Here is a 55,671-nt window from a genome sequence, read left to right on the forward strand (position 1 = left end):
GGGGCTACCGCTATTAACCAAATGGACGCAGCCGGCGGGTTACGTTAGCTTCGCCGCATCTCAGCAACAGCCCAGCCAGAACAGACCTGTCCTTGTCCCCCTTGCGTCGCCTTCCGCTCGTCCAGAGACTTTTCGTCGCCCTTGGCCTGTTGCTGATGGCTGCGGGCTGCTCGACCACGACACCGCCGGACTCTGTGCTCGCCGTGCCGGCGCCGCCGCAGAAATACGCCGCCATCGTCGTCGATATCAGGAGCGGCAAGCAGCTGTTCGAGGTCAATTCGAGGGCGCCGCGCTATCCGGCCTCGCTGACCAAGATGATGACGCTCTACCTCCTGTTCGAGGCGATGGAGAGCGGCCGCGTCTCCAAGGAAACGCAGATCCCGGTCTCCGACCACGCCGCCTCGCAGCCGCCGACCAAGATGCGCTTCCGGCGCGGGGAAACGATCGACGTCGATTCCGCCATCCGCGCCATCGTCGTCAAGTCGGCCAATGACGTGGCGGTGGCGGTGGGCGAATATCTCGGCGGCTCGGAGGACGAGTTCGCCGCCATGATGACGTCGAAGGCGCGCCAGCTTGGCATGACCAGCACCATTTTCCGCAACGCCTCGGGCCTGCCCGACGACGGCCAGGTCACCAGCGCGCGCGACATGGCGGTGCTCGGCATGGCGCTGCACCAGCGCTTCCCCCAGCATTTCCACTATTTTTCCGAGAGCGACTTCATGTTCCGCGGCCGGCTGGTGCGCGGCCACAACGACATGCTCGGCCGCGTGCGCGGCGTGAACGGCATCAAGACCGGCTATATCAGGGCCTCCGGCTTCAACATCGTCACCTCCTACGAAGCCGACGGCCGCCAACTGATCGTGGTGGTGATGGGCGCCGACAGCGCCCGCCAGCGCAACGACCATGTCGAGGCGCTGATCCAGCGCAACCTATCGCCGGCGGTTGCCGACGCCCCGACCAGGGTGATGTACGCCGAACAGCAGTGAGCGGGCGAGCTTCGGGCTGCCTCGCTTCGGACCAGCTTGCTCAACTATCGAAGTCAGTGCCGCCCCTCATCGCCCTGCCGGGCACTTCTCCCCGTATAGTGACGGGGAGAAGAGGCTGACCGCAACCTCGGCACCCTTTTGCAGCGTTGGTGATGGGCGAAACCGGCGATAACAGCCCCTCTCCCCGTTCTACGGGGAGAGATGTCCGGCAGGACAGTGAAGGGGCGGCGCAGTCGCTCGAAAGCGGGCGATGGCGTCGACTTGACCCGATAGGAATTTTTTCTTGACAGGGTGAAGGCAACTGTGCTACTATTCTCGCTATGGTGCTGATTTGCGCCAGCCACCCGCCGCAAGGCGGGTTTTTTGTGCCGTCGCCCAGGCGCCGGCCAATCACTTCGTCATCCACGGGCGGAGCAAGGAGCGTAGCGACGCGGCGCGAGGATCCATGCCGCGACTCGGCAAGCGCCGCAACGGTTCGCAATTCTGCTCCACTGAGGCCAATGTCATGGAATGGATCCAGGCTCCGCGACGGAGCTTCGCCCCCGTTATGGTTCCCCAGGGGGTTGATGACGATTTCATGGAGCCGCCGCCAACCTCGAATGTCTCTCGACCAGGCGAGCCCCGAAAGGCGGCCCGCTGCCCCTTCCTGTCACGCAATCGTCCGCAAGGCGTGGCATAGGCATGCCAAATCGCCGCGATGCTGGCTAAGCATCGCCGCATCGGTCTATCGTCTTCCACCACAGCAGGAGCCCGCATCATGAGCACCCTCCCCAAGGCGTCCGAGCAGCAGGCGGACAATGACAGCGGCGGCGAATATTTCGAGGCGCCGACCACGGGGGAGGACCTGCACGGGGCTTCGGACGAGCATTTCGACACGCCGGAGGTGCCGGACTCCGAGCCGGCCTTGCCCGGCGCTTCGCGGGCCAAGCCCAAGAAAAGACCGTCGGCGATCTCGGGCCGCAAATTCCGCAAGCGCGACCTGGTGCGCATCGACGATCTGCGCCCGAGCCTGGCCGACCGCATCCGCTCCGACCATCCCGACCTGCCGCATGGCGCCCGCATCAGCCGCGAGGAGCTCGGCCGCTACCGCATGCGCTACATGGAGGAGCTGCTCCAGCAGGAGCACGGCGAATTCTCCGAGCTCGACCGCCAGGTGGTGGAATCGATCGCCAGGCAGGACACGATTTCGGAAAACTCGGAAGAGGAGTTCGAGGAGCACCGCTCGTTCGCCGACCGCGTCTCCGACAACATGGCGGCCTTCGGCGGCAGCTGGTGGTTCCTGATCTCGTTCGCCGGCGTGCTCCTGGTGTGGATCGCCATCAACCTGTTCGAGGGCTTGAATCGCGCCTTCGATCCCTACCCCTTCATCCTGCTCAACCTGCTGCTCTCCTGCATCGCCGCCATCCAGGCGCCCATCATCATGATGAGCCAGAAGCGCCAGGAGGTGAAAGACCGCCTGCGCTCCTTCAACGACTACCGCGTCAACCTCAAGGCCGAGCTCGAAGTGCGCCACCTGCACGAAAAGCTCGACTACCTCATCTCGCGCCAATGGACGCGCCTGGCCGAAATGCAGCAGATGCAACTCGACGCCATGCACGAGCTGACCGGCGCGAAGAAGGCGAAGAGGGCGGTGCGGAGGAGGCGGGCGGTGAAGGGTGAGCCGGCGGGGTGAAGGAACGCACAGCAGGCATGATCGGAAGAAACGCGACCGCCATTGCAGACACACACAAAGCTCGCCTCTGGCAAGCTTGGGGTCCTCTCCGCCACAAAGTGGGTCCGAAGGACGGGCGAGACCCCGTGGCTCGCCCCGGCAAGGTGGCGCGGCGAAGCCGAGACGGAGAGGGAGCGCCGCACGCGACAGGCTCCCGCCTGCGAGGCTCTTTGGAAACCGCCAATCCCCAATTGCCCGTTGAAGCCCGCGCCCGCTTCCGCTAAGAAGCCGTGACTTGCCGGTTCACCCGGTTCGTTTTCCGGCCCGCCGGGAAGCACCCGTAGCTCAGCTGGATAGAGCGCTGCCCTCCGAAGGCAGAGGTCACAGGTTCGAATCCTGTCGGGTGCGCCAACTCACAAGGGGTCCGTTCCGGACACATAGGTTACGGTTTATACCGGAGACATGGGTGACACTTTTGGCCCGAAGGGCTTTGGAGTGGTTCGAGCCTACGCGCCCAACCCTCCGATATCCTAAACCCACCCAGCCGCCTCAAAGAACCCAGGCACATCATCCAGCCCCCGCGCCACCGCGTCCGGCTCATAATCCGCCGGCGGGCGTCGTCCCGTCCCGCGATCGACCCAGACCGCGCGGAAGTGGAGGTCGCGTGCGGCGGTCAGGTCGAGGTGCGGGCTGGCGCAGATGTGGACCAGCTCGTCCCTGGTCACGCCAAGGGTGCGCCAGGCGTGTTCGAAGATCTGCCGCGACGGCTTGTAGGCCTGCGCCTGTTGCGCCGTGATGACCCGGTCGATGGCGCCGCCAAGCTGCGCGACATTGCCGGCGATGATGGCGTCGTCGGTGTTGGAGATGATCGCCAGCTTGAAGCCGGCTTGCTTCAGCTTTTGCAGCGTCGCGACGACCTCCGGGAAGGGCGGCATGCGGCCGATCGAGGATGTCAGCAGTTCGGCGTCGCCGGCTTCCGCTTCCAGCGAAAAATCCCGCATCGCCAGATGCAGCGCCTTGGCCGTCACCTCGGCGAAGGAGAGGTGCGGCCTGGTATGCTCGAGCTGGTGTTCGTGCCGGTCGTAGACCGGGATGAATGTCTCGGCCTCGATCCTGCGGCCCTTGCGCGACAGGATCGTCTCCATCGCGGCCATCAGCCCTTCATCCCATTGGATCAGCGTGCCGTAGCAGTCGAAAGTAAGCCAGGTCGGGCGCGGTCCGCTCAGTGCCATTCGGGAATCCTTTGCGAAAGACGTCGGAAGCCCGAGGGACATTAGACCACTGCTCGCTTTTATCCAGATGCAGGGTTCCCCGCGTTGGAGGGCCACCTCTCGGCCGTGGAGATCATCTTTGCCGTGTCCAGGCATCGCTGGCATCGGAGGCCGCGATTGCGCCGGAAGCAGGCCAACGACGCCTATGCACTTGCCGTCAGGGTGGAAATCTGGTCGGTGTCGTAGCGGTTCCGCAGCGCGGCGAGCGCCTTCGGATCCGGGGAGCCTTTTGCGGCAAGCCTCGCAAGTTCCTCGAAATAGTGCTCGTGCCCGGGCGGCGAGACGGTCATCAGCACGCGGGCCGGTTTTTCGCCGACATTGGTGATGTTGTGCTGCACGCCGGGCGGAATGAACAGGAAGGTGCCGGGGGTCGCCCGGATTACCTGCGCGCCGACGTGCCAGACGCATTCGCCCTCAAGCACATAGAAGGTTTCTTCCTGCACGCGATGGACATGCAGGCCGGTGGCGAAGCCGGCCGGTATGGTCCAGTCGAACATGCTCGTGTGTCTGGTATCCGCGCCGGTGACGAGGAACACCATCGGCTGGCCACGCAGCATGACCCCCTTGGTCTCGTCGGGCATGCGGATGACAGGTGCGGCGCTCATTTGATCCTCCATCGGTTCGCTGCTTTTTCCCGCAGCCACCGGCACAGGATGCCTCTACCCGGCCGGCCAGTCGTGAAGCCGTTGCGAAATCATTGCGAAAAGATTGCAAACGGTATCTCCTTCGGGAATGGCAACAAGCCTCGCCTTTGGCCCCTTTCGCATCGACGGCGAAGCCGGGATCCTGTTCCACGGCGACCAGCCGACGCCGCTCGGCCAACGGGCCGTCGCGCTGCTGGCGCTGCTTGTCGAACGCACGGGCAAGCCGGTTCCCAAGCAGGCGCTGATCGACGCCGCATGGCCCGGGCAAGCGATCGAGGACAGCAATCTGACGGTGCAGATCGCGGCGGCCAGGCGCATGCTGGAGAGCGCGGCCGGCGGCGGAAGCTGGATCGAGACGCTGCCGCGGCACGGCTACCGCTATGTCGGGCCCGAGGTCGCGATCGGTGGTCTGGGCCCCGAGGCGGCAACGCTCACCTGGCCCGGCAAGCCTTCGATCGCGGTTCTGCCGTTCTCGAACCTCAGCGGTGATCCGGAGCAGGACTATTTCGCCGACGGCATCGTCGACGACATCGTCACCGGCCTGGCGCGCATCAACTGGCTGTTCGTCATCGCGCGCAACTCCTCCTTCACCTATAAGGGGCGCGCGGTGGACGTGAAGCAGGTCGGCCGCGAGCTCGGCGTCCACTATGTGCTGGAAGGCAGCGTGCGCAGGGCCGGCGGCAGCGTGCGCGTCACCGGCCAGATGATCGACACCTCGACTGGCGCCCACATATGGGCCGAGCGCTTCGACCGCGCCTCCGCCGATATTTTCGCGCTGCAGGATGAGATCGCGCTGGCGGCCGTCGGCGCGATCGCGCCCAGCCTGCGGCGCGTCGAGATCGAAAGGGTGAGGCGCAAGCGACCTGACAGTCTCGATGCCTACGATCTCGTGCTGCGCGCCCAGCCGGACGTGGATTCCGGCATGCCCGAACGGGTGACGCAGGCGCTTGTGCTGCTCGAACGCGCCATCGAACTCGAGCCGACCTATGCGCTTGCCCACGGCAATGCCGCCATGTGCCACCATTGCCTGTTCCTTCGCGCCGGCCTGCAGGAAGCCGATCGCGAGGCTTCGGTACGCCATGCCCGGCTGGCCATCCTGCACGGACAGGACGACGCGGCCGCGCTTACCCTTGCGGGGTTTTCGATCGGCATGGATGGACATGACCGCAAGGCCGCCTTCACCGCCCTGGAAGCCGCGCTTGCCGTCAGCCCGTCATCCGCCCTGACCTACATTCTGGGCAGCGTCATCCTCGGCTGGAGCGGCGAAGCGGAGCAGGCCATCGCGTGGAGCGAGCGCGGGATGCGGCTCAGCCCCTTCGACCCCTGGGCCTTCGCCGCCTTCGACGCGCAGGCGATGAGCCATCTGCTGCGCGGCCGCTATGACGAGGCCTGCCGTGCCGCATACAGGTCGGTGCAGGCCAATCCCGCCCACAGCATCACCTATGTGCAACTGGCCGCCGCCTTGGCCAAGCTCGGCCGGCTGGACGAGGCGATGGCGGCAGCGGCGCGGGTGCGTGAGCTGCATCCGACGTTTCGCTACGGTCGGCAGTTCGCGGCCGTGCACTGTGCCCCGGCGCTCGCGCAATGCCTCGGCGAGGCGCTGCAGGCCGCCGGTCTGCCGCAGTAGCGCCGGCGCGTCTTCATGGAGACCGGCCTGGGCGGCAGATGGCGGATGGGCGGTTCTTCGGCGCCCTTACCGCACCACGCCCCTGCAAGCCCAGGCAACATTCGCGAACGACCGCGCGCCATCCGGCCGGCCGGCCTCATAGGCATCGCGGACGGCGGCCTCGCTGCGCGTCCGCTCGGCTGGGTCGAGCGTCATCATGTATTTGCCGAGCGGGCCTTCGCCGGCCGCTATCGGCGCCCAATAGTCGTCGAAGTCGCGGTAGTCCATGCGGATCATCAGCTCGGTTTCGGTCACGTCGGCCAGGTCCTGCTCGACAAAAGTCCGCTTCATTTCGCCCGGCTGCATCATCGGCTGGAAGCAATAGCGGCTGCGCATCTGGCGTCCGCCTTCGCTGAGCGCGGCCACCGTGTCGATCATCATGCGCATGCCGGGCATGCCGCCGAGATGATCCCACACGACGGCCGCCACCACGCCGCCCGGCCGCACCACGCGGCGCATCTCGCCCACCGCCTTGCCGGCCTCCGGCACGAAGTGGAGCACGAGCAGCGCCAGCGCGCGGTCGAAACCATCGTCGGCGAACGGCAAGGCGGTGGCGTCGGCTTGCTGGATCTCGATGCGCGGGTCGGTGTTGCGCCGCTTCGCCGCCTCGACGAAGACGGGCGAAAAGTCGATTGCCGCGATCGCCGCGAGCTCGGCGGATTTGGCCAGCTCGAATGTCAGGCTGCCGGTGCCGCAGCCGACGTCGAGGATCTTTTCGCCGCGGGCAAGCCCGGCGAAGTCGATGAATTTGGGCGCGAGCTTGCGGCTCCAGCGGCCCATGAGCTGCTCATATCCGCTGGCGTCATGAACGGTGAAACTTGATGTCATCTCGCTCTCCCTGCGCTGAAGAGGCGAGGCTAGGGCAATTCCGGGAAAGGTGTGAGGCGGTTTTCCGTCCGCGGTCGCGCGACCTGCCTTCGACGAATGGCTAGTGCCTGGGCGTGGGCTCCGCGCGGTTTAGCCCTCACTGGCGGGTCAACATCGCCCAACTCCGCCTTTCGGTGGGTGCCTGAAGGTCACTTCAACCGTACGATTCCCGGCCCGCCGGATCCGCGCCTCGCCAGCCCGTTTGGCATCCTGGCGCAACGGGCTGGCCGAACGCCCGGCTTCAGGGCCGCACGGCGGTCACTTCGATTTCGACCAGGAAGCCGGGACCGGCGAGGCCCGCGACCTGCACCACCGAACGCGTCGGCAGGTTCGGCTGGTCCTTGGTGCCGAAAAACTTCGTGTATCCTTTCATGAAGCCAGCAAAATCCATCTTGCCGCCCTTGGCGGGATCGCCGACCAGGAAGACCTGCATCTTGACGACGTCGCCCATCTTCAGGCCGAGATCGGCCAGCGTCTTGTCGATCGACTTCAGCACCGAGCCGGTCTGGGCCTCGGTGTCGCCATAGGCGGCGACCGTCGCCTTGTCGGCCTTCTCGTCGATGACCGACGGCACGGCGCCGCTGAGATAGACCGTGGTCTTGCCGGCCGGCACCTCGACGGCGCGCAGGATCGGAAAATCCGAATTCGGAATCTTGTGGCGAACGACGTCGTCGGCCACGGCCGCGCCGGCCGCCAGCATTCCCGCCGCCAGCACGGCGGCCCCAATCCATGATTTCCCGATCGATGGTTTCATGACCCGTTTCCTTCCATTCGAGAGGGCGGCGAGCGCCGGAATGCCCGCCGCGCGGTTTGCGTTGCCGCATGTGCGGGCGACATCCGCCACTCAGCGGACATCCTTCACGTCCTGCGCCGTCACGGCATCCTTGTAGTCGTTGCCGAAATGCGTCCTGACATAGTTGACCACGGCCGCGACCTGGTCGTCGCTCATCATCTGCCCCACCGGCGGCATGCCGTTTTGCCCGTGCAGGACGAGGCTTACGGGATAGCCGCCGGTCTCCAGGTTCTTGTTCTTGGCCAGCGCCGGATAGTGGCCGGCGCCGACCGCGCCTTGCCCCTTGTCCAGGTGGCAGGCGGCGCAGACATTGGCATAGAGCGCCGCGCCGTCCTTTTCGGTGAAAGTATCGCCCTGGCTGAACGTGACACCGGCCGAATCGGCGAACGCGCCGGGGGCCGTGAACGCCATGGCGACGGCCATGGCGGCGATGAGACCGCTGGGTCTTTTGAAGGAGCTGCTCATGATGGGATGCCTCGCGGGATACGGGGTGAACGAAGGGATCGGCATGGCCTCATCCCTGCATGACGCGCTGGTGCAGGCGGGTGATGGCGTTGAGCGAGGACAGGATCGCGCCCTCCTGCCAGGCGGGAATGTAGGAGGCATGCTCGCCGGCCAGCACGATGCGGCCGTCGATCTGGCACAGATTGTCGTAATGCTCCTTGCGTGCCTCCTCGGTCCAGTCGCCCGCGCAGCCAAGCGTGAAGGGCGAGCGGTGCCATGCCCAGGAAACGCCGGTCTCGAACTCCTGCTTGTATTGCGGGTGAAGCTGCGCGCCGTATTCCACCGCCTTCTGCACGCGCTCCTGCGGGGTCATGGCGGTGAATTCGTAGGAGTTCGGTCCGTTCCATGTGTAGCAGCCGAGCAGCACGCCCTTGCCGCCGGCGTTGAAGCCGGTGCTGGGGTAGGAGATCTGCGAAATGGGCAAGTTGGTGTAGCTGACGCCGCCGAAGATCGATTCGTCCTCCTCCCAGAAACGGCGCTTCATCTGCAGGCCGACCTTGACCGAGGACGCATAGGGCACCGCCCCGATCGCCGCCTGCATGGCGCCGCCGACCTGGATTTCGATCTGGCTAAGGATGGTGAGCGGAATGGTGCACACGCACCAGTCGGCGCTGGCTTCCTGGGCGGTTCCGGGGTTTTTCGCGTCCTCATAGGTCACCGTCACGCCCTTGTCGTTCTGGGCGATCTTGGTGACCTTGGCATTGTAGGTGATGAGGTCGCCGACCTGCTTGGCGAAGGCTTCGCCGATCCTGCCCATGCCGCCGACCGGCTGGAACATGGTGGTCTGGAATTCGTAGAGCGAGAAGTTGGCGAGGCTGCCCCACAGGCGCGAATTCAATACGTCGGACGCGCCGATGACCTGACCCGCCACCGGCTCGGCGCCGATGCCGCCGCCCGGCTCCTTCTCGTAGCCGCGGAATTCGGCGGTCGCGAGGCTGGATTTGTAGCTGTAGTCCTTGTCCAGCGCGCCCCAGGACTGCAGCGCCTCGAGCAGCACCTCCTGGTCCTCCTTGGAGACGAGCCCTTCCAGTTGGCCTTTCTTGGCCACCTTGGCCAGCAGCTCCGACGTGTGGCCCTTGAAGTCGGTCTGGATCTCGCGCACCCGCTTAGGCTTGCCGCCGAAGGCCTCCGTCGAGTGCAGCAGGGCGTTGTGGTTGGTCTGCTGGAACGGCTCCAGCGTCACCCCGAGCCTCCGGCAGTAGGCCAACAGCCCGTTGTGATGGTAAGGGATGCGCCAGGGGCCGGGATTGAGGTAGAGCCCCTCGTCGAACTCGCATTTCTGCGTGTAGCCGCCAAGTTCGGTAACGGTGTCGCCGCCGCGTATCGTCCAGTTGCGGCCGCCGGCGCGGGCATTGTATTCGAGGATCTTCACCTTGTAGCCGGCCTGGCGCAGTTCCAGGGCCGCCAGCATGCCGGCCAGGCCGGCGCCCAGGACGAGCACCGAAGCGCCCTTCGGGTCGCCTTCGAGCTTGATCGGTCCCTTGTAATCGGACTCTGCCGCCAGCCCCATGCTGGTCATGGCCTGGTACATTGCGGCGCTGCCCGCCGTAATGCCGATCATTTTGAGAAGGTCGCGCCGGCGCATGCCGGCAAGGGATTGTTCGAGCTGCATGTTCGTCTCCTCGATCAGCGGCACGCCGCGATCCGCCGCCTGTTGCCCCCGCAAGCTCGAGGCGAGCCCCGGTGGACGACCCAAGGCTATGCCTGCAACCCAGTCTGTTCAACCAACACGCCGCGCTTGGAACAAATGTCCTCGAACATTGGCGCAATAGGGCTCTCGCGGCGTCGCTGGCCGGCATTTTCCACGCCCTCGCGGCCTCGGGGCCGGCGGCCAGACCACTTGCTGTGCCAATTGAAAGGGCACGCCTGGCTGGCCCGACAGCGGAAAAGTCCGACGGGAAAGTCCGTGGCCTGCCGCCGCTCGCGGCGCCGGTTTTCATCGCCCAAATGCTTGCCTTGTCGGCCCGGCGGTCAGCCTGCCACGGCCCGTACGCTCTCCCTCTCCACCAGCGGACATTCCAGCTTGGTGATGGGATAGCGCCCCCGTCCCACCGTCGCCGGCGCTTCGAGCTGTTCGATCGCCCATTGGCCCATCGCCATATGCGGCAGGATCGAGGTGGTCAGCGGCGGGAACAGATGCCTGGCGATTTCCTCGTCGTCGTAGCCGACCACGGAGATGTCCTGCGGGATGTGCAGGCCGGCTTCCTTCAGCGCTTCGTAGCAGCCGATCGCGGTGCGGTCGTTCTGGCAGAAGATGGCGGTCGGGCGGTCTTTCAGCGCCAGGAGCTTGACGGTCGCGGCATAGCCGGCACTTGCCGACCAGTCGCCCTCGACCACCAGTTCGGGATCGAAAGGGATGTCGGCGGTGGCAAGAGCGCGGCGGTAGCCTTTCAGGCGGTCCTGTGCCGCCTGCATCCAGGGCTCGCCGGTGATGGTGGCGATGCGGCGGTGGCCGTGGCTGATCAAGTGCCAGGTGGAGCTCTGGCCGCCGGCGATCTCGGAGGGCACCACGGCGGGGAAGGCGTAATCCGACGTGTAGCAGTTGAGCAGGATCACCGGGATGTCGAGGCTGTAGAGGAAGTCGGGCGCCGTGATCTCGCGGGTGAAGATGGTCATGTAGATCAGCGCCGAAATGCCCCGCCTGGTCAGCGCCTCTATGGCGCGCGGCTCCATCACGGCGTCGCCCATGGTCTGCGCCACCAGAAGCACGTTGCCGGCGTTCCACGAGGCCTGGCGCGCGCCCTCGATGGCGACGACGGCTTCCGGGCTGGTGGCGAGCTGGTCGACGGCGAAGCCGATCACTCCGTCCAGCCCGTCGAAGGCGGCGGCCGGCGCCTTCAGCGCCGAAAAGGCCGGCGCACTATAGCCCAGCGCCCGCGCCGCCTCGATCACCCGCTCGCGCGTCTGTCGCGACAGTTTTATGCCAGGCGAATTGTTGAGCACGAAGGAAACAGTCGCCTGCGAGCAGCCGGCGGCGCGCGCAATGTCGGTCATGGTGACCCGGCCCTTGGGCTTCACCGGCGCCTTGCGGCGCCTTGCCGTCGCGATATCGGTGGTCTCGCTCATGCTGTTCGTGTTCCCCGGCCTGTCCGGCCTGCCCGGCGACCATCAAGGCCGCGCCGGTTTATAGAAATATCGGCCGACTTATATCTATTAGCGGGCGACCGGTCTACTGGCTAAGGGGCTCGGGCAGCTTAAAATCACAGCATATGAGCCGATTATCCCTTTTGCGCCAAGCCCTTGCGTTCTCGGCAAAGCCAACGGCGTCACCGCCGGCGCGGTCGCCATCGAACGCAACTAATACCGTTTACTAATACGAAAATGCGCTGTAACGTCGGTCCGTCGCGTCCGTTTTCCCTGGGGCGCGGTGCATGCGAATGGCCCGATGGCAAGCGGATAGTACCCCGCGAAGCCTTGTCGCGGACATGTGATATGTCAGACAAATCGGACTATTTACGAACGGGGGATGAGTCTCTAAAGTCCGTCGCCGTGGCTGGAACGACGCCATCTTCAGTGCCGGGAACCCTTGAGGAGGAGGGCGTCCAAGCCGCGAACGGCAAATCAGACAAGTGCAGGATCGGCCGGTCCGACGACCGGCCAAAACGGGAGGTTGAACATGAAATCCTTGATACGCAATGCATCCGTGGCCACCGCGGCGCTGCTGCTTGGCCTGACGGCGAGCACGATCGCGCGCGCCGACGACAAGCCGACGCTGGCCTTCGTCGTCAACGGCGCTTCCGACTTCTGGAAGGCGGCCGAAGCCGGCGTCAAGAAGGCGCAGGGCGAACTGCCCGACTACAATCTCGAGCTGAAATATCCCGAGCAGTCCTCGGTCGCCATCCAGCAGCGGCTGATGGACGATCTGGTCACCGCCGGCGTCAAGGGCATCATGGTTTCGGCCGTCGATCCCAAGACCTCTACCGACGGGCTGAACAAGATCGCCTCGGAAACGGCGCTGTTCACCACCGACAGCGACGCTCCGCAGACCAAGCGCGTCGCCTATATCGGCTCGTCCAATGTCGATGCCGGCAAGCAGGCGGCCGAAATCGCCAAGAAGGCGATGCCGGATGGCGGCAAGTGCCTCGGCTTCGTCGGCCTGCTCGGCGCCGACAATGCCAAGGAGCGCATCCAGGGCATGAAGGATGGCCTGGCCGGCACCAAGATCGAGCTCGTCGACGTGCGCGGCGACGACATCGACCAGGCCCGCGCCAAGAAGAACGTCGAGGACGCGCTCGTCGCCAGCCCCGACGTCACCTGCATGGTCGGCTTCTACTCCTACAACACGCCGCGCATCTATGAAGCGCTGCGCGATGCCGGCAAGCTCGGCTCGATCACCGTCGTCGGCTTCGATGACGATCCGATCACCCTGGGCGGCGTCAAGGAAGGCACCATTGCCGCCACCGTCGTGCAGCAGCCCTTCGAGTGGGCCTATCAGGGCATGAAGCTGATGGCATCCTATCTCAAGGGCGACAAGTCGGGCATCCCGGCCGACGGCCTCATCATCATCCCGACCAAGATCATCGGCAAGGATGACGTCGACGCCTACGCCGCCAATCTGAAGGCGATGGCTGGAAACTAAGACCGAAGGCAGTTCAGCCGGCTCAACGTCGCTTGAGCCGGCTGCTCTTGCATTGACGAACCCTTCGAGGCCAGTCAGTCTGCCAAGAGGTCGGCCCGCCAACGCTGTCAGGCATGATGAATTATTCCGACACATCCATCGCCGCGACCACCGCGTTCCTCAGCCTCGAGAACGTGCGCAAGACCTATCCGGGCGTCGTAGCGCTCGATGGCTTCTCGATGGAGGTCAGGCCGGGCGAGGTCATCGGTCTCGTCGGCGAGAACGGCGCCGGCAAATCCACCTTGATGAAGATCCTCGGCGGCGTGACGCGGCCGGACAGCGGCACCGTCACCGTCGACGGCACCGCCCATGACGGCCTGAGCGTCGAGGGCAGCCTTGGCTCCGGCATCGCCTTCGTCCACCAGGAACTCAACCTGTTCGAGAATCTCGACGTCGCTGCCAACATCTTCTTCGGCCGCGAACCGCTGCGCGCCGGGCCGCTCAGGCTCGTCGATCGCGCCAGGCTGCGCGCCATGGTGGCGCCGCTCCTGAAGCGCGTCGGCGCCAATTTCTCCGCCGACACGCCCGTCGCCGAACTGTCGCTCGCCCAGCAACAGATGGTCGAGATCGCCAAGGCGCTGTCGATCAAGGCAAGGCTGGTCATCCTCGACGAACCGACGTCGAGCCTGCCGATCGCCGAGACCGACAAATTGCTCGACGTCATCAAGGCGCTGAAGGCGGACGGCATCAGCGTCATCTTCATTTCGCATCGCCTGCACGAGGTCGAGCGCGTCGCCGACCGCGTCATCGTGCTGCGCGACGGCATGCTGGCCGGCACCTTGCCCAAGCGCGACATCAACCACGACCAGATGGTCAAGCTGATGATCGGCCGCATGCTGAAGGAGCGCGAGAAGGCTTCCGAGGCGGCCCGCGCCCCCGGCGCCGTCGCCCTGTCGGCCAAGGCCATCCGCACCCCGACCTATCCCGGCCGCCCGGTAGATCTCGACGTCAGGCGCGGTGAAATCCTCGGCCTTGCCGGCCTTGTCGGTTCCGGCCGCACCGAGCTGGCGCGGGTGTTCTTCGGCATCGAAAGCAGCCTCGGCGGCACGCTCGAGCTCGCCGGCAAGCCGCTCTCCCTGGGCTCGGCGGCCGATGCCGTCGCGCACGGCATCTTCCTGGTGCCGGAGGACCGCAAGCTGACCGGTATCCTGCTCGACCTTTCGATCGCCCAGAACATTTCGCTGCCCAACCTGCCGGCGCATGCCAAGCGCTCCTTGGTGTCGACCAGCGCCGAAACGGCAACCGCCGAGAAGCAGAAAAAAGATCTCGGCATCAAGGCGCCCTCGGTTCAGACGCGCACCGGCACGCTGTCGGGCGGCAACCAGCAGAAGGTCGTGCTGGCCAAATGGCTGGCGATGAACCCCAAGGTGATGATCCTCGATGAGCCGACGCGCGGCATCGACATCGGCGCCAAGGCGGAGATCTACGGGCTGATGCGTGCGCTGGCCGACGCCGGCGTCGCCGTGCTGATGATCTCCAGCGACATGGAGGAGGTGATCGGCGTGTCCGACCGCATCGCCGTCATGCATGAGGGCCAGATCTCGGGCATTCTGGACAAGGACCAGTTCAGCCAGGAAAACGTGCTGCTGCTGGCGGTAGGCAAGCAGCCGAAATGATTCTGCCGCCGCGCCGCGGAAGCGCTCGGGCCGGCATTGGGGAGAAGATGATGAGCAAGAAAGATCTCGGCCTGCTGATCCTGATCCTGGTGGTCGGCGCCATCGTCGCCATCATCAATCCGCGCTTCCTGCTGCCGATCAATCTCGCCAACACCTCGAACCTGATCGGACTGTTCGGCATCCTGTCGATCGGCCAGGCCTTCGTCATCATCACCGGCGGCATCGAATTGTCGGTCGGCTCGCTGGTGGCGCTGCTGGGAACGCTTTTCATCGACTTCATCGCCGTGCGCGGCATGGAATGGCCGCTGGCCTTCGTGCTCATCCTGGTGCTCGGTGCCATCATCGGCCTGGCGCATGGCTGGCTGATCACGCGGCTCAAATTGCAGCCCTTCGTGGTGACCTTGTGCGGCCTTTTGATCTATCGCGGCGTCGCCCGCTTCTACACCGCCGACGGCACCGCCGGCTTCGCCTTCGGCCAGAATTTCCCGGAGCTCGAATTCTTGACCGCCGGCCGCTCCTGGGGCGTGCCGAACTCCTTCTTCGCCCTGATCGTCATCGCCATCGTCATGTGGGTGGTGCTGCACCGCTCGGTGTTCGGCCGCTATCTCTACGCCATCGGCAAGAACGAGGAGGCGGCGAAATATTCCGGCATCCGCACCGGGCGTGTCGTCATGGCCGCCTACGTCATCTGCGGGGTACTGACGGCGCTGTCGGCGATCTATTTCGCCATGTACACGCGCTCCATCTCGCCAGCCAGCCACGGCCAGTTCTACGAGCTCTACGCCATTGCCGCGGCCGTGCTCGGCGGCTTCTCGCTGCGCGGCGGCGAGGGCTCGCTGATTGGTGTCATCCTCGGCACCGTGCTGTTGCAGGAGCTGCAGAACCTCGTCAATCTGCTCGGCATCCCGTCCTCGCTCAACTTCGCGGTGATGGGTGGCGTCATCCTCATCGGCGTGCTGATCGACCAGCAATGGGGTGTGTTCCGCGCGCGGCGGCGCATGGTCGACGCCAGCCGCAAGAGCATCGCCGGCGCAGCGGCGGAATAGTCAGGGGCAAAAAGCCACCATCCGCCGTGGCCGTCGAAAGATAACGCCGCTCTATCTCGCCCGCCCCGCAATTCCGCTCGATCTGTTGTCGGCCGTATCTGTGCGGCCCCAAGTGACTTGAGTGCAAAAGGGGGGCGGCATCGCGAAAACGGTCTTGCGAGCTTCCATCCGGATTGGAACGAAACCCTTGTCTGGGCGTTGTTCAAAGCTTTTCTATTCGGAGGCATTGTCATGGCCGCGAATCCGCTAAGCACCGCCAAGGTGGGAGGTCATCCCATCCATCCGATGCTCATTCCCTTTCCTGTCGCGTTCCTTGTCGGCGCGTTTCTCACCGATTTGATGTTCTGGGGGACTGCCGACGCCTTTTGGGCACGCGCGTCGATGTGGCTGATTGGAGCAGCCATCGTCATGGCTCTCCTGGCGGCGATTGCCGGCTTTATCGATTTCCTGAGCGAGCCGCGCATCCGCGCGCTGACGGACGCCTGGTACCATATGGTCGGCAATTTGACCGCCGTCGTTCTGGCGCTGATCAATTTCTATCTTCGCTACAGCCAAGGCGCCGAAGCGGCAGTTCGCCCATGGGGAGTGCTGCTTTCATTGATCGTTGTCTGCATCCTGCTGTTTACCGGCTGGAAAGGCTGGGAAATGGTGTACCGCCATCACGTCGCGGTTCTGGACGCGCCGACACAACCTTCGGCAACGCCGTCGGCCGGCACGCGTCGTGCCGATCACGACCGGCACGCGGCATAAAACGAAGGTGTTTCGATGTTCAGGTCAGGCGAGCGCCACCTGACCATCAACACCTTTAGTCGATCAGCCCCGACATGTCGGAGAACGCCATGGCCTTGCGCAGCACCTCGGCAAAGCGCTCGCCTGCCGCTTCGCGCGAACCGCTATTGTCGATCGAGGTGACGCCGGGTCCGGAGAGCGTCACAGGGGCGCTGCGCGCCAGGCGTGCCAGAACCTCCCCGCGCGACTCGCGGCCACGCATCGCCAGCCGCCCGGCCAGCACATCGGGCGAAGCGGTGATCTCGACGACGGCCAGATTGGCATAGCGCTTTCGCAAGGCAGGGATGATCGCGCGCGATACGTTGGCGACAGCGACATGGCCGTTGGCCACTGCCCAATCGACCTCGGCCGGCAGGCCGTAGCGCAGGCCGTGCGCCTCCCAGGAGACGGCGAAGGCGCCGTCGGCTTCGGCTTCGATGAAGGCGGCATCCGCCAGCGTGTCGTGATCCTCGCTTGCCGTGTCGCTCGGTCTGGTGATGACGCGGCGCACGAACTCCAGCCGCGGCTCGTCGGCGAAAAGCGCCTTGGCATGGCCGATGATCGTATCCTTGCCGGCGCCGCTCGGGCCCACCACGGCAACGAAGACGCCGTCGCGTATCGGAAACGCCTCGGCCGACAGTTCACGCTCGATCAACGCCGACACCATCACGCGACCCGCCGCCCCTGCCGCCAGACCGTGCGCACCACCGGAACGTGGTCGTCGAGGCGCACGCGCACCAGGTCGGCCCGGCGGCCCTCTTCGATGACGCCGCGATCGGAAAGACCGACGGCCTCGGCCGGGTTCTTGGACACCATTGCCACCGCCTGCGGCAGGGAAATGCTATCGACGACGTCGCCGAGAAAGAAGGCGGACTGGATCAGGCTGAAGGGGATGTAGTCGGACGACAATATGTCGAGCAGGCCGTCGCTGGCCAGCGTGCGCGCCGAGACGTTGCCCGAATGCGAGGCGCCCCGCATGACATTGGGCGCGCCCATCAGCACGCCGAGCCCTGCATCCTTCGAAGCCCTGGCGGCTTCCTCGGTGGTTGGGAATTCGGCAACGCGCACGCCTTGCTCGATGGCTTCGTCGACATGGCCCGTCGTCGCATCGTCATGGCTCGCGAGCACGATGCCGCGCTCGTGGCAGGCGGCGGCGATGAAGACGCGGTTCGCCCCCGAATTCCGTGCCGATTCGCCCATCCGCTTCTCGCAGAATTTCTGGAAATCGCGATCGGTCAGCTTCAGCTTGCGTTGATAGTAGTAGGCATAGGTTTCGAGGTTGACGAACTGGCGCTGGCCTGGCGCATGGTCCATCAGCGAGGCGAGCTTCACCCGTTCGTCCGTCTCGAAATTGGCGAAGGCCCTGAGGCAATCCGGCGCCGAGACCTCGCAGCGTAGATGGATGAAATGATCGGCCCGCAATCGATCCATCCGCACGCTGTCCTCGATCGCATCGGCGAGCTTGCGGATGTCGGCGGCGTTGAGATCGGCATCCTCGTCCATGCCGACACGCAAGGCATCGAGCACGGTGGTAATGCCGGCGGTCGCCACTTGCGCGTCATGGGCGAGCACGGCGGCGATCGGGTTCCACCGCACCTTCGGCCGCGGCGCATAATGGCCTTCGAGATGATCGGTGTGAAGCTCGACCAGTCCCGGAATGATGAAGTCGCCAGCCATGTCCTCGCCGGCTCGGACGGCGCCGGCGGATATGTCGGCGATCAGACCGTCACGCATCACGAGCGAGCCGTCGATGATCTCGTCGGCAAGAACGATGCGGGCGTTGCTCAGAATGGTCTCGGCGGTCATTTCAGGCAGTCCTTGGTTTTTTCTGGCCTTTACGGCTTGTTGCTTCAGGCGGTTTTTCTGGCCGGACGGCGCCCCAGCGCGTGCTGGGAAAGCACCATGAACGGGGCGCCGGGTTCGGGCTCGATGAACAACGTCAGCGCGTCCACCGGAACCGGCTGGCGCAGCACCTCGGCGAACAGGCCCTCGATTGCCAGGCGAAGACGAGGGCTTTCCTGTGGCCCGGCCCTGCCGGACAGCGTCATGTGAAAGCGGAAGCTCTCGAAGACGTAAGGATAGCCCCATTGGCAGAGATTGCGGAATTCGCCCGGCTTCAGCGAGTCCGGGCTGCGCCGCTCGATCTCGGCCTCCGTCAACGGCGCGCGAAAGCGGTCGAAATCGCGCACCACATCATCGGCGAAGCGATTGAGCGGAGGCAATGGCGCCTCCGGCACCAGCGCGAAGAAACCGTCGATCTGGCTGACGACGAGACGCGGGATCATTACAACGGGCGTCGCCTCGGCAAAGGCGTCGAGCGCTGCGCGCAACGAGGCTTCGGTTTCGTTGGCCGCTAACCGGAAAGGGGCTTTCAGCGTTGCGTGAAAACCATAGCGCCGTGCCGATGCGGTGTGGAAGGCGACTTCCGCCGCCGACAAATCGCCCACCGCCTCCACCGGTCGCGTCGCGGCGCCGAACGGGTCACGGCCCAGCCAGTTGGCGGCGATCCGCGCCAATTTTTCGTCCTGTTGGGGGGTGAAGTAGATGGCGTAGCGCATCGAAGATCCTCGTCAGCCCGTTGCCATAGGTGATTTCCATGACGGATTGACGAAGCTTTGAAGGGTTTTCGAAGGCAAATCGACCCCGCCGGTCCTTAGCCGACGATTTTTCTGATCTGGACCAACAGGTTCAGCCGTGAACGCGCAACGGTCAGGCCTTCATCAGCCATTCGTGCTCGGGCGCATTGTGGAATTTCCACGTCCGCTTCGGGCCGGCCATGACGTTGAGATAGTAGAGGTCGTAGCCATGGCAAGCCGCGCAGGGGTGATAGCCCTTGGGCACCAGCACGACGTCGCCGTCCTCGATCGCCATCGCCTCGTCCAGCGCGCGGGAGCCGTCCTTGTCGGCGTCGGTATAGACCCGCTGGAAAGCAAAGCCCTGCGGCGGGTTGAGGCGGTGATAATAGGTTTCCTCGAGATAGGATTCGTCGGGCAGATTGTCCTGGTCGTGCTTGTGCGGCGGGTAGCTCGACGTATGGCCGCCGGGCGTGATGACCTCGACCACCAGCAGCGAATCGGCCGGCTTGCCCTCGGGCAGGATGTTGGTGACGTAGCGCGTATTGGTGCCCTTGCCGCGCACCTCCTGGCCGAGGTCGTCAGGCCCGATGACGCGAACCGGCAGGCCGCCGTTCAATCCCGGCGCCGAGCAGACCGCCAGTTCCAGTCCGCTATCAGCCGTCACCGACCACATCGATCCCTGCGGCACATAGACAGACCATGGTTTGCCTTCGAACGGCGACATGCGCTGGCCGAGCAGGCCGAGATCCTTGCCGCCGGCCGTGACCGTGCCCTTGCCGGTGACGAACACCAGGCAGACTTCGCGATCGTCCGTTGTTCCCGAAGCCGTTTGCCCTGATTTCAGCCGATGCAGGTCGAACCCGACATAGGTCCACCCGGCGCTTTGCGGGGTGACATGCGCGACACGGCCATGGCCCTTGTCGGCTTTGACCAGCAGCTTCGACATCCGGTTACTCCTTCGGTTCGACTTCGGCGGGCGCCTTGTTCTCTTCCGCCGGCTTATAGAGATAAAAAAACTGCCAGACGCCATAGCCGGCGAAGCCCAGGGCGATCACGCCCCAGAACGGCGTGCCGCTCGCGAATTCGATGATCGACCAGATGACGCAGACCGCGACGACGGCGACACGCCGCCATAGGGGCCGGAAGAAGGGGTGCTCGGAATCTTTCATCGCGGCAACCTACAGCAAGCCCGGCCTGGCGAGAACCCGATCAGACATCGGGGAAGCCCTGGGTCTCGACCGTGTAGCCGGCCGCCGTCATCACCCGCATCAACTCCTTGTGGCCCACCTGCGCCATCTTGAGCGGCGGGTTCTTCTTCGGGTCCTGTTCGGCCTCGACCACGAACCAGCCTTCATAGCCATGGTCGGCGAAACGCTGCACGATGGCGCCGAAATCCAGCGAGCCGTCGCCCGGCACGGTGAAGGCGCCGAGAGCCACCGCATCGAGGAAGGACTGCTTCGTGCGGTCGAGCTTCTCGATCACGCCCATGCGTACATCCTTCACATGCACATGGCTGATGCGCTTGTGGTGATTGTCGATGGCGCGCAGCACATCGCCGCCGGCAAAGGCCAGATGTCCAGCGTCAAGCAGCAGCGGAATGCCCGCTCCGGAATGGCGCATGAAGGCGTCGAGCTCCGCCTCGGTCTCGACCACCGCCGCCATATGGTGATGATAGGAAAGCGGCATGCCTTGCTCGGCGCACCATTCGCCGAATTCGGTCAGGCGCCTGGCATAGGCCTTCATCTCGTCGCTCGAGAGTTTCGGCTTGGTGGCGAGCGGCTTCGAGCGGTCGCCCTGGATCGAACGGCCAACCTCGCCATAGACGATGCAAGGCGCGTTGACCGCCTTGAACAGGTCGATCATCGGCTGGATGCGATCCTTGTTCTTGCTCATCTCCTCGTCGACCAGCGTGCCCGAGAACCAGCCGCCGCACAGTGTGACGTCAGCCGCCTTCAGGATCGGCAGCATCACCTTGGGGTCCTTGGGAAAGCGCCGTCCCATCTCCATGCCGGTGAAGCCGGCCGAACGCGACTGGCGTAGGCACTCCTCCAACGACACGTCGTCGCTGAGTTCCGCAAGATCGTCGTTCCACCACGCGATGGGGGACATGCCCAGTTTGGCTTTCAAGTCGTCACTCCGGTTCTTGTTCACCCTCCCCCTTGTGGGGAGGGTCGCTGCGAAGCAGCGGGGTGGGGGTGCGGCGCCAGACCCCACCCGGACCTTCGGTCCGACCTCCCCACAAGGAGAGGTAGGGGGTGGGCAGCGCCGAGATCAATCGCCGACGCTCTGCATCCGCCGCTTCTCGTCATAGACCTTGCGCGCCGCGTTCACTTGGCTGCGCTCGGAGACTTCCGGCACCGCCACGTCCCACCAGTGGCCGCCGGCATCGGTGGAGACCAGCGGATCGGTGTCGATGACCAGTACCGTGGTGCGGTCGTTGCCTTTCGCCTGAGCCAGCGCCGTCTCCAGCCCTGCGATCGACGAAACCTTCTCGGCGATCGCCCCCATGCTCGCGGCGTGCGCGGCAAAGTCGACGTCGGGCAGCACCTCGTGGCGCGCATCCTTCAGGAGATTGTTGAAGTTGGCGCCGCCGGTCGCCATCTGCAGCCGGTTGATGCAGCCAAAACCCCTGTTGTCGAGCAGCACGATGGTCAGCTTCAGGCCGAGCATCACCGAGGTGGCGATCTCGGAATTGAGCATCAGGTAGGAGCCGTCGCCGATCATGACGACGACCTCTTCCCCGGGCTTGGCCATCTTGGTGCCGAGCCCGCCGGCAATCTCGTAACCCATGGTCGAGAAGCCGTATTCGGCATGATACGAGCCGGGCGCGCCGGCCTGCCAAAGCTTGTGCAATTCGCCCGGCAGCCCGCCGGCGGCGTTGAGCAGCGTCACGCCGGAGCCCATGGCGCGTTGCACGGCGCCGATCACCTGCGCGTCGGAAGGGTAGGCGGCATTGGTCGACGCCGTCACCTTGGCGGCTTCGGCCTGCCATTCCTTCTTGCCGGCTGCCGCATTGTCGGTCCAGGCGGATGGCGCCTTCCAACCCTTCAGCGCGGCACCGAGTTCGGCCAAGCCTTCGGCCGCGTCGGCGACCAGCGGCGATGCCCGATGCTTGCCGGCATCGAAAGGCTGCACATTCAAGCCGATGATGGTCTTGCCCGAATTCTTGAACAGCGCCCAGGAGCCGGTGGTGAAATCCTGCAGGCGCGTGCCGATGGCGAGCACGACATCGGCCTCTTCCGCCAGCCGGTTGGCGGCCGGCGTGCCGGTGACGCCGATCGCAGCCATGTTGAGCGGATGATCGTCCGGCAGCGAGGATTTGCCGCCCTGCGTTTCGCAGACCGGAATGCCGGCGGCTTCGACGAATTTCATCAGTTCGTCCGAGGCCCGAGAATAGAGCACGCCGCCGCCGGCGATCACCAGCGGCTTGCTTGCGCTCTTCAGCGCTGCAACCGCAGCCGCCAATTCAGCCCGATCCGGGCGCGGCCGGCGCTGGCGCCAGACCCGTTCGGCAAAGAAGCTCTCGGGATAGTCATAGGCCTCGGCCTGCACGTCCTGGCAGAGCGACAAGGTCACCGGCCCGCATTCGGCCGGGTCGGTCAGCACGGCCATGGCGCGGTTGAGCGCAGGGATGATCTGCTCCGGCCGCGTGATGCGGTCGAAATAGCGCGACACCGGACGAAAACAGTCATTGACCGTCGCCGTGCCGTCGGAAAAATCCTCGGCCTGCTGAAGCACCGGATCGGGAACGCGGTTGGCGAAGACGTCACCCGGCAGAAACAGGATAGGCAACCTGTTTACATGCGCAAGTGCCGCCGCCGTCACCATGTTGAGCGCGCCGGGTCCGATCGAGGAGGTGGCGGCCATGAAGCGGCGACGGAAATTGGCCTTGCCATAGGCAATCGCCGCATGCGCCATCGCCTGTTCATTGTGGGCGCGGAAAGTCGGCAGTTCGTCGCGCACCTGGTAGAGCGCCTCGCCGATGCCGGCGACATTGCCGTGGCCGAAGATGGCCCAGACGCCCCCGAAGATCGGCACCTTTGCGCCGTCGATCTCGGTCATCTGCTTGCTCAGGAAACGGGTCAGCGCCTGCGCCATCGTCAGGCGGATTGTCTTGCTCATTGGTTTCCTCCGCAGTCCCTGTGCCCGCGCCTTCTTATGCTGCTTTACGGCCGCGCGCGGCAAGCCATGCCTCGGTCAGCTGCTCGAAGCGCGATGCCATGTCGGCAATCGCTTCGTCGTCCGACATCCTGCCGGAAAGCCATTGTTCGGCGGCATTGATGAAGATGGTGCGGCCGACCGCGAAACCCTTGACGATAGGCGCCTTGGCCGTCGCTGCGAAGGCGGTCTCCAACTCGTCCTGCGGGGCTTCCAGGCCGAGCAGCACGACGCCGCGGCACCAGGGGTCGTTCTTCAGGATCACGGCCTCGATCTTCATCCAGGCGCCCGCGGAAGCCTGCGGCTCGAGCTTCCACCAATCCGGCTTGATGCCGAGCGCATAGAGTTCTTCCAGCGCACGCGGGATGGTCGTGTCGTCGAGCTTGCCGTGCTTGCCGGCGATGATCTCGATGAGAAGCTCCCTGCCCACTTTCCGCGCGGCCTCGAACAGAGTGCGTAATTTCTGCTGCTGTTCCTCCTTCAAGCCCGGCGGATCGTCGGGATGATAGAAGCACAGGCATTTGATGCAGTGGTCGACCGGCCATTCGGTGAGCTGCGAACCGATGTCCTGCGAGAATTCGAAGCGCAGCGGCCGCGAGCCCGGCAGCTCCACCGGCCGCCCGAGCCAGGCAAAGGAATGCCTGGCGAATTCGAACATCGCCTCGCGGCCATGCCTCTCGTCGAGCAGCATGCCGTATCCGTCGCGCCCGGCGGCGACCTTGGCCGCCGCCTTCACCGTCAGCACCTTGAAGTCCTCGATGCGCGAGGCATCGGCGCCGGTCTTGGCCGCCACGTCCTCGAGCTGCACCCGGTGATCGCAGGCGAACGCCATCAGCGAGGGAATGTCGTGCCGGCGCGTCGTTGCCCAATGGATGTGGTTGATCGCCTCGTCCTTGCGCAAGGCCAGATGCCTGCTGCCGTGCTCGAGGAAGAACTGCAATTCCTCGAAGGTCGGATATTCCGGCGCGCACAACAGCCGCGACACGGCGAAGGCGCCGCAGGCATTGGCCCAGGTCGCCGCCGTGGCAAGGCTTTCGCCGCCCAGCCAGCCGCGCAGGAAGCCCGACATGAAGGCATCGCCGGCGCCAAGCACGTTGTAGATCTCGATCGGAAAACCCTTGCCGACCACGCCGTCCTCGAGATCGTCGCTGATAGGCCCGTCATAGACGATGCAACCCATGGCGCCGCGCTTCAAGACGATGGTGGCCGGGGACAGCGAACGGATCGTCTTCAGGGCGCTCAGGCAGTCGTCGGCGCCCGAGGCGATCATGATCTCTTCCTCGGTGCCCACGACGAGGTCGCAATCGGGCAGCACCGTCTTCAACTGCGCCGAGACGCGGTCGGACTTGACGTAGCGCTCAAAACCCTCGGCGTGGCCGGCCAGGCCCCAGAGGTTCGGCCGGTAGTCTATGTCGAACACGACCTTGCCGCCCTTGGCCTTCATGATGCGGATCGCCTTGCGCTGGGCGGCATCGCTGTTGGGCCGGGAAAAATGCGTGCCGGTGACGACGACCGCGCGAGCCGAGGAAATAAACGTCTCGTCGATGTCCTCCTCGGCCAGCGCCATGTCGGCGCAGTCGGAGCGGTAGAAGATCATCGGCGAAACGCCTTCGCTCTCGACCGAAAGCAGCACCAGCGCGGTCAATCGCTCCTTGTCGGTCTTCAGCCCGTCGGTGTTGACGCCTTCGCGCTTCAATTGTTCACGGATGAAGCGGCCCATCTGCTCGTCGCCGACCCGCGTCAGCAGCGCCGAACGCAGGCCGAGCCGCGCCGTGCCGACCGAGATGTTGGCCGGGCAGCCGCCCACCGACTTGGCGAAGGAGGTGATGTCCTCCAGCCGCGAGCCGATCTGCTGGCCATAGAGGTCGACGGAAGCCCGGCCGATGGTGATGACGTCGAGCGCAGCGTATTTCGCGTCCACGGCTTCGCTCATTGGAACCTCCCGTCGGGCCTGTTATGTTGGGGTACACGCGCGAGCGGCAGCGTGGCGCCGAAAAATATGAAATAATAATTCCAATCCATAGTCAATATGGAATGAGCATTCCCCGATCTAAAATCGCCTTTTGCCTTCCCCTCAGGCCTTGCGCCCCTTGCCGGGGTTGCGCCGCTTCTCGCCGACGCCAACGGTCAGCGCCATGGCCAGCGCCATCGTCGCCGATAGCGAGCGGAAGCCGGCAAAATCCGCCTCGGCAACCTCGAACCAGACGCTGGCGAACTGAGCAAGCGGTGAAAACGAGCTGTCGGTGATGGCAATGATGGGCACGCCCTGTTCGGAAATCGTGCGCGCCTCCTCGATCGTGGCCGGCGCATAGGGCGAGAAGGAAATGGCGACGACGGCATCCGCGGGCGTCGCAAAGCTGACCATCTCGGCGTTGAGGCCGGCGGCTGATTCGATCAGCTGGTTGCGGATCTTCAGCTTGCCAAGCGCATAGGCGATGTAGGACGCCACCGGATAGGAGCGCCGCTTGGCCAGCACATAGATGGTCTGTGCCTTGGCCAGCAGGGAAATCGCTTCTTCCAGATGCGCGTCGTCCAGCGTGCGCGAAATGTCGTTGAGCGAGGTGCTGGCGGCGGCGACGAAGCCGTCGAAGATCGCCCGGTGGCCGGCGCCGCCCTCGGCCTTGGCGCGCAGCGCCTGCAGCCGTTCGTCATAGGAGGAGTTGCGCTCGCGCAGCCGTTCGCGAAACACCTGCTGCAGGCTGGTGAAGCCGTCAAAGCCGAGCTGCTGGGCAAAGCGGATCAGCGTCGAGGGCTGCACGCCGGCCGAGGCGGCGATGCTGGCGGCGGTGCCGAAGGCGATATCGTCGGGATTGTCGAGCGCATAAGCGGCGATCTGGGCGATGCGCTTGGGCAGGCTTTCGCGCCGATCGAGGATCGTGGCGCGCAGCGTCTCGAAGTCGCGAGGTACCCGTTCGTCCATCGTCGGCCCGTCCAAGCTCATCGGTGAAGCGTCCTCTCTGCCCCATCATAGCGAGGCTGCGCAAGAACACCATAAAAAATGAGGCAGACATTCCATTCCGAACAAAAATGGACTAATTCATCCACGGAGCATCTATGACGGTGGAGGAACGGAAAATGGTCGGCGTCGGTCTTATCGGCACGGGATTTATGGGCAAGTGCCACGCCATCGCGTGGAGTGCCGTCGGCGCCGTCTTTCCAGACATGACCAAACCGCGGCTTGTCCATCTCGGCGAGGTCAATGAGGATCTCGCCAGGCGCAAGGCCGGCGAGTTCGGTTTCGCCAGGGCGTCCGGTGACTGGCGCGCCGTCGTCAACGATCCCGAAGTGGACGTCGTCTCGCTCACCACGCCCAACCAGTTCCATCCGGAAATGGCCATCGCAGTTCTCGAGGCCGGCAAGCATTTGTGGTGCGAAAAGCCGATGGCGCCGAGCTTCGCCGAAGCCGAGGCGATGGCGGCCGCGGCGAAGAAATCCGGCAAGGTCGCGGCGCTCGGTTACAATTACATCCAGAGCCCGGCCATCCGCCACATCGGCGCGCTGCTCGACGAAAACATCATCGGCGAGGTCAACCATCTGCGCATCGAGATGGACGAGGATTTCATGGCCGATCCCGAGGCGCTGTTCTTCTGGAAGCACGAGGCATCTTCCGGCTATGGCGCGCTTGATGATTTCGCCGTGCATCCGCTGTCGCTGGTGTCGACCCTGTTCGGCCGCGTCGCCAGCGTCATCTGCGACATGGCCAAGCCCTATGCCGACCGCAAGCTGGCCGCCGGCGGCCGCCGCGCGGTCGAGACCTACGACATTGCCTCCGTGCTGATGCATCTGGAGAACGGCATCGCCGGCACGCTTCTGGTCAACCGTTCGGCCTGGGGCCGCAAGGGCCGCATCGCCGTCCAGATCTTCGGCTCCAAGGGCTCGATCCTGTTCGACCAGGAGCGGATGAATGAGTTCCAGCTCTACCTCACATCGGATCGCCCGACCGAACAGGGCTATCGCACCATCCTCGTGTCGCCACAGCACAAGCCCTACGACCTGTTCGTCCCCGCGCCCGGGCATAGTCTTGGCTTCAATGATCTCAAGATCATCGAATGCCATGAACTGCTGACCCGGCTCGCCGGCAGACCGGCGCGGCTCATCGAATTCGACGAAGGTCTGGAGATCGAGCGCACCGTGCATGCGATGGCGCGATCGTTCGAGGAAAAGCGCTGGGTGGATGTAAGATAGAGTTCGCTACCCTGGTCGGTTTAGCCGGCGGCCGCTGCATTGACCTCCCATCCATTGACCCAGATCTGCCGCAACCGATCGCCTTCGCCCTTGAAGCGCAGTCCGGTCGGCCGGCAATCCTCGATGCGGTCGCTGCGGAAATTGCGGATCGCCTGGCGTAGCTCGCACCAGGCGACGATGTTGGCGGTCTCGGCATAATAGATCAGCGCGATCGGGCGGATGAGGCGCTCGGAAGCGCGGCCAAGCTCGTCGCGATAGGAGAGGTCGAGCTTCTCCTCGTCGCGTATGGCGCGGCGCACCAGCGCCAGGTCGATCGCACCTGCAGAGGGCGCAGCGAATCCCCACGCATGCAGCGCATTGGCGTCGAGCGTCTGGCGCAAAGGCGGCGGTACGGCGCCGGCGATCTTGGCGCCGACGCGCTTGGCTGCCTGCTTGAGCTCGTCGTCGCCCGTGCGCTCCAGCAGCGCCAGTGACAGCACGATCGCCTCCATCTCCTCGATCGAAAACATCAGAGGCGGCAAGTCGAAGCCGGGGCGCAGGATATAGCCGATGCCCCTCCCGCCCTCGATCGGCACGCGCATGGCCTGAAGCGCTGCGATGTCGCGATAGATCGAGCGTATCGTCACCTCCAGCTGCGCGGCTATCATTGCCGCCGTCACCGGCTGCCGCGCCAGCCGCAGGATCTGGATGATCTCGAACAGGCGCGACGCCTTGCGCATTTTTCTCACCCGGTGCCGATCACAACTGACACACCATCGTCAGTTGCGTCGGCCTATAGGACCGCCTATCGGGTTGAAAATCAACAGGTTCCGCTGCGGCTGGGCCGAGCGGGGCGACAGGCAACTGACATGGGCTATGCCGAAAATCTCTGGCTGTTCTTTATCCTGCTGTTCGGCATCATCGCCGTTCCAGGCATGGACATGCTGTTCGTGCTGGCCAATGCGCTGACCGGCGGGCGCGACAGGGGCCTTGCCGCGACCGGCGGTATCATGGTCGGCGGCCTGGTGCACACGCTGAACGGCGCGATCGGCGTCGGCCTGCTGATGCATTTCATGCCGATCCTGTTCAAGCCGCTGCTGATTGCAGGCGCCGCCTACATGGCCTTCATCGGCATCACGCTGATGCGCAGCTCCATCACTGTCGGTCACGACGGGCCCGCCGGCAGCCGCTCTGCATGGAAGGCGTTTCGCCAAGGCCTCGTGACCTGCCTGATCAACCCGAAGGCCTATCTCTTCGTGCTCGCCGTGTATCCGCAGTTCCTGAAACCGGACTACGGCCCGATCTGGATGCAGGCGACGGTGATGGGCCTGCTGACCGTGCTGACGCAGGCCGCGATCTATGGCGGGCTCGCAATATCGGCCGGCCGCAGCCGCAAGCTGCTGATCGCTAATCCGCGAGCGACCATCCTTGCCGGCCGGGCGGCCGGGCTGCTGCTCTTCGCGGTGTCCGTGTTCACCGCATGGGAAGGGCTGAGGGCGGCGTAATGCCGGGCTAGACCGGACCGCCGCCCTTCTGGCGCCGGCCGGATCAGGCGGCGCCCTGCAGCGTGGCGAGAAGCTCGTCCAGCTGCTCGAATTGCTCGGACATCGCATCCGCCGCCCCGGCGCCGGCGTCGAGGGCTTCCTTCGAGGGATAGAGCTCGCGCATGACCAGCAGCGTCTTGCCGCCTTTTTCCTCGAAGGTCACCGTGGTGACGGGTCCACCCTCACCCCCTTCGTCATTGGTCCAGACGAGGCGCGAGTGCGGTGTCACTTCGAGATACCTGCCGAAGAACTCGGCAGGGTTCGAGCCGTCATGCCCGAACACCAAACGGTACCCGCCTCCCACACGAACATCCATCTCGCAGGAACGCAGGAACATGCCCATCGACTTCGGCACCCACCACTGCTTGAACAGCTCAGGCTTGGTCCACGCCTCGAACACGATGCGCGCAGGCGCGTCGAAGCTTCGCGTAACGACCAACTCCCGGTCGGACCTCCGTTCCACCGTCGTGCGTTTGGCCTCACTCGCTCTTCCTGCGTCCATCGACTTCCTCCTTGCGTTTCAATTCCTCGACAACCTTGTCCAGCTCGTCGAAGCGTGCGGCCCAGAGCTGCCGGTATCTCTCGATCCATTCCGCCTCATCCTCCAGGCGGCGCAGGCCCAGCTTGCAGGTCCGCACGCGCCCGACCTTCCGCGTCGTGACGAGTCCCGCCTGCTCCAGGACGCCGACATGCTTCTTCATGCCCGTGAGGGTCATGTGGAATTTCTGGGCCAGGTCCGTGATCGAAGCGTCCGCACGGCCGAGCTGCTCCAGAACCCCGCGTCGGGTGGCGTCCGAAAGCGCGGCGAACGAGGCATCCAGGCGGGTCGCGGAATACTGAACCATTTGGTTCAGTATGTAACACGGGGATCGGTGGCATGCAAGGGAGGTGGAGGGCTGCGGCCCTAGAGCAATTCCAAGAAAAGTGCGTGCGGTTTTCTGTCCGGAATTGCGTCAAAACAAAGAGTTAGAGCGGTTCGCCGTTTCCATGAAACGGTGAACTGCTCTAAGGGCGGCGTGGTCCTGGGCTGAAACCGGAAACGCCGCCCTTATGCTCCAACCGGATCAGGCGGCGCCCTGCCGGCTCTCCATCAAGGCGCGGCGCGCCGACCGGCGCCATTCCACGGCGCCGGCAAGGCCGTGCAGCACCGTCTCCGTGGCCGCCCAGTCGATGCAGCCATCGGTGATGCTCTGGCCGTAGACGAGCTGCTTGCCCGGCACGACATCCTGCCGGCCGGCGACGAGATTGCTCTCGATCATGACGCCGATAATGCGCTCGTCCCCCGCCGCGACCTGTCCCGCCACGTCAGCCGCGACCTTGGGCTGGTTCTCCGGCTTCTTGGCTGAGTTGGCATGGCTGACATCGATCATCAGGCGGGGCGCGATACCGATGCGGGCGAGTTCGACCGAGGCGGCCTCGACGCTTGCCGCGTCATAGTTGGGCTGAACGCCGCCACGCAGGATGACATGGCAATCCTCGTTTCCGGTCGTTGCCGCGATCGCACTGCGTCCGCCCTTGGTCACCGCCATGAAATGATGCGGCTGGGCGGCGGATTTCACCGCCTCGGCAGCGATCCTGAGATTGCCGTCGGTGCCGTTCTTGAAGCCGACCGGACAGGACAGGCCCGAGGCCAGCTCGCGATGGATCTGGCTCTCGGTCGTGCGCGCGCCGATCGCGCCCCAGGCGACGAGGTCGGCAATGTATTGCGGCGTGGTCATGTCGAGGAATTCGGTCGCCGCCGGCAGGCCCAGATTGTTGACGGCCGACAGCACATTGCGGGCCATCCGCAGCCCCTTGTCGATGTTGAAACTGCCGTCGAGGTCGGGGTCGTTGATCAGGCCCTTCCAGCCGACCGTCGTGCGCGGCTTTTCGAAATAGACCCGCATCACGATCTCGAGCCGGTCGGACAGAGCTTCGCGCAGCGCCGCCAGACGGCTGGCATAGTCAACGGCCGCGACCGGATCGTGGATGGAACAAGGGCCGACGATGACAACAAGTCGGTCGTCGGCCCCGGTCAGGATGGAGTGGATGGCGTTGCGCGAGGCGGCAACGGTGCGCGTCGCCGTGAGTGAGCGCGGTATCTCGCGCATCACCTCTTCCGGCGTGCTCAGCAGTCTCAGTTCCTTGACCCGAAGGTCGTCTGTGGTGGTCAACACGGCTTCTGCTCCTGGTTGGGAGACCTGCCGGCTGAAAACAAAAAAGCCGCCAGGTCTGGCGGCTTGTCGGACTGTTTGCTGCAATCTTCAGATCGAGCGCAATCCTCCCGCCGCCAGCGAGCTGCTAAAGTACCAATAGGTGGCGGTCAGGTGGATCATGCGGCTCATATAGTCGAAGCGGCGGCGTTTGTCACGTACCCTGGTAGCAAGCAATTTCAGGTGAGGGCCGAGCCTTTGCGATTTCGTCATTCTAGGGCGAAGCAGGAGCGAAGCTCCGTCGCGGAGACCCTGGGATCCATGCCGCGACCTAGATGGGAGAGTGCTGCGGTGCAGAATCTTGCGCCGTAGCGACGGCCCGGAAGTCGCGGCATGGATCCTCGGGTCTGCGCCGCGTCGCTGCGCTCCTTGCTCCGCCCGTGGATGACCACCTGGTTAACGGTTTCGCTTACGCGGCCGCTACTCCGGCGACGCCCCAGCGATGCTCTGGTCGTAGTCGACCAGCGAGCCGGTCATCACGCCGGACTGCGGGCTGACCATGTAGCTGATCAGCCGGGCAAGCTGGTCCGGCTTCACCAGCTGGCCCATCGGCTGCGCGGCCTCGGCCTTCTCGAGCCAGTCGTCGGGTGCATCGTGCCATTTCTTCTGCACGATGTCCTCGCCCTCGGTGTCCATCCAGCCGGGCAGCACGGCGTTGCAACGGATGCGGTTGAAGCGGTAGGCATTGGCGACATTCTTGGTCAGCGTCATCAGCGCGCCCTTGCTGGTCGAATAGGGCGTCAGGAACGACTGGCCGGTATGCGCCGACATCGACAGCACGTTGACGATCGATCCGGGGGCCTTTTTCTCAAGCAGATGCGCCACAACGCCCTGCATCAGGAAGAAGGGTCCTCGCACATTGGTGTCGAAGATGGTGTCGAACAGCTCCTCGCTAGTCTCCACCAACGAGCCGCGCGCGGATGTGGCGGCGGCGTTGACCAGGGCGTTGATGGTGCCGAAATGCGAAAGCGCGGTGGCGACGGCGCGCTTGCAGTCGGCCACCTTGGAGACATCGGCGCTGATGAAGATCGCGTCGACGCCCGACTTCTTGAGGCTGGCGACTGCCTTGTCGCCCTTTTCCTGCGAGCGGCCGATCAGGGCCAGCGCCCGGCAGCCTTCGTCCGCCAATACCTCGGCGACCGCGAAGCCTATGCCTTGTGCGCCGCCGGTGACGATGGCGCGCGTTTGTGAATTGCGATCGGCTGATGCGCTCATCGCTCTGCTCCTGTGCTTTAAGTCGTTACTTGTCGAGGCGGACGGTCTGGCCTGATGTCGCCGATTTCAGCGCCGCATCCGCCAGCCGAAGTGCAATGAGTCCGTCCGTCCCGCTCGGTGCCGCCTTCTTGCCCGACGTCGCGGCGGCGATGAAGGACGCAATCTCAATGGCATAGGCGTCGAGGTAGCGGGTCATGAAGAAATCGTGCAGCGGCGGGCGGGTATAGCCCTTTTCATTGGCCAGTTCGATTGAGACCGGCCGCTGGTTTTCGGCCGCGACCATGCCTTTCGAGCCATGCACCTCGATGCGCTGGTCGTAGCCATAGGTGGCGCGGCGGGAATTGGAGATGACGGCCTGCTTGCCCGACGCGGTTTCGAGGATGACGCTGACCGAGTCGAAATCGCCGGCCTCGCCGATCTTCCTGTCGACCAGCACCGAGGCATGCGCGCTGACCGCCACCGGCTCTTCGCCGAGCAGGAAGCGCGCCATGTCGAAATCATGGATGGTCATGTCGCGAAAAATGCCGCCGGAGCGCGCGATGTAGTCGATCGGCGGTGCGCCCGGATCGCGCGACGTGATGGTCACCATCTCGACCACGCCGATGGCGCCGTCATCGATTGCCTTGCGCACCGCAGCGAAGTGCGGGTCGAAGCGCCTGTTGAAGCCGACCATCAGCGTCGCCTTGGCCTTCTCGACCACGGCCAGGCACTGCTCGACGCGCTTGACGTCGAGGTCGATCGGTTTCTCGCAGAAGATCGCCTTGCCGGCCTTGGCGAAGCGCTCGATCAGGTCGGCATGGGTGTCGGTCGGCGTGCAGATGACGACCGCGTCGATGTCCCCGGATTTCTCGATGGCATCGATGGTGCGCACCTCGGCGCCGTAGGCCGTGGCGAGTTCGCTCGCCGCCTTCTCGAAAGCGTCGGCAACGGCGACCAGTTTGGCCTGCGGATTGGAGCCGACGGCGCGGGCGTGGACCTTGCCGATGCGGCCGGCACCGAGGAGGGCGAAGCGGAGAGTCATGGAAATTTCCTCTGGGGATGGTTCGAAGCTGGCGGGGCGCCGGTCATGCGCGCAGGTGTTTTTCCGGTCAAGACAAGATCGACAGGGAGGCGATGACCGCCGCCTCCGCGCCCGGCCTAGGCCGCGAGTTCGGCCTCTCCGGTCTTGGCGCCGGTGATGTAGGAAACGATATCGTTTCCGTCGGTGTTCTCCTTGCGCAAATTGGCGACGATGCGGCCGCGCCGGAACACGACGATGCGGTCGCAAAGGTCGAACACCTGGCGCATATTGTGGCTGATCAGGATCAGCGGCTCGCCATTGTCCTTCAGCGTGCGGATGATGTTCTCGACCTGCGCGGTCTCCTGCACGCCGAGTGCTGCCGTCGGCTCGTCCATGATGATCAACTTGGAGGCGAAGGTCGCGGTCCTGGCGATCGCCACGCACTGCCGCTGGCCGCCCGACATGTGGCGGATGGTGTTCGACAGGTTGGGGATTTTCACCGCCGTGCGCACGAGCGCGGCTTCGGTCGCCTTGCGCATCCCCCGGCGGTCGAGGATCGAAAACGGTCCCAGATTGAACAGCACTTTTTCGCGGCCAAGGAACAGGTTCGACGGCACGTCGAGGTCGTCGGCCAGCGCCAGGTTCTGGAACACGGTCTCGATGCCGGCCTCGCGCGCCTCGATAGGGCCCGAAAAATTGACTTGCTTGCCGTCGAACCAGATCTGGCCGCTGGTCGGTTGCTCGACGGCGGTGATCTGGCGCACGAAGGTCGACTTGCCGGCGCCATTGTCGCCCATGATGGCGACGTGTTCGCCCTTGCGCAGCTCGAAATTCGCGCCTTCCAGCGCCTGCACGCCGCCATAGCGCTTGGTCAGGTTTTCGGTCTTCAGGACGATGTCTGACATGGTCAAGCCCTCAATGCCCGCAGGCGTTGGCGCCACTGGTCGAGAACGACGGCGCCGACGATGATCACGCCCTTGACCATCTCCTGGTAGTAGGCGTCGAGGCGCAGGAAGGTGAAGCCGGAGATGATGACGCCGAAGATCAGCGCGCCGATCACCGTGCCGATGATCGAGCCGCGGCCGCCCGACAGCGATACGCCGCCGATGACCGCCATGGCGATGGCGTCGAGTTCGTACATCACGCCCATGCCGGCCTGGGCGGTGAGGTTCTTGGAAGACAGCACCACCGCGGCGAGCGACGCGAGTATGCCGGCGATGACGTAGACCAGGATCTTGTGGTTGGCGATCTTGATGCCGGACATGCGCGCGGCATCCTCGTTGGAGCCGATCGCGTAGCAATGCTTGCCGTATCGTGTGTAGGTCATGATCAGCTGGAACAGCACGGCCAGCGACAGGAAGATGATGACGGGCATCAGGCCCTTGCCGATGGCGGCGAAGCTCTCGGTCGGGAACGAGATGGGCTGCCCCTTGGACCACCATTTGGCGATGCCGCGCGCGGTCACCATCATGCCCAGCGTGGCGATGAAGGGCGGAATGCGCGTGTAGGCGATCAGGGCGCCGTTGACCAGGCCTGCCAGCAGCCCGCAGCCGATGGCGACCAGCAACGGCACGATCACCGGCAGGTCGGTCCAGCCCTGAGCCAGGAACATCGCCTTGGGATTGGGGTTGCCGTTGACCGTCGCCACCTGGGCGAAGCTCATGGCGATCATGGCGGTGGCGCCGACGATCGAGCCCGACGACAGGTCGATGCCGCCCGATATGATAACCTGCGTCACGCCGATGGCGATGATGCCGACGATCGATACTTGCAGGATGATGATCTGTAACCGCGCCTCGTTGAAGAGGCCGCCGACATTGCTGCGGGTGTTGAACAGGAAGCTGTCGCCGAGAAAGACGCGGCCGATCAATTCGAAGATGACGACAAGAATGACGAGCGCCAGGAAGACGTTGAATTCCGCCGGCCATATGCGCTTCTTCGCATCATAGCTGACCCCGCCGACGCCATGAGATGTCTGTGCCACTCGTCTATCCTCCGTCAGCCGCGGTCGCTCCTGGCGCCATGAAAGCGCCGAGAGGAGGAGCGGCGCCCGGTCCTTTGAGCGCCGCCCCGAGGTGAACCGTTCCGCCGCTCAGTTCTTCTTCAGGAACTTGTCGATGTTGGCCGGCGTCACCAGTTGGAAGGGCACGTAGACCTTGTGTTCGACCTTCTCGCCCTTGGACAGTTTCAGTGCCGCGTCGAGCGCGCCGGCGCCCTGGCCAGCCGCGTCCTGGAACACGGTGGCGTCGAGGTCGCCTGCCTGCATGGCGGCGAGCGCGTCCTGCGTGGCGTCGACACCGCCGACGACAACCGTCTTCATGTCGACATTGGCGGCCTTCATTGCCTGGATGGCGCCGATGGCGCTTTCGTCATTGTTGGCGATGACGCCGTCGAACGGCTTGCCGGTCGACAGCCAGTTGGTCATCAGGTTCTGGGCCTCGTCGCGGTTCCAGTTCGACGTCTGCTTGTCGATGATCTTGATGAAGCTGCAATCCGGCGTCGCGATCACCTCCTCGATGTCCTTGGTGCGCTGCACGGCTGCCTGGTTGGAAAGCTCGCCCATGATCACATAGACATTGGCTTCCTTCTTGCCGGCTTCCTTGAACAGGCGGCAGACCTCCTTGGTTTCGAGCGTGCCGGAATCGGCCTCGTTCGAAGCGACGAAGGCCTGATTGTCAGGCAGCGTGTCGACATTGACCGGTTCGCGGTTGACATAGACCAGCGGGATCTTGGCGGCGGCCGCGGCATCCGACATCGCCTGCGTGGCCGAGGTGTCGACCGGATTGACGATGATGGCGTCGACGCCCGATGCGGCGAAGTTCTTGATCTGGTCGAGCTGTTTGGCGACGTCGTTCTGTGCGTCCTCGACCTGCAGCTCCACGCCGCTCATGCCCTTGGCCTGCTCGATCATGCCGTTGCGCAGCACGGTCAGGAAATTGTCGTCGAACTTGGCCATCGACACGCCGATCTTGGCGGCCATGGCGGACGAACTCATCAGCGCCGCGAAAGCGACGCCCAAAATCATTTTCTTCATTGTATCTCTCCTCCACTTTGGGTGTCCGGTCGCACCGATCTATCCGGAATCCCCGATCTCCTCGGGGAATCTCTCCCTGATATCATTTCGTTCCAACGGGGTTCACCACTGGCTGGAACGCCGAACTGCCTGCTCGAACCAGATGTTGTCGGAACGAAAGAACCAAAATGTACAGTCAGTGAAATATTTATTCCATTTCGGATCGGGGCGTCAAGGGAGATTCCGAATCCGGGCGTGCGATTTTCGGCTGCCTCTGATGGATTCTATCATTTCAGGCGGCCGGTTTGCGGCAGACCGGGCTGCCCGAGGGTTTTATCGTTTCATGGAAACGCTCTACCTTCCGTCCTGACGCGACCTGGACGGAAAACCGCTGCGCGCATTCCTGAAATGGCTTCAGATGTTTTCCGGCAAATAGATGTCGAAGGGGAGGAATGTCTGGCCCGGCGCATTGGCCGCACCGGTTTCGATGGCATGCGCCATCCGATCGACGAGCTCGCGACAGAGCGCAGCAAGCGGCGTCGAGATCACCATCGTCAGGATGTTGTCGGCAAGCGCGGCGCGCGATTCGGCGTTGATCTCGTTGCAGACGACCACCGGCATGCTTGCGGGCTTCGCTGTCCGCAGCGCCGAGACGGCGCCTTCCATGCCGCCGCCGGCGACGTAGCAGCCGACAAGATCCGGATATCGCGCCAGAAGATCGATCATCGCATCATGGGTCACCTGGTTGGCCTCCAGATTGACCAGCGTCTCCAGCACGTTGAAGTCCGGCGCATGCTCGCGAAAGAAGGAGCGGAAACCGATCTCACGCAGCTCATGGCCGTGGAAGCGATGGCTGCCGACAAAAAGGGCGACCTTGCCGGGCTTCCTCGCAGCCTTCGAGATCATCCAGGCGGCGGTGCGGCCGACCTTGCGGTTGTCGAGCCCGACATAGCCTTCGCGGATGCCGGCGGCGAAGTCGGACAGCAGGGAGAAGACCGGCTGTCCCCTGGCTTTTAGCGCCTCCACGACCGCCGTCAGCGTCGGATGGTCAGGGCCGACCACGGCGATCGCCCGCGATTTCGCCGCCAGCCTGCGCATCTGGGCAGCGATCTCATCCGGGGCCAGGGAACTGGCGAAATCGATGGTTGCGACGCCACGGAAGCGCTGCGATTGTGCGACCGCGAGTTCGAGTTCCCGCGCGAAATCGCCATAGAAAACGTCATTGCCCCGAAGCAGCAGGAAACCCAGCCGATACTCGGGCAATTCCTGGCGCATACGCTGCTTGATCAGGCCTGCGGCGTGATAGCCGATCTCGGTCGCGGCGTTATAGACGCGGCGCGCCGTTTCCTCGCGCACAGGCAGGCGGCTGTTGAGCACCCGGTCCACCGTGGCGACGCTGACGCCGGAGATGCGCGCCAGATCTGATATGGTCGGCCGTTTCGCCATGTCTGTCCTCATTTGACCGTGCATCTTTCCTACATCTTTATGATAGGAAATGATAGAAACTATCTTTATGATGTTGAGTCTATCATGAGCTAGCGTTATTTTCAGCCTCGAAGTCAGGAAATGTCGGGCATTCGCGTGGCGGATGCCCTTGCCGAGGGAGGCAACCATGCATGCTGCGCCGTCCCGGCGTGACTACAGCCTGATCGGCCGCGACGCCAGGCTGGCCGTCGAGACCGGCCTGTCGGCGGCCGAATGGTATCACACCGACATTCCCCGCAAGCAGATGAAGGAGCTGATGCAGCGCTCCGACGCGCCCGCGCTCCGCGACACGGCGATCTGGATCGCCGCGCTCATCGTCAGCGGCGCCGGCGGTGCCTGGTTCTGGGGCACCTGGTGGTGCGTGCCGTTCTTCTTCGCCTATGGCGTGCTCTACGGCTCGTCCACGGATTCCCGCTGGCACGAATGCGGCCATGGTACGGCCTTCCGCACGCAGTGGATGAATGATTGGGTCTATCAGGTCGCCTGCTTCATGATCATGCGCAACCCGGTGACCTGGCGCTGGAGCCACACGCGCCATCACACCGACACTATCATCGTCGGCCGCGATCCGGAAATCTCGGTCATGCGGCCGCCGGACCTGGTGCGCGCCATCCTCGGCTTTGTCGGCGTGCTCGACGCCTGGCATGCGATGTCAGACATGCTGCGCAACGCCGCCGGCAACATCAGCGCGGCCGAAAAGACCTTTATTCCCGAGCAGGAACAGCCGAAAGCGATCCGCATCGCCCGCATCTGGACCGCGATCTATGCCGCAACCATCGCGCTGGCGCTCTATACCGGCTCGTTCCTGCCCTTGATGCTGGTCGGCCTGCCCAGGCTCTATGGCGCCTGGCACCACGTCATGGTCGGCCTGCTGCAGCATGGCGGTCTTGCCGACAACGTCACCGACCATCGGCTGAACAGCCGCACCGTCTACATGAACCCGATCAGCCGTTTCATCTACTGGAACATGAACTACCACGTCGAGCATCATATGTTCCCGATGGTGCCCTACCATGCGCTGCCGAAGCTGCATGAACTGATCAAGCATGATTTGCCGGCGCCGACGCCGTCGATCCTGGCCGGCTATCGCGAGATGCTGCCTGTCTTCTGGCGCCAGTTGCGCAACGAGGATTATTTCCTCAAGCGCGAGCTGCCGCCAACGGCCAGGCCGTATCGCGAGGATCTGCACAACGACAATGCTGCCTTCAACGCCGCGGCGGAGTGATATCCGCCCGTGAGGCGCGATCGGGAAATTTCGCGGGAGAAATGTATGAGCGACTGGGTCGAGGCCTGTGCCGTGGGAGACATCGACGAAGAAGATGTGATGCGGTTCGATCACGGCGGCCGCAGCTACGCCATCTATCGCAGCCCCGATGACGAGTTTTTCGCCACCGACGGCCTTTGCACGCACGAAAAGGTGCATCTCGCCGACGGGCTCGTCATGGACGACATCATCGAATGCCCCAAGCACAATGGCCGCTTCAACTACAAGACAGGCCAGGCCAAGGGTGCGCCGGCCTGCGTCAACCTCAGGACCTATCCGGTCAAGGTCGAGGCCGGCAGCGTCCTCGTCCAGATCGGATGACCGGTATGACGCGCGGAATGGTCATCATCGGCGCCGGGGAATGCGGCGGCCGGGCAGCGCTTGCATTGCGTGACCTCGGCTATGAGGGACCGGTGACGCTGGTCGGCGACGAGCCGCATCTACCCTATGAACGGCCGCCTCTGTCCAAGGACGCCATGGCCGGCGGCGTGCCCGAGATCAAGGCGATCGCCAGCGACGAGATCCTCGCCGAAAAGTCCATCCGGCATATCCATTCCATTCAGGCTGCAGCGATCGATCGCGCCGCGCATACTGTGCGCCTGTCGGACGGTTCGGTCCTGCCCTACGACAAGCTGCTGCTGGCGACCGGCTCGACGCCGCGCAAACTGCCGATGCCCGGCCTTGGCGGGCGCTGCGTCTACCTCAGGACCTTCGCCGATGCGCTGGCCATCCGCGCCCATCTCAAGGCGGGTAACCGCATTGCCGTCATCGGCGGCGGCTTCATCGGCCTCGAGCTCGCCGCGGCGGCCCGCAAGCTCGGTGCTGCGGTCGCCGTCATCGAGGCGCAGCCGCGTATCCTGATGCGCGGCGTACCGGCCGAGATAGCCAAGGTCGTCCATGACACCCACGTCGCCGAAGGCGTCGACATAGCGTGCGGCGAAGGCATTGCCTTGATCGCCGACGACGGCAGGCAGGTGCGCATCGCGCTTGCCGGCGGCCGCGAAATCCTCGCCGATCTCACCATCATCGGCATCGGCGCCGTGCCGGTGACGGCTCTTGCCGCCGAAGCGGGACTGGCCATCGACAACGGCATATCAGTCGACGCCGAACTGCGCAGCAGCGACCCCGACATCTTCGCTGCCGGCGATTGCTGTTCGTTCCCGCTTGCCGTCTATGGCGGCCGTCGCGTGCGGCTGGAGGCCTGGCGCAACGCCCAGGAACAAGGCGCGCTGGCGGCAAAAAACATGCTCGGCGCCGGCGAAGCACATGCGGCGGTGCCGTGGTTCTGGTCGGATCAATACGGCCTGTCCCTGCAGATCGCGGGGCTTTCCGACGAAGGCCGCAGCACGGTGCGCCGCGATCTCGGCGAGCACGCCTTCATCCTCTTTCATCTTGCCGAGGACGGCAGGCTGGTGGCCGCCAGCGGCATCGGGCCGGGCAATGCGGTCGCCCGCGATATCAGGCTGGCGGAGATGCTGATCGGCAAACGGGCGAGGCCGGCGCCGGAAGCGCTCGGTTCGCAGGCGGTGAAATTGAAGTCGCTGCTGGCGGCGTAGGATGCAACGCCAATTGTCAGGGTCTGCGGCGCAGGCGTTGGCAAATTAACGTCAGCGCGCCTGAGCTCCCTAAAACAGCGCCTTCAGCTCCGGTAGTTTGTCATTGACCAGCCAGCCGTAATAATTCTCCGCCGGCAGCTTCACCGGCTCGCCGGCGGCGCTGCGCTTGTCGTTCTCCGCCTTCAGCGCATAGGCGCGTTGCTCGGGATTGCCGACATTGTAGAGCGTGGCGGTCAGGCCCGGATTGCCCGAAATGTCGAAGCCGGCGATGCTCTTATAGGCGTCGATCGATTTCCGGATCGTCGCGGCAACGTAGGGCAGCGTCAGGTCGGGATCCATGATGGTCTTGTAGACCGCATTGGGATCGCCGACGTCGAGCTTGGGCAGGCCGGAAACCTTGTGCACGAGATCGCTCATCTGGAGCGCGGTCAGCGGATTGAGTTGGCCGAGACCAAAGGTCTGGCCGGCATAGTAGGGTTGGAAGAAAGTGGCGCCGAAACGGTCGTTGGGGAAATCCTCGCCGCCGACGGTCTTGCCGCGGAACGAACGGTTCCACACCTGCTCGCGGCATTCCCACAAATCGTAACTGTCGGACATTCCGGCGCATTTCCTGAATTCCGGCCGCTGCACGAAATCCGTGATGTCCTCGCCATCATAGGCGAAGGACAGCTTGCTGGAGAGATAGGAGATCGCCTTGACGTAGTAGGTCTGCAGCCGGTCGTAGGCGTCGACATTGTAGGTGTGCTCGCCGACGATGGCGCCGACAATGTGCATTGGATCGATGCCGTAGACGCTTGCCGCCTTCTTGATCTTGCCGCGCAGGTCGGCGTCGTTCTGCAGCAGCGCGTAGACCTTGCGGTATTTTGCCTGGAACGTGGTGTTGGTGGCCTGCGTGCGCCGGCTCGAGGCTCCCGGAATGCTGGGCTGCTCGGCATTGCGGTTTCCCGGCGGCACCAGGGTTGCCGCGTCGGCGCCGAACAGCGTTGCCGCCAGCGTCAAGCCGAGAATGACTGGGATGAGTTTTTTCATGCGCCCCGCCGCCTAGAGAATTGCCGCGCAAACTAGGTAAAGCTCCTGGTCGAGTCGAGAGCGGCCCTGCGCTCGGCAGAACGAAAGGTGGCCGAATGATACCATCCGGCCACACATGATCCATTCGCCCGACAGGCGCCGGAACGATCCGGCGCGCGCCTGCTCAAAGAATGAAGCGCGACAGATCGGTGTTCCTCGACAAGTCGCCGACATGTTTCTCCACATAGGCGGCGTCGATGGTCACCGCAGTGCCGTTGCGGTCCGGCGCGTCGTAGGAGATCTCGTCCAGCACGCGCTCCATCACCGTCTGCAAACGCCTTGCGCCGATATTCTCGACGCTGGCGTTGAGGTCGACGGCGATGCCGGCCAGCGAATCGATGGCGTCGTCGGTGAAGGTCAGGTCGACGCCTTCGGTCTTCATCAGCGCGATATACTGCTTGATCAGGCTCGCTTCCGTCTCGGTCAGGATGCGGACGAAGTCCTCCTTCTCCAGGGCGCGCAATTCGACGCGGATCGGCAGGCGGCCCTGCAGCTCTGGCAAGAGGTCGGACGGCTTCGAGACGTGGAACGCACCCGACGCGATGAACAGGATGTGGTCGGTCTTCAGCGGTCCATATTTGGTCGCCACCGTGGTGCCTTCGACCAGCGGCAGCAAGTCGCGCTGCACGCCTTCGCGCGAAGGGCCGCCGGAGATGTCCGACCGGGCCGCGATCTTGTCGATCTCGTCGAGGAAGACGATGCCGTCATTTTCCGCGGCGTCCAGCGCCCGGCGCACCACCTCGTCCTGGTCGAGCAGCTTGTCGGACTCGTCGTTGACCAGCAGGTCGTAGGATTCCTTCACCGTCGTCTTGCGCAATTTGGTCTTCTTGCCGCCCATCGCCTTCGACAGCATGTCGTTGATGTTGAGCACGCCGATATTGGCGCCCGGCATGCCGGGAATCTCGAAACCGGGCATGCCGCCATTGCCGGTGTCGGCCACTTCGATCTCGATCTCCTTGTCGTCGAGTTCGCCCTCGCGCAGCTTCTTGCGGAAGGAATCGCGCGTGGCAGGGCTGGCAGTCTTGCCGACCAGCGCCTCCAGCACGCGTTCCTCGGCGTTGACATGGGCGCGCGCCTTGACGTCCTCACGCATCTTCTCGCGCACCAGGCCGATGGCGACCTCGACGAGGTCGCGCACGATCTGCTCGACATCGCGGCCGACATAGCCGACCTCGGTGAATTTGGTCGCCTCGACCTTGACGAAGGGCGCACCGGCCAGCCGCGCCAGGCGGCGCGAGATTTCGGTCTTGCCGACGCCGGTCGGCCCGATCATGAGGATGTTCTTCGGCATCACCTCTTCGCGCATCTGGCCTTCCAGCTGCTGGCGGCGCCAGCGGTTGCGCAAGGCGATGGCCACGGCACGCTTGGCGTCCTTCTGGCCGATGATGAAGCGGTCGAGTTCCGAAACGATTTCGCGGGGAGAAAATGTGCTCATATCACTAAATTCCACTTTGCCACTGCTTGATGGCCTCGAACGGATGCAGCAGCATGATCACGTTGAGTGTCAGATTGTCCCGGATAAGGTAGCCCGTACCCAGTTCGAAAAGGATGGCGAGGCTGACGATCACCCATATAGGTAGCCTTCGCGCCATCACAAATCCCAGCACCATGGCCAGTGTATCGGACACCGAATTGATGATGCTGTCGCCGTAATAGTCGAGCGAGATGGTGCCGGCGCGGTAGCGCTCTATGATGAACGGGCTGTTCTCGATCAGCTCCCAGCCGCCCTCTATGAAGACGGCGAAAGCCAGCCTTAAGCCGACCGGCGATCGCGGAAACAGGAACCTGGCCAGCGCATAGAACAGGAAACCGTGGATGATGTGCGAGAACGTGTACCAGTCCGATATATGCTGGGAATTCTCGGAACTGTTCACCACGCCGTGCCAGAGCTTGACATAGCCGCAGGTGCAGATCGGCGGATGCCCCATGCCATAGAGGGCTCCAGCCTGGAAGATGACCAGGGCGAGCACGAGCAGAAGCCCCATCCGCCAGCTGTCTTCATAGGCCGAGAGCGTTCTGTCCTCGCCAACTGCGTTCATCCGTCAGTTCCCCGCTTCCGTGTCGCCCGCTTGCCTCTCGTGCGCATCGATTGCCATCAGCAAGACGTCGCCATATCTGGATTGCCGGCGATCAATTGTCCGGAATCCCGCCTTTTCATAGGCGCGGATGGCGCGTCCATTGGATGGGTCGGGATCGATGATGACGCGCGGCACGCCTTCCTCGAACAACTGCTCGACGAACTGCCGCACGATCGCCGAACCATGGCCGATGCCGACCAGTTCCGGCCGGCCGATCGACAGGTCGATGCCGAGCGTCCCGAACGGCTGGTCGGCATAAGGGTGGTCTTCTTCCAGGTGTGGATCGTAGCTTTGCAGGTAAGCGATCGGCGTGCCGTCGAGTTCCACGATCAGCGGCTCGACGGAAATCGAATCGATATGATCGCGAATCTCGGCGATTTCCGTCTCGGGATCGTCCCACCACTGAGCGACATGCGGTTCGGCGAGCCAGCCGGCGATCATCGGCAGGTCCTTCTGGGTCACCGGCCGAAAATCGTAGCTATGGTCGTGTCTTTCCATGATCTTCTCCGAAGCCGGCCTCCATTTTTCGCTTGCGCGGTCTTTCGGATCGGGATCATGGACGCCGGCCTGTTTCAGGCGGCATCGAGTGTTTCGACGACGAAATTGTTATTGGTGTAGACGCAGATGTCGGAGGCGATCTGCATCGCCTTGCGCGCGATCTCCTCGGCATCCTTGTCGCTGTCCATCAAGGCGCGGGCCGCAGCCAGCGCATAGTTGCCGCCTGAACCGATGGCCATGACGCCATGCTCGGGCTCGAGCACGTCGCCGGTGCCGGTCAGCGCCAGCGAGACCGACTTGTCGGCCACCAGCATCATCGCTTCCAGCCGGCGCAGATAGCGGTCGGTGCGCCAGTCCTTGGCGAGTTCGACGCAGGCGCGCGTCAACTGGTCGGGATATTGTTCGAGCTTGGCTTCGAGCCGCTCCAGAAGCGTGAAGGCGTCCGCCGTGGCGCCGGCGAAACCGGCGATCACGTTTCCGCCCTTGCCGATGCGGCGCACCTTTCTGGCATTGCCCTTCATGATGGTCTGGCCAAGGCTGACCTGGCCGTCGCCGGCGATCACCACCTTGTTGCCCTTGCGTACCGTCACGATGGTCGTGGCGTGCATGGTCAGTTCATTGGACATTTGCTGCTCCGATTCGCGCCATTCCTAAAAAGGCGATCGGCGCGGTACGAGTGACTTTGATCGGCCCATATGTATGCATGGGGGCGGTGATTGCAAACGCTCGATACCGACCCGGATGGCAACTGGCAATCGCCGGATCATGCTGCTAGAAGGCTTTCGTTTTCAAGCAGGCGAACGCCTGAAGCGCTTAAACTCACGGACAAGGACAAGGCCATGTCGCCCCGTTCCGCCGAAATCAGCCGCAAGACCAGGGAAACCGACATCGCCGTGTCGGTCCATGTCGACGGCTCCGGCAAATCGGACATCGTGACCGGCGTCGGCTTCTTCGATCATATGCTCGACCAGCTTGCGCGCCATTCGCTGATCGACATGACCGTTCGGGCCACGGGCGACCTGCACATAGACGACCACCACACGGTCGAGGACACCGGCATCGCGCTCGGCCAGGCGCTGGCCAAGGCGCTGGGCGAGCGGCGCGGCATCATGCGCTATGCCTCGATCGATCTTGCCATGGACGAGACGCTGACGCGCGCGGCGATCGATGTCTCCGGCCGTCCCTTCCTGGTGTGGAACGTTTCGTTTTCCTCGCCCAAGATCGGCACCTTCGACACCGAACTCGTGCGCGAGTTCTTCCAGGCGCTGGCACAGAACGCCGGCATCACGCTGCATGTCACCAATCACTATGGCGCCAACAACCACCACATTGCCGAAACCTGCTTCAAGGCGGTGGCGCGTGCGCTGCGGACAGCACTGGAGCGCGATCCGCGCCAGCCGGACGCGGTTCCCTCCACCAAGGGATCGTTGAAGGGATAGGTCATGGCCAGCTATGTGGTGATGGAACCGCCGGGCCCTGGCGAAAAGGCAGATGCGACGGCGCTTGTCCGCGACGGCTTCACCTGGCTCGGCCTGCTGGTGCCGCCGCTGTGGTTCGCCTGGCATCGGCTGTGGATCGAAGCGGCACTCACCTTCATTGTCATGGCGGTGCTTTCGATGCTTGGCGAAAGGCTCGGTCTCGGGTTGGCTGGTTCGCTGCTGTCCCTGCTTGTCTCGCTCTATGTCGGCTTGGAAGGGCAGGCGCTGCGCATCGCGGCGCTCCGCCGCCGCGGCTGGCGCGAATGGGGGGTGGTCGAAGCCGGTTGGCTCGACGATGCCGATGCGCGCTTTGCCCTGGAGGCCGAGCGGCATGCGGATGGAGCCGAGCCTGTGCCGCGCATGGTGCCGGACGCCGCCCTGGCGCGCCCGGCGCAGCCGGGCATGGCGCTGGGGCTGACCCACATTCCGGGAAGACGCTGACATGCGCGTTGCGATCATCGATTACGGCTCGGGCAATTTGCGCTCGGCCACCAAGGCCTTCGAGCGCGCGGCGCGCGAGGCGGGCATCGCCGCCGGCATTGATCTGACGGCCGACGCCGAGCGGGTGCGCACGGCCGATCGCATCGTGCTGCCCGGGGTCGGCGCCTATGCCGATTGCGCCGCCGGACTGCGTGCCGTCCCCGGCATGTGGGAAGCTGTCGAGGAAGTCGCCATCGCCAAGGGGCGTCCATTCCTCGGCATCTGCGTCGGCATGCAGCTGATGTCCCAGCGGGGCCTCGAAAAGACGATCACCGATGGCTTTGGCTGGATATCAGGTGACGTGAAGGAGATCGCGCCGGCCGATCCGGCACTGAAGATCCCGCAGATCGGCTGGAACACGATCGAGCTGATGCGCAAGCATCCGCTGTTCTCCGGCGTTCCAACCGGGCCAACCGGCCTGCACGCCTATTTCGTCCATTCCTATCATCTCGATGCGCGCAAGCCCGACGAGGTGCTGGCGATCGCCGACTATGGCGGCCCGGTAACGGCGACCGTCGCCCGCGACAATCTCGTCGGCACGCAGTTCCACCCAGAGAAGAGCCAGGCGCTGGGCCTCGCCCTGATCACCAATTTCCTGCGCTGGAGGCCTTGAGAAGCCATGAGCAAGAAGGGCTATTGGATGGCGATGATCGATGTTCGCGATCCCGATCTGTACAAGCGGTATATCGAGGCGAATGCCGTTGCCTTCGCCAAGTACGGCGCGAAATTCGTCGTGCGGGCGGGACGCCACGAGAGCCCGGAAGGGCCAACCGGCAACCGCCACGTCTTGGTCGAGTTCGAATCCTACGCCAGGGCGGTCGAATGCTATCATTCGCCGGAATATCAGCAGGCCTCTAAATTCCGGCTTGCCGCCTCGACCGGCCATTTTGTCATTGTCGAAGGCGCCTGAGAAAATGATCCTGTTTCCGGCAATCGACCTCAAGGACGGCCAGTGCGTGCGCCTCAGGCACGGCGACATGGCGACCGCGACCATCTACAACGACGACCCGGCCGCCCAGGCAAAGGCATTTGAAGAGCAGGGCTTCGAATGGCTGCATGTCGTCGACCTCAATGGCGCCTTCCAGGGTCAGAGCGTCAACAGCGCCGCGGTCGGCGCCATCCTCAAGGCGACCAAGAACCCGGTGCAGCTCGGCGGCGGCATCCGCACGCTCGAGCAGATCGAGGATTGGCTCGACCGCGGGCTTGCCCGTGTCATTCTCGGCACCGTGGCCGTGCGCGATCCGGACCTGGTCAGGCAGGCCTGCAAGGCCTTTCCGGGCAGGGTCGCCGTCGGCATCGACGCCAAGGGCGGCAAGGTGGCGGTCGAGGGCTGGGCCGAAGCGTCGAGCCTCGGCGTCGTTGAGCTAGCCAGGAAATTCGAAGGCGCCGGCGTCGCCGCCATCATCTACACCGACATCGACCGCGATGGCGTGCTGACCGGCATCAACTGGGATTCCACGATCAGCCTCGCCGACGCCGTGTCGATCCCCGTCATCGCCTCTGGCGGCCTCGCCTCGATCGCCGACATCGTGCGCATGACCATGCCCGACGCGCAAAAGCTCGAAGGGGCGATCTCCGGCCGTGCGCTTTACGACGGCCGTATCGACCCGGCCGAAGCATTGGCGATCCTGAAAGGCGCGCCCCCGGTGGAGATGCGATCTTGAAAGTCTCGATCATCCTGGCCTCCTATGACAGCGGCCATTATCATGGCGGCATGGGGCAGGGGCCGGACGCGCTGATTGCGGGCGGACTGGTCGAAGCCTTGACCATGGCCGGCCACGATGTCGCGGTCGAGGACATCGGCAAGGTCGGCGATGCCCAGGAGCGTGAGATCGCCACCGGTTTCGCTGTCTGCAATGCCGTTTCGGGCGAGGTCCGCATTGCCCGCGACAGGGGACGCTTTCCCATCGTGCTGGCCGGAAACTGCCTGACATCAGCCGGCGCGGTCGCCGGCGAAGGCGCCGACGCGATCATCTGGGCCGACCAGCACGGCGACCTCAACACGCCCGACACATCCATATACGGGTTTCTCGACGGCATGGCGCTGGCCACCGTGCTTGGCCTGTGCTGGCGCCCGATGGCGGCGGCCATTCCCGGCTTCCAGCCGATCGATCCGTCGCGCTGCGTGCTCGTCAACGCTCGCGATCTCGACCCGGACGAGAAACAGCTTCTGGAGGCATTGCCGGTGATCCGCACGGAATGTCCGGGAGCGGCAGCGGCAACCGAAAAACTCAAGGTCGCCGGCGCTAAACGCGTGCACTTGCATCTCGATCTCGACGTGCACGACCCTGAGGCGCTGCAGGCCAACCGCTATGTAGCGCCGGGCGGGCCGAACCCGGAACAATTGCGCGACGCGACCTGCGCTATGGCGCTTGCGGTGCCGATCGTCGGCATCACCGTTTCCGCCTACGATCCGGCTTTCGATGCGCAGGCCGATGTGCCGCCGCTGGTCGGGCAGCTGCTCAACGATCTCATAGCCACGATAGAAGGCCGCTGATGCTGAAAGCCCGCGTCATCCCCTGTCTCGACGTCAAGGGCGGCCGCGTCGTCAAGGGGGTCAACTTCGTCGATCTCGTCGATGCCGGCGATCCTGTCGAGGCCGCCAAGGCCTATGACGCGGCCGGCGCCGACGAGCTTTGCTTCCTCGACATTACCGCGTCATCGGACAATCGCGAGACCATCTTCGATGTCGTCGCCCGCACGGCCGAGCAATGTTTCATGCCGCTCACCGTCGGCGGCGGCGTACGCCAGGTCGCCGATATCCGGAAATTGCTCCTGGCCGGCGCCGACAAGGTGTCGATCAACACGGCGGCGGTCAAGAACCCGGATTTCGTCGCCGAGGCCGCCGACAAGTTCGGCAACCAGTGCATCGTCGTCGCCATCGACGCCAAGAAAGTGTCGGGCGCCAGCGAGGCCGACCGCTGGGAGATATTCACCCACGGCGGACGGGAAAAAACCGGCATGGATGCGATCGAATTCGCCCGGAAAATGGTCGATCGCGGTGCCGGCGAGATCCTGTTGACCTCGATGGACCGCGACGGCACCAAGGCCGGTTACGACATCGCGCTGACCCGCGCGGTATCGGACGCGGTGCGCGCCCCGGTAATCGCTTCGGGCGGTGTCGGCACGCTCGACCATATGGTCGAAGGCATTCGCGACGGTCATGCAGGTGCCGTGCTGGCGGCCTCCATCTTCCATTTCGGCACCTATACGATCGCCGAGGCCAAGGCCCATATGGCGCAAGCCGGCCTGCCGATGCGGCTGGACTCCTCGGGCGATCGGCCCTAGAGGCTTGCGGCTAAGAAACAGGGCCAAGGCGCCATGACCGGGTTTTCACTCTCCGACCTGGAGACAATCGTCAGCGAACGCGCCCATTCCGGCGATCCGGACTCGTGGACCGCCAAGCTTTACGCGCGCGGCATCGAGAAGGCGGCGCAGAAGCTCGGCGAAGAGGCGGTCGAGACGGTGATTGCCGCCATCAAGAGTGACAAACAGGCGCTCGTTTCGGAAAGTGCCGATCTTATATATCATTGGCTCGTCGTCCTCGGCATTTCGGGTGTGCCGTTGGACGACGTGCTTAGGGAGCTCGAAAGCCGCACCGGGCGTTCGGGTATCGCCGAGAAGGCGTCACGGTCCAAGCGCTGACCGCGAGGAGGGCAGGAATCTCGATGGATCAGCTCGCACCGACCGAGAAATATTCCCCCTTTCGCTTTTTCTCGGCCGAGCAATGGTCGCAATTCCGCGCCGACACGCCGCTGACGCTGAGCGAGGATGAATTCCGCCGCCTGCGTTCGCTGAACGATCCAATCGATCTCGAAGAGGTCAAGCGCATCTATCTGTCGCTGTCGCGGCTTCTGTCGGCGCATGTCGAGGCCAGCCAGTTGCTGTTCCGCCAGCGCCAGGCTTTCTTCAACGCCTCGGACGTGGTCAAGACGCCCTTCATCATCGGCATCGCCGGTTCGGTCGCGGTCGGCAAATCGACCACGGCGCGCGTGCTGAAGGAGCTGCTCGCGCGCTGGCCGTCCAGCCCCAAGGTCGATCTCATCACCACCGACGGTTTCCTGCTGCCCAACGAGGTGCTGCGCCGCGAAAACCTGATGGAGCGCAAGGGCTTTCCCGACAGCTACGACGTGGGCGCGCTGCTGCGCTTCCTCTCGGGCATCAAGTCGGCGCTGCCCGATATCCGCGCGCCGGTCTATTCGCACCTCACCTATGACGTCATCCCCGGCGAGTTCGTCACCATCGACCGGCCCGACATCCTGATCTTCGAGGGCATCAATGTGCTGCAGCCGGGCAAGCTGCCGCAGGACGGCAAGATCGTGCCTTTCCTGTCCGACTTCTTCGACTTCGCCATCTACATCGATGCCGACGAGAAGCTGATCCACGAATGGTACATTTCCCGCTTCATGCGGCTGCGCGAGACCGCTTTCCGCAATCCGGAATCGTTCTTCCATCGCTATTCGCAACTGTCGGAGGATTCAGCGCGGGCGATTGCCGAAGGCCTGTGGACCAACATCAACCTGAAGAACCTGCGCGAAAACATCCTGCCGACACGCGCCCGCGCCGACTTGATCTTACGCAAAGGCGCCGACCACCTCGTCGAGGAAGTGGCGCTCAGGAAGCTTTAGCTGGCGCGATTAACGGCACTTTAGGCTATCCGAGCTAGTTTCCGATGCAATCTTAATGGGATCGCAAGCAGCTATGCCTCTGTCCCAGTTTCGATCATGACCTTTAATCTTTTGCGGAGGCTCGTCCTTTTAGAGGCAATCATATGAGCTTGTCGGGCGCAAGAACGTTCGATGCGATGGTCGCATCCCAGTACCGTATCGGCAGTCTGCGGCAATTCTCGCTCGTTGGACTGGTCGTCGTGATCTCCTTTTTCATGCCTTGGACAGCGGGTGACAACACCGATGTGAGTTGGATAATCATTATCTGCGAGAAGATTTTTTCTGGTCAGAAACTCTATGTCGACATTTTAGAAACCAACCCGCCTTTTTCGGTCGCTCTGTATATCGGACCAGTGTGGTTGTCCCATAGGTTGGGAATTTCGCCGGAATTGGTGATCGAATATTTCATCTATCTTATCTTCGTCGTTTCGATTTTGTTGTCGGCCCTTGTGATCGAGAAAGGCAGGATCTTTGTCGATCTCAGAACCCAGTGGGTCTATCCCATGCTCGCGGTTCTGCTTCTGATCATGCCAGGGAATATTTTCGGACAACGCGAGCATATCGGTATGATGCTGTTCATGCCGATGCTGTTCCTGATGATGTGGCGTTCTAACGATAGTCCAGGCCAGCATATACCATTTGCACTTGCATTCACCGTTGGGCTGGCGGCAAGCGTGTTGCTGCTCGTTAAGCCCCACTGGGCACTTGGCATCGCACTGCCTTATGTTGTCATCGCCTGGCGAAGGCGGTCGCTTCTGGCCTGCCTGACTGTTGAGAATATCGTCATAGGCGCGATCTGCACGGGGTATCTCGCCAGCGTGCGAATATGGTTCCCAGAATTTCTTGATACATTCTTGCCTTTGCTGATGCGCTACTATGTCAGTCTGCGGGCCAACATAAATATTCTGTTGGCGCTGCCGACCTTTGCGGTGTTCGTCGTTTTTATAGCCTTCCAGATGCGGAAATCTGCTTGGCGAAGTGATGTGGCAATTGCGGTAACAAGTGGCGCAGGCTTCTTTGTCTCAATGGCATATCTTGGCAAATATTGGCCCAATCACCAGTATCCGTATCAGCTTGCGTTGCTGGTTGCGATGCTGTTGGCTGTTGCATCGCGACGGCAAAAAGTGCTCGCGCTTTCAGGAGAAGAAGCGGCTTCGGAGCGCGCCAATGCAAGACTTCATTCTAGCGCCGCCTTTGCCGTGGTTGTCGCTCTCACGGTAACGCACCACCAGTTTTACCAGATGCCGGAAAAGAGCCTGGTCGATGCAATCAAGGCCCGATACTCCTCGCCGTCCATTGTTCAGGTCAGTTCGGATCTTTCCGTCGGGAATCCGCTGGCGAGGATGGTCAATGGCCGCTGGCTTTCAGCCTACGCTCATGATTGGGTTGGCGCCCATGCGCTTTGGGGTTTGATGAAAGGCAACTATCACGGCGAAGACGAACGAATAGCGCGGCACGACCTCGACAACTATACGCTTTATGTCAACTCCTTGATCCGCGACAACAAGCCGGACATCATCCTTGTCGATCGCTTGGACAAGAAGAAATCCGTGTTGTCGTTGGCGGCGACTTATCCTCCAATATGGACTACCTGGATGCGTCAGAACGCTGACTTCCAGGCCTTGATGAGCAATTACGAAGAGATCGCGCTAGGAGACTACATCGAGGTCTATGCGCGGCGCAGCAGTGCTCACTGACCCCTCGTCACCCGCCGCAGCGTCAGATTGATCCTGCCGCCATTTTTCAGCAGCGCCGAGGTCGAGGGATAGATGCGGTCGACGCCGTGGAAGCAGAGGCGTCCCTCGCCGCCGAGCACGACGACGTCGCCGCTCTTCAGCCTGAACGACCGGGTCGCCCCCTCGCGCGTCGTCTGGCCGACCCTGAACAGGCAGTCGTCGCCCAGCGAGACCGAGACGACGGGTGCTGAGAAATCCTCCTCGTCGCGGTCCTGATGCAGGCCCATCTTCGCATCCGCCGCGTAGAAATTGACCAGGCATGCCTGCGGCGGATGCGGGTAGGCCGAGACCTCTCGCCACAACCGCATCAGCACATCAGGGATCAGCGGCCACGGCGTCCCTGTCACCGGGTGCATCGGCTGGTAGCGATAGCCGCGTTCCTTGTCGGTGACCCAGCCGAGCGGACCGCAATTGGTCATGCGCACGCTCATTTCCTTGCCGGTGCGCGGCATGGCCGGCACGAATAGCGGCGCCTGCTGGACGATGCCTCTCACATCCTCCACCAGCGCCTCCTGCACGTCGCGGGACAGATAGGCCGGCATGTGGCGGACGCCATTGGGCAGAACGAGCATGAGGTCGGTCGCTAGCTCCGTTTCGTCGGTTCGAGCATGCCATCTGAAAATGAAAACGGCGACCCGAAAGCCGCCGTTCCCGAAAAATTCGCGTCTCCCTTGATCAGGTGAGGTCTGGAATGCGAAGGACCTGCCCCGGATAGATCTTGTCGGGATGGGTCAGCATCGGCTTGTTGGCCTCGAAGATGACCGTGTTCTTGGCGCCCTTGCCCTTGCCATAGCTTTTCTCGGCGATCTTCCAGAGATTGTCGCCCTTCTGGACGGTGTAGAAGGTCGGTTCCTTGGCCGCGGCCGCCGCCGAACCGGAGGCCGGCGCGACCTGCAACTCGTCCGCCTGCACCTTGGAGACGCCTAGCGTGTTGCCGACGGCGATGACCGCCTTTTCGAAAACCGACTGGTCCTTGACCACGCCCTTCAGCACCGCCGTGTCGCCCTGGACGACGACCTGCACGCCGTCGGTACCGAGCTTGTGCGAATCGAGTTCTTTCTTGAGCGTGTCGGCGCTGGGTGCCGCTTCCTCGTCACCGCCTATGCCGAGCTTTTTGCCGACGCTCTTGACGAAATCGAACATACCCATTTCCAGGTCTCCTTGCTGTGGCAATGAGTAAACCTTGCATCTGCAAAGCGAAATTGAAAGCGGGTTCACGCGCGCGATTGGTGTGTTGCTTATTCGTTCTCTACCCGGCCGCGCAGTTTCTTGATGGTGCCGCGTCCGGCCTTGCTCTTCAGCCGCCGTTCGACCGCGCCTTTCGACGGTCTCGTCTTCTTGCGCGGCGGCGGTGGCGGCTCGGCCGCCTTGGCGACCAGCGCCGTCAGCCGCGCCCGTGCATCCGCCCGGTTCTGCTCCTGCGTGCGGAAGCGTCCGGCTTCGATGACGATGACGCCGTCCTTGGTGGCGCGCTGGCCGGCAAGCCTGATCGTGCGTTCGCGCACGCGCTCCGACAGGCCGGGTGCGTTGCGTGCATCGAAGCGCAGCTGCACCGCCGTCGCCACCTTGTTGACGTTCTGCCCGCCGGGGCCGGAGGAGCGGATGAAATCCTCGTGCAGATCACCCGGATGGATCACGGCATCGTCGGCAATGATGATTGTGTCGTCGCTCGTCATGCCGCAGTCATGGCGCGGCGCACGAAAAAAGAAAAGGCCCGATCGGGACCGGGCCTTGCGAGGATGGCTGAGCCTGGCGGGCGATTATTCCGCCGCTTCCCGCATGTGCGGCGCCGCGCCGAGGACGGAGGCGTCGACATGGTTTTCGAACTTCTCGAAATTGACGGCGAACATGCCGACCAGCCTTGCCGCTTGCCGGTCATAAGCGGATTTGTCGGCCCAGGTTGATCGCGGGTCGAGGATGGCGGCGTCGACGCCCGGCACCGCCACCGGCACCTCGAAACCGAAATTGGCGTCGGTACGGAAACCGGTCGTCTTCAGAGAGCCGTCGAGTGCCGCGGCAAGCAGCGCGCGCGTCGCCTTGATCGGCATCCGCCTGCCTGTGCCGTAGGCGCCGCCAGTCCAGCCGGTGTTGACCAGCCAGCAATCGGCACCGTGCTGCGCGATCAGCTCGCGCAGCAGATTGCCATATTCCGAGGGATGGCGCGGCATGAACGGCGCGCCGAAACAGGTCGAGAACGTCGCTTCGGGCTCGGTCACGCCCTTCTCCGTTCCGGCCACCTTGGCCGTGTAGCCGGACAGGAAATGATACATCGCCTGCGCCGGGGTCAGTCGTGCGATCGGCGGCATCACGCCGAAAGCGTCGGCGGTCAGCATGATGATGTTCCGGGGATGGCCGGCGCGCCCCGTCTTGCTGGCATTGGGTATGAAGTCGAGCGGATAGGCGCAGCGCGTGTTCTCGGTGAGCCGGCCGTCGTCGAAATCCGGCACGCCATGGGCGTCGAGAACGACGTTCTCCAGCACCGTGCCGAAGCGCTGCGTGGTGGCGAAAATCTCAGGCTCCGCTTCCGCCGACAGCTTGATGGTCTTGGCATAGCAGCCGCCTTCGAAATTGAAGATGCCGTGCGGCCCCCAGCCGTGCTCGTCGTCGCCGATCAGCGTGCGCGACGGATCGGCCGACAGCGTCGTCTTGCCGGTGCCCGACAGGCCGAAGAAAATCGCGGCGTCGCCGCCAGGGCCCTCATTGGCCGAGCAGTGCATCGGCATCACGCCCTTGGCCGGCAGCAGGTAGTTCAGCATTGTGAACACCGATTTCTTCATCTCGCCGGCATAGGAAGTGCCGCCGATCAGGACGATCTTGCGGGTGAGGTCGACGGCGATCACGGTTTCAGTGCGGGTGCCGTGGCGGGCGGGGTCGGCGCGGAAGGAGGGCAGGTCGATGATCGTCATCTCGGGCACGAAATGGTCGAGCTCCGCGGCTTCCGGACGGATCAGCAGGTTACGGATGAACAGCGAATGCCAGGCAAACTCGGTGATGACCCTGGTGGGCAGCTTCAGCTCATGGTCTGCGCCGCCCACCAGGTCCTGCACGTAGAGATCCTTGTCCGCGGCG

Annotated in this window: 57 protein-coding genes and 1 tRNA gene (1 of these 58 cut by a window edge); 23 read left to right on the plus strand and 35 right to left on the minus strand. The window is 63.9% G+C overall.

Features of this window, described 5'->3' with window-relative positions; all coding sequences use genetic code 11:
- The first annotated feature begins 155 nt into the window (after window positions 1-155).
- From LB545_RS04675 to LB545_RS04685, 3 genes are all read left to right on the plus strand, one after another.
- Window positions 156-986 carry a D-alanyl-D-alanine carboxypeptidase family protein gene (locus LB545_RS04675; protein WP_224704518.1) on the plus strand — a complete coding sequence of 277 codons (831 nt, stop codon included), beginning with the start codon at window positions 156-158 and terminating at the stop codon, window positions 984-986.
- 757 nt (window positions 987-1,743) lie between these two features.
- Window positions 1,744-2,658 (plus strand): DUF1003 domain-containing protein, encoded by a 915-nt coding sequence (locus LB545_RS04680; RefSeq protein WP_224704519.1) that lies wholly within the window; start codon window positions 1,744-1,746, stop codon window positions 2,656-2,658.
- A gap of 313 nt (window positions 2,659-2,971) precedes the next feature.
- Window positions 2,972-3,048, plus strand: a tRNA-Arg gene (locus LB545_RS04685).
- Window positions 3,049-3,167: 119 nt separating this feature from the next.
- On the opposite strand, the gene LB545_RS04690 is transcribed toward LB545_RS04685, so the two are convergent.
- On the minus strand, window positions 3,168-3,869 hold the full coding sequence (locus LB545_RS04690; RefSeq protein ID WP_224704520.1) for a haloacid dehalogenase type II: 702 nt from the start codon (window positions 3,867-3,869) through the stop codon (window positions 3,168-3,170).
- A gap of 182 nt (window positions 3,870-4,051) precedes the next feature.
- Window positions 4,052-4,513, minus strand: coding sequence for a cupin domain-containing protein (locus LB545_RS04695; RefSeq protein WP_224704522.1), 462 nt, complete (start codon window positions 4,511-4,513; stop codon window positions 4,052-4,054).
- A gap of 127 nt (window positions 4,514-4,640) precedes the next feature.
- Here LB545_RS04695 and LB545_RS04700 point away from each other — a divergent pair, with 127 nt between their 5' ends.
- Window positions 4,641-6,179: a winged helix-turn-helix domain-containing protein gene (locus LB545_RS04700; RefSeq protein ID WP_224704524.1), complete on the plus strand. Its 1,539-nt coding sequence runs from the start codon at window positions 4,641-4,643 to the stop codon at window positions 6,177-6,179.
- Between the two features lie 66 nt (window positions 6,180-6,245).
- On the opposite strand, the gene LB545_RS04705 is transcribed toward LB545_RS04700, so the two are convergent.
- The 5 genes from LB545_RS04705 to LB545_RS04725 form a co-directional block, all read right to left on the minus strand.
- Window positions 6,246-7,046 carry a class I SAM-dependent methyltransferase gene (locus tag LB545_RS04705; protein WP_140582923.1) on the minus strand — a complete coding sequence of 267 codons (801 nt, stop codon included), beginning with the start codon at window positions 7,044-7,046 and terminating at the stop codon, window positions 6,246-6,248.
- A gap of 280 nt (window positions 7,047-7,326) precedes the next feature.
- Window positions 7,327-7,839: a RidA family protein gene (locus LB545_RS04710; protein ID WP_140517715.1), complete on the minus strand. Its 513-nt coding sequence runs from the start codon at window positions 7,837-7,839 to the stop codon at window positions 7,327-7,329.
- Window positions 7,840-7,929: 90 nt separating this feature from the next.
- Window positions 7,930-8,343, minus strand: a complete 414-nt coding sequence (locus LB545_RS04715; RefSeq protein ID WP_140554582.1) for a c-type cytochrome — start codon at window positions 8,341-8,343, stop codon at window positions 7,930-7,932.
- A 49-nt stretch (window positions 8,344-8,392) separates the two neighbouring features.
- Window positions 8,393-9,994 carry a flavin monoamine oxidase family protein gene (locus LB545_RS04720; protein ID WP_224519155.1) on the minus strand — a complete coding sequence of 534 codons (1,602 nt, stop codon included), beginning with the start codon at window positions 9,992-9,994 and terminating at the stop codon, window positions 8,393-8,395.
- A 359-nt stretch (window positions 9,995-10,353) separates the two neighbouring features.
- Entirely contained in the window at window positions 10,354-11,448 is a 1,095-nt protein-coding gene (locus tag LB545_RS04725) for a LacI family DNA-binding transcriptional regulator (protein ID WP_224704526.1), read from the minus strand.
- A 550-nt stretch (window positions 11,449-11,998) separates the two neighbouring features.
- Between LB545_RS04725 and LB545_RS04730 the strand changes: the two genes are divergently transcribed.
- From LB545_RS04730 to LB545_RS04745, 4 genes are all read left to right on the plus strand, one after another.
- On the plus strand, window positions 11,999-12,961 hold the full coding sequence (locus LB545_RS04730; protein ID WP_140491278.1) for a sugar-binding protein: 963 nt from the start codon (window positions 11,999-12,001) through the stop codon (window positions 12,959-12,961).
- 116 nt (window positions 12,962-13,077) lie between these two features.
- Window positions 13,078-14,616, plus strand: a complete 1,539-nt coding sequence (locus LB545_RS04735; RefSeq protein WP_140561826.1) for a sugar ABC transporter ATP-binding protein — start codon at window positions 13,078-13,080, stop codon at window positions 14,614-14,616.
- Window positions 14,617-14,666: 50 nt separating this feature from the next.
- Window positions 14,667-15,662, plus strand: coding sequence for an ABC transporter permease (locus tag LB545_RS04740; RefSeq protein WP_140517717.1), 996 nt, complete (start codon window positions 14,667-14,669; stop codon window positions 15,660-15,662).
- A gap of 231 nt (window positions 15,663-15,893) precedes the next feature.
- The gene (locus LB545_RS04745; RefSeq protein WP_140625522.1) at window positions 15,894-16,412 is read left to right on the plus strand and encodes a DUF2231 domain-containing protein; all 519 of its coding nucleotides are present in this window, start codon (window positions 15,894-15,896) and stop codon (window positions 16,410-16,412) included.
- A gap of 55 nt (window positions 16,413-16,467) precedes the next feature.
- Here LB545_RS04745 and phnN read toward each other — a convergent pair whose 3' ends face one another.
- From phnN to LB545_RS04790, 9 genes are all read right to left on the minus strand, one after another.
- A complete protein-coding gene (gene phnN / locus LB545_RS04750) occupies window positions 16,468-17,100 on the minus strand; it encodes a phosphonate metabolism protein/1,5-bisphosphokinase (PRPP-forming) PhnN (protein WP_224704528.1) in 633 nt (210 codons plus the stop codon).
- Complete coding sequence (locus LB545_RS04755; protein ID WP_140879304.1) at window positions 17,097-18,236, minus strand: alpha-D-ribose 1-methylphosphonate 5-triphosphate diphosphatase; 1,140 nt, start codon at window positions 18,234-18,236, stop codon at window positions 17,097-17,099. The genes phnN and LB545_RS04755 overlap by 4 nt, the downstream gene beginning before the upstream one ends.
- 44 nt (window positions 18,237-18,280) lie before the next feature.
- Window positions 18,281-18,988, minus strand: coding sequence for a DUF1045 domain-containing protein (locus tag LB545_RS04760; RefSeq protein WP_140491270.1), 708 nt, complete (start codon window positions 18,986-18,988; stop codon window positions 18,281-18,283).
- Between the two features lie 151 nt (window positions 18,989-19,139).
- Window positions 19,140-19,952, minus strand: a complete 813-nt coding sequence (gene iolB / locus LB545_RS04765) for a 5-deoxy-glucuronate isomerase (RefSeq protein WP_140491268.1) — start codon at window positions 19,950-19,952, stop codon at window positions 19,140-19,142.
- A 4-nt stretch (window positions 19,953-19,956) separates the two neighbouring features.
- Window positions 19,957-20,175 carry a DUF3329 domain-containing protein gene (locus tag LB545_RS04770; RefSeq protein ID WP_224704530.1) on the minus strand — a complete coding sequence of 73 codons (219 nt, stop codon included), beginning with the start codon at window positions 20,173-20,175 and terminating at the stop codon, window positions 19,957-19,959.
- Between the two features lie 40 nt (window positions 20,176-20,215).
- Window positions 20,216-21,133 carry a myo-inosose-2 dehydratase gene (gene iolE / locus LB545_RS04775; protein WP_224704532.1) on the minus strand — a complete coding sequence of 306 codons (918 nt, stop codon included), beginning with the start codon at window positions 21,131-21,133 and terminating at the stop codon, window positions 20,216-20,218.
- Window positions 21,134-21,277: 144 nt separating this feature from the next.
- Window positions 21,278-23,128, minus strand: coding sequence for a 3D-(3,5/4)-trihydroxycyclohexane-1,2-dione acylhydrolase (decyclizing) (iolD, locus tag LB545_RS04780; protein WP_224704534.1), 1,851 nt, complete (start codon window positions 23,126-23,128; stop codon window positions 21,278-21,280).
- Window positions 23,129-23,162: 34 nt separating this feature from the next.
- A complete protein-coding gene (locus tag LB545_RS04785; RefSeq protein ID WP_224704536.1) occupies window positions 23,163-25,097 on the minus strand; it encodes a bifunctional 5-dehydro-2-deoxygluconokinase/5-dehydro-2-deoxyphosphogluconate aldolase in 1,935 nt (644 codons plus the stop codon).
- 141 nt (window positions 25,098-25,238) lie between these two features.
- Window positions 25,239-26,084 (minus strand): MurR/RpiR family transcriptional regulator, encoded by an 846-nt coding sequence (locus LB545_RS04790; protein WP_181165350.1) that lies wholly within the window; start codon window positions 26,082-26,084, stop codon window positions 25,239-25,241.
- Between the two features lie 155 nt (window positions 26,085-26,239).
- Here LB545_RS04790 and LB545_RS04795 point away from each other — a divergent pair, with 155 nt between their 5' ends.
- A complete protein-coding gene (locus LB545_RS04795) occupies window positions 26,240-27,349 on the plus strand; it encodes a Gfo/Idh/MocA family protein (RefSeq protein ID WP_140491256.1) in 1,110 nt (369 codons plus the stop codon).
- A gap of 20 nt (window positions 27,350-27,369) precedes the next feature.
- On the opposite strand, the gene LB545_RS04800 is transcribed toward LB545_RS04795, so the two are convergent.
- On the minus strand, window positions 27,370-28,068 hold the full coding sequence (locus tag LB545_RS04800) for a helix-turn-helix transcriptional regulator (RefSeq protein WP_140625516.1): 699 nt from the start codon (window positions 28,066-28,068) through the stop codon (window positions 27,370-27,372).
- Window positions 28,069-28,197: 129 nt separating this feature from the next.
- Here LB545_RS04800 and LB545_RS04805 point away from each other — a divergent pair, with 129 nt between their 5' ends.
- Entirely contained in the window at window positions 28,198-28,833 is a 636-nt protein-coding gene (locus LB545_RS04805; protein WP_224681947.1) for a LysE family translocator, read from the plus strand.
- 43 nt (window positions 28,834-28,876) lie between these two features.
- On the opposite strand, the gene LB545_RS04810 is transcribed toward LB545_RS04805, so the two are convergent.
- The 9 genes from LB545_RS04810 to LB545_RS04850 form a co-directional block, all read right to left on the minus strand.
- Window positions 28,877-29,374 (minus strand): SRPBCC family protein, encoded by a 498-nt coding sequence (locus LB545_RS04810; protein ID WP_140517729.1) that lies wholly within the window; start codon window positions 29,372-29,374, stop codon window positions 28,877-28,879.
- Complete coding sequence (locus LB545_RS04815) at window positions 29,352-29,717, minus strand: ArsR/SmtB family transcription factor (protein ID WP_140676516.1); 366 nt, start codon at window positions 29,715-29,717, stop codon at window positions 29,352-29,354. The genes LB545_RS04810 and LB545_RS04815 overlap by 23 nt, the downstream gene beginning before the upstream one ends.
- A 219-nt stretch (window positions 29,718-29,936) precedes the next feature.
- Window positions 29,937-31,028, minus strand: a complete 1,092-nt coding sequence (locus LB545_RS04820) for a 3-deoxy-7-phosphoheptulonate synthase (RefSeq protein ID WP_140561744.1) — start codon at window positions 31,026-31,028, stop codon at window positions 29,937-29,939.
- Between the two features lie 456 nt (window positions 31,029-31,484).
- Entirely contained in the window at window positions 31,485-32,279 is a 795-nt protein-coding gene (locus LB545_RS04825) for an SDR family oxidoreductase (protein ID WP_140491241.1), read from the minus strand.
- A 25-nt stretch (window positions 32,280-32,304) separates the two neighbouring features.
- Window positions 32,305-33,300, minus strand: a complete 996-nt coding sequence (gene iolG, locus LB545_RS04830) for an inositol 2-dehydrogenase (protein ID WP_140491239.1) — start codon at window positions 33,298-33,300, stop codon at window positions 32,305-32,307.
- Window positions 33,301-33,416: 116 nt separating this feature from the next.
- Window positions 33,417-34,184, minus strand: a complete 768-nt coding sequence (locus LB545_RS04835) for an ATP-binding cassette domain-containing protein (protein ID WP_140491237.1) — start codon at window positions 34,182-34,184, stop codon at window positions 33,417-33,419.
- 2 nt (window positions 34,185-34,186) lie between these two features.
- Window positions 34,187-35,263 (minus strand): ABC transporter permease, encoded by a 1,077-nt coding sequence (locus LB545_RS04840; RefSeq protein WP_140895805.1) that lies wholly within the window; start codon window positions 35,261-35,263, stop codon window positions 34,187-34,189.
- A gap of 108 nt (window positions 35,264-35,371) precedes the next feature.
- Window positions 35,372-36,313, minus strand: coding sequence for a sugar ABC transporter substrate-binding protein (locus LB545_RS04845; RefSeq protein WP_140491233.1), 942 nt, complete (start codon window positions 36,311-36,313; stop codon window positions 35,372-35,374).
- A 393-nt stretch (window positions 36,314-36,706) separates the two neighbouring features.
- Window positions 36,707-37,738 carry a LacI family DNA-binding transcriptional regulator gene (locus LB545_RS04850; protein WP_140895807.1) on the minus strand — a complete coding sequence of 344 codons (1,032 nt, stop codon included), beginning with the start codon at window positions 37,736-37,738 and terminating at the stop codon, window positions 36,707-36,709.
- Window positions 37,739-37,904: 166 nt separating this feature from the next.
- On the opposite strand from LB545_RS04850, the gene LB545_RS04855 reads away from it, so the two are divergent.
- From LB545_RS04855 to LB545_RS04865, 3 genes are read left to right on the plus strand one after another with little or no spacing between them, the layout of a single operon-like run.
- Window positions 37,905-39,002 (plus strand): fatty acid desaturase family protein, encoded by a 1,098-nt coding sequence (locus LB545_RS04855; protein ID WP_140491229.1) that lies wholly within the window; start codon window positions 37,905-37,907, stop codon window positions 39,000-39,002.
- A 45-nt stretch (window positions 39,003-39,047) separates the two neighbouring features.
- Window positions 39,048-39,362 carry a MocE family 2Fe-2S type ferredoxin gene (locus LB545_RS04860; protein ID WP_140491227.1) on the plus strand — a complete coding sequence of 105 codons (315 nt, stop codon included), beginning with the start codon at window positions 39,048-39,050 and terminating at the stop codon, window positions 39,360-39,362.
- Window positions 39,359-40,597 carry an NAD(P)/FAD-dependent oxidoreductase gene (locus LB545_RS04865; RefSeq protein WP_224704538.1) on the plus strand — a complete coding sequence of 413 codons (1,239 nt, stop codon included), beginning with the start codon at window positions 39,359-39,361 and terminating at the stop codon, window positions 40,595-40,597. The genes LB545_RS04860 and LB545_RS04865 overlap by 4 nt, the downstream gene beginning before the upstream one ends.
- A 69-nt stretch (window positions 40,598-40,666) precedes the next feature.
- Here the strand turns inward: LB545_RS04865 and LB545_RS04870 are convergent, their stop codons facing one another.
- The 5 genes from LB545_RS04870 to hslV form a co-directional block, all read right to left on the minus strand.
- Window positions 40,667-41,626, minus strand: a complete 960-nt coding sequence (locus LB545_RS04870) for a DUF1402 family protein (RefSeq protein ID WP_140899266.1) — start codon at window positions 41,624-41,626, stop codon at window positions 40,667-40,669.
- 163 nt (window positions 41,627-41,789) lie between these two features.
- On the minus strand, window positions 41,790-43,100 hold the full coding sequence (gene hslU / locus LB545_RS04875) for an ATP-dependent protease ATPase subunit HslU (RefSeq protein WP_140517738.1): 1,311 nt from the start codon (window positions 43,098-43,100) through the stop codon (window positions 41,790-41,792).
- A gap of 4 nt (window positions 43,101-43,104) precedes the next feature.
- Complete coding sequence (locus LB545_RS04880; protein ID WP_140491219.1) at window positions 43,105-43,704, minus strand: DUF2585 domain-containing protein; 600 nt, start codon at window positions 43,702-43,704, stop codon at window positions 43,105-43,107.
- 3 nt (window positions 43,705-43,707) lie between these two features.
- Window positions 43,708-44,241 (minus strand): GNAT family N-acetyltransferase, encoded by a 534-nt coding sequence (locus LB545_RS04885; RefSeq protein WP_224704540.1) that lies wholly within the window; start codon window positions 44,239-44,241, stop codon window positions 43,708-43,710.
- 74 nt (window positions 44,242-44,315) lie between these two features.
- Window positions 44,316-44,867 carry an ATP-dependent protease subunit HslV gene (gene hslV, locus LB545_RS04890; RefSeq protein ID WP_140524119.1) on the minus strand — a complete coding sequence of 184 codons (552 nt, stop codon included), beginning with the start codon at window positions 44,865-44,867 and terminating at the stop codon, window positions 44,316-44,318.
- A 213-nt stretch (window positions 44,868-45,080) separates the two neighbouring features.
- On the opposite strand from hslV, the gene hisB reads away from it, so the two are divergent.
- From hisB to LB545_RS04940, 10 genes are all read left to right on the plus strand, one after another.
- Window positions 45,081-45,680, plus strand: coding sequence for an imidazoleglycerol-phosphate dehydratase HisB (gene hisB / locus LB545_RS04895; protein WP_140625509.1), 600 nt, complete (start codon window positions 45,081-45,083; stop codon window positions 45,678-45,680).
- Window positions 45,681-45,683: 3 nt separating this feature from the next.
- A complete protein-coding gene (locus LB545_RS04900) occupies window positions 45,684-46,160 on the plus strand; it encodes a DUF2628 domain-containing protein (RefSeq protein WP_140524116.1) in 477 nt (158 codons plus the stop codon).
- A gap of 1 nt (window position 46,161) precedes the next feature.
- On the plus strand, window positions 46,162-46,812 hold the full coding sequence (hisH, locus tag LB545_RS04905) for an imidazole glycerol phosphate synthase subunit HisH (RefSeq protein ID WP_140524114.1): 651 nt from the start codon (window positions 46,162-46,164) through the stop codon (window positions 46,810-46,812).
- A 6-nt stretch (window positions 46,813-46,818) separates the two neighbouring features.
- Complete coding sequence (locus LB545_RS04910) at window positions 46,819-47,109, plus strand: DUF1330 domain-containing protein (RefSeq protein WP_140524112.1); 291 nt, start codon at window positions 46,819-46,821, stop codon at window positions 47,107-47,109.
- 4 nt (window positions 47,110-47,113) lie between these two features.
- Window positions 47,114-47,863 carry a 1-(5-phosphoribosyl)-5-[(5-phosphoribosylamino)methylideneamino]imidazole-4-carboxamide isomerase gene (gene hisA / locus LB545_RS04915; protein ID WP_224704543.1) on the plus strand — a complete coding sequence of 250 codons (750 nt, stop codon included), beginning with the start codon at window positions 47,114-47,116 and terminating at the stop codon, window positions 47,861-47,863.
- Window positions 47,860-48,696, plus strand: coding sequence for an arginase family protein (locus LB545_RS04920; RefSeq protein WP_140563527.1), 837 nt, complete (start codon window positions 47,860-47,862; stop codon window positions 48,694-48,696). The genes hisA and LB545_RS04920 overlap by 4 nt, the downstream gene beginning before the upstream one ends.
- A complete protein-coding gene (gene hisF / locus LB545_RS04925) occupies window positions 48,693-49,487 on the plus strand; it encodes an imidazole glycerol phosphate synthase subunit HisF (RefSeq protein WP_181170860.1) in 795 nt (264 codons plus the stop codon). Before LB545_RS04920 ends, hisF begins: the two co-directional genes overlap by 4 nt.
- A gap of 33 nt (window positions 49,488-49,520) precedes the next feature.
- Window positions 49,521-49,844: a phosphoribosyl-ATP diphosphatase gene (locus LB545_RS04930; RefSeq protein ID WP_140554568.1), complete on the plus strand. Its 324-nt coding sequence runs from the start codon at window positions 49,521-49,523 to the stop codon at window positions 49,842-49,844.
- 23 nt (window positions 49,845-49,867) lie between these two features.
- Window positions 49,868-50,827 carry a type I pantothenate kinase gene (coaA, locus tag LB545_RS04935; protein ID WP_140491197.1) on the plus strand — a complete coding sequence of 320 codons (960 nt, stop codon included), beginning with the start codon at window positions 49,868-49,870 and terminating at the stop codon, window positions 50,825-50,827.
- A 143-nt stretch (window positions 50,828-50,970) separates the two neighbouring features.
- Window positions 50,971-52,563, plus strand: a complete 1,593-nt coding sequence (locus LB545_RS04940) for a hypothetical protein (protein ID WP_224704545.1) — start codon at window positions 50,971-50,973, stop codon at window positions 52,561-52,563.
- Here the strand turns inward: LB545_RS04940 and LB545_RS04945 are convergent.
- From LB545_RS04945 to LB545_RS04960, 4 genes are all read right to left on the minus strand, one after another.
- On the minus strand, window positions 52,557-53,174 hold the full coding sequence (locus tag LB545_RS04945; RefSeq protein ID WP_224704546.1) for an alpha-ketoglutarate-dependent dioxygenase AlkB family protein: 618 nt from the start codon (window positions 53,172-53,174) through the stop codon (window positions 52,557-52,559). The two genes, LB545_RS04940 and LB545_RS04945, sit on opposite strands and share 7 nt — an antisense overlap.
- 103 nt (window positions 53,175-53,277) lie before the next feature.
- Entirely contained in the window at window positions 53,278-53,751 is a 474-nt protein-coding gene (gene lysM / locus LB545_RS04950) for a peptidoglycan-binding protein LysM (RefSeq protein WP_140491191.1), read from the minus strand.
- Window positions 53,752-53,840: 89 nt separating this feature from the next.
- Window positions 53,841-54,278 carry an alternative ribosome rescue aminoacyl-tRNA hydrolase ArfB gene (gene arfB / locus LB545_RS04955; RefSeq protein ID WP_224704547.1) on the minus strand — a complete coding sequence of 146 codons (438 nt, stop codon included), beginning with the start codon at window positions 54,276-54,278 and terminating at the stop codon, window positions 53,841-53,843.
- A gap of 84 nt (window positions 54,279-54,362) precedes the next feature.
- A protein-coding gene (locus LB545_RS04960; protein ID WP_224704548.1) for a phosphoenolpyruvate carboxykinase crosses the window boundary here: on the minus strand, window positions 54,363-55,671 show its 3' portion. Its footprint extends 302 nt past the window's final position; only the last 1,309 of its 1,611 coding nucleotides appear in the window; its start codon lies off the right edge, out of view; the stop codon is at window positions 54,363-54,365.

The organism is Mesorhizobium sp. BR1-1-6, from assembly GCF_020165355.1.
Classification (GTDB): Bacteria; Pseudomonadota; Alphaproteobacteria; order Rhizobiales; family Rhizobiaceae; genus Mesorhizobium.

Bases quoted from the DNA above. Each gene is read 5' to 3' on its own strand.
- LB545_RS04760 (WP_140491270.1), bottom strand. From the start codon at position 18,988: ATGCGCTACGCCATCTACTTCACCCCCCAACAGGACGAAAAATTGGCG.
- hisH (WP_140524114.1), top strand. From the start codon at position 46,162: ATGCGCGTTGCGATCATCGATTACGGCTCGGGCAATTTGCGCTCGGCC.
- iolB (WP_140491268.1), bottom strand. From the start codon at position 19,952: ATGTCGAAGCTGCTGGTCAAAGCCGACAAGGGCCATGGCCGTGTCGCG.
- iolG (WP_140491239.1), bottom strand. From the start codon at position 33,300: ATGACTCTCCGCTTCGCCCTCCTCGGTGCCGGCCGCATCGGCAAGGTC.
- hslU (WP_140517738.1), bottom strand. From the start codon at position 43,100: ATGAGCACATTTTCTCCCCGCGAAATCGTTTCGGAACTCGACCGCTTC.
- LB545_RS04770 (WP_224704530.1), bottom strand. From the start codon at position 20,175: ATGAAAGATTCCGAGCACCCCTTCTTCCGGCCCCTATGGCGGCGTGTC.
- LB545_RS04730 (WP_140491278.1), top strand. From the start codon at position 11,999: ATGAAATCCTTGATACGCAATGCATCCGTGGCCACCGCGGCGCTGCTG.
- iolD (WP_224704534.1), bottom strand. From the start codon at position 23,128: ATGAGCAAGACAATCCGCCTGACGATGGCGCAGGCGCTGACCCGTTTC.
- hslV (WP_140524119.1), bottom strand. From the start codon at position 44,867: ATGTCCAATGAACTGACCATGCACGCCACGACCATCGTGACGGTACGC.
- LB545_RS04720 (WP_224519155.1), bottom strand. From the start codon at position 9,994: ATGCAGCTCGAACAATCCCTTGCCGGCATGCGCCGGCGCGACCTTCTC.
- LB545_RS04705 (WP_140582923.1), bottom strand. From the start codon at position 7,046: ATGACATCAAGTTTCACCGTTCATGACGCCAGCGGATATGAGCAGCTC.
- LB545_RS04940 (WP_224704545.1), top strand. From the start codon at position 50,971: ATGAGCTTGTCGGGCGCAAGAACGTTCGATGCGATGGTCGCATCCCAG.
- LB545_RS04885 (WP_224704540.1), bottom strand. From the start codon at position 44,241: ATGGAAAGACACGACCATAGCTACGATTTTCGGCCGGTGACCCAGAAG.
- LB545_RS04695 (WP_224704522.1), bottom strand. From the start codon at position 4,513: ATGAGCGCCGCACCTGTCATCCGCATGCCCGACGAGACCAAGGGGGTC.
- lysM (WP_140491191.1), bottom strand. From the start codon at position 53,751: ATGGGTATGTTCGATTTCGTCAAGAGCGTCGGCAAAAAGCTCGGCATA.
- LB545_RS04690 (WP_224704520.1), bottom strand. From the start codon at position 3,869: ATGGCACTGAGCGGACCGCGCCCGACCTGGCTTACTTTCGACTGCTAC.
- LB545_RS04790 (WP_181165350.1), bottom strand. From the start codon at position 26,084: ATGGACGAACGGGTACCTCGCGACTTCGAGACGCTGCGCGCCACGATC.
- LB545_RS04710 (WP_140517715.1), bottom strand. From the start codon at position 7,839: ATGAAACCATCGATCGGGAAATCATGGATTGGGGCCGCCGTGCTGGCG.
- LB545_RS04910 (WP_140524112.1), top strand. From the start codon at position 46,819: ATGAGCAAGAAGGGCTATTGGATGGCGATGATCGATGTTCGCGATCCC.
- LB545_RS04680 (WP_224704519.1), top strand. From the start codon at position 1,744: ATGAGCACCCTCCCCAAGGCGTCCGAGCAGCAGGCGGACAATGACAGC.
- LB545_RS04870 (WP_140899266.1), bottom strand. From the start codon at position 41,626: ATGAAAAAACTCATCCCAGTCATTCTCGGCTTGACGCTGGCGGCAACG.
- LB545_RS04880 (WP_140491219.1), bottom strand. From the start codon at position 43,704: ATGAACGCAGTTGGCGAGGACAGAACGCTCTCGGCCTATGAAGACAGC.
- LB545_RS04745 (WP_140625522.1), top strand. From the start codon at position 15,894: ATGGCCGCGAATCCGCTAAGCACCGCCAAGGTGGGAGGTCATCCCATC.
- LB545_RS04835 (WP_140491237.1), bottom strand. From the start codon at position 34,184: ATGTCAGACATCGTCCTGAAGACCGAAAACCTGACCAAGCGCTATGGC.
- LB545_RS04825 (WP_140491241.1), bottom strand. From the start codon at position 32,279: ATGAGCGCATCAGCCGATCGCAATTCACAAACGCGCGCCATCGTCACC.
- LB545_RS04855 (WP_140491229.1), top strand. From the start codon at position 37,905: ATGCATGCTGCGCCGTCCCGGCGTGACTACAGCCTGATCGGCCGCGAC.
- LB545_RS04945 (WP_224704546.1), bottom strand. From the start codon at position 53,174: ATGCTCGTTCTGCCCAATGGCGTCCGCCACATGCCGGCCTATCTGTCC.
- LB545_RS04815 (WP_140676516.1), bottom strand. From the start codon at position 29,717: ATGGTTCAGTATTCCGCGACCCGCCTGGATGCCTCGTTCGCCGCGCTT.
- LB545_RS04755 (WP_140879304.1), bottom strand. From the start codon at position 18,236: ATGACCGCCGAGACCATTCTGAGCAACGCCCGCATCGTTCTTGCCGAC.
- LB545_RS04805 (WP_224681947.1), top strand. From the start codon at position 28,198: ATGGGCTATGCCGAAAATCTCTGGCTGTTCTTTATCCTGCTGTTCGGC.
- LB545_RS04785 (WP_224704536.1), bottom strand. From the start codon at position 25,097: ATGAGCGAAGCCGTGGACGCGAAATACGCTGCGCTCGACGTCATCACC.
- coaA (WP_140491197.1), top strand. From the start codon at position 49,868: ATGGATCAGCTCGCACCGACCGAGAAATATTCCCCCTTTCGCTTTTTC.
- LB545_RS04700 (WP_224704524.1), top strand. From the start codon at position 4,641: ATGGCAACAAGCCTCGCCTTTGGCCCCTTTCGCATCGACGGCGAAGCC.
- LB545_RS04865 (WP_224704538.1), top strand. From the start codon at position 39,359: ATGACCGGTATGACGCGCGGAATGGTCATCATCGGCGCCGGGGAATGC.
- LB545_RS04930 (WP_140554568.1), top strand. From the start codon at position 49,521: ATGACCGGGTTTTCACTCTCCGACCTGGAGACAATCGTCAGCGAACGC.
- LB545_RS04810 (WP_140517729.1), bottom strand. From the start codon at position 29,374: ATGGACGCAGGAAGAGCGAGTGAGGCCAAACGCACGACGGTGGAACGG.
- LB545_RS04850 (WP_140895807.1), bottom strand. From the start codon at position 37,738: ATGGCGAAACGGCCGACCATATCAGATCTGGCGCGCATCTCCGGCGTC.
- LB545_RS04715 (WP_140554582.1), bottom strand. From the start codon at position 8,343: ATGAGCAGCTCCTTCAAAAGACCCAGCGGTCTCATCGCCGCCATGGCC.
- LB545_RS04800 (WP_140625516.1), bottom strand. From the start codon at position 28,068: ATGCGCAAGGCGTCGCGCCTGTTCGAGATCATCCAGATCCTGCGGCTG.
- hisA (WP_224704543.1), top strand. From the start codon at position 47,114: ATGATCCTGTTTCCGGCAATCGACCTCAAGGACGGCCAGTGCGTGCGC.
- LB545_RS04860 (WP_140491227.1), top strand. From the start codon at position 39,048: ATGAGCGACTGGGTCGAGGCCTGTGCCGTGGGAGACATCGACGAAGAA.
- LB545_RS04740 (WP_140517717.1), top strand. From the start codon at position 14,667: ATGAGCAAGAAAGATCTCGGCCTGCTGATCCTGATCCTGGTGGTCGGC.
- hisB (WP_140625509.1), top strand. From the start codon at position 45,081: ATGTCGCCCCGTTCCGCCGAAATCAGCCGCAAGACCAGGGAAACCGAC.
- LB545_RS04725 (WP_224704526.1), bottom strand. From the start codon at position 11,448: ATGAGCGAGACCACCGATATCGCGACGGCAAGGCGCCGCAAGGCGCCG.
- LB545_RS04845 (WP_140491233.1), bottom strand. From the start codon at position 36,313: ATGAAGAAAATGATTTTGGGCGTCGCTTTCGCGGCGCTGATGAGTTCG.
- LB545_RS04795 (WP_140491256.1), top strand. From the start codon at position 26,240: ATGGTCGGCGTCGGTCTTATCGGCACGGGATTTATGGGCAAGTGCCAC.
- arfB (WP_224704547.1), bottom strand. From the start codon at position 54,278: ATGACGAGCGACGACACAATCATCATTGCCGACGATGCCGTGATCCAT.
- LB545_RS04900 (WP_140524116.1), top strand. From the start codon at position 45,684: ATGGCCAGCTATGTGGTGATGGAACCGCCGGGCCCTGGCGAAAAGGCA.
- LB545_RS04735 (WP_140561826.1), top strand. From the start codon at position 13,078: ATGAATTATTCCGACACATCCATCGCCGCGACCACCGCGTTCCTCAGC.
- LB545_RS04675 (WP_224704518.1), top strand. From the start codon at position 156: ATGGCTGCGGGCTGCTCGACCACGACACCGCCGGACTCTGTGCTCGCC.